Annotated in this window: 47 protein-coding genes, 1 tRNA gene, 1 pseudogene and 1 riboswitch (1 of these 50 cut by a window edge); of the genes and pseudogenes, 29 read left to right on the top strand and 20 right to left on the bottom strand. The window is 63.2% G+C overall.

All coding sequences use genetic code 11. The annotated features are described in order from the left end of the window. The first annotated feature begins 158 nt into the window (after positions 1-158). Together H163_RS0102870 and H163_RS0102865 are read left to right on the top strand one after the other, a co-directional pair. Positions 159-1,949 carry an acyl-CoA dehydrogenase family protein gene (locus tag H163_RS0102870; protein WP_019963038.1) on the top strand — a complete coding sequence of 597 codons (1,791 nt, stop codon included), beginning with the start codon at positions 159-161 and terminating at the stop codon, positions 1,947-1,949. Between the two features lie 40 nt (positions 1,950-1,989). Continuing rightward, positions 1,990-2,736: a crotonase/enoyl-CoA hydratase family protein gene (locus tag H163_RS0102865; protein ID WP_019963037.1), complete on the top strand. Its 747-nt coding sequence runs from the start codon at positions 1,990-1,992 to the stop codon at positions 2,734-2,736. A 415-nt stretch (positions 2,737-3,151) separates the two neighbouring features. Here the strand turns inward: H163_RS0102865 and H163_RS0102860 are convergent, their stop codons facing one another. Both H163_RS0102860 and H163_RS0102855 read right to left on the bottom strand, forming a co-directional pair. After that, positions 3,152-4,138 carry a J domain-containing protein gene (locus H163_RS0102860; RefSeq protein WP_019963036.1) on the bottom strand — a complete coding sequence of 329 codons (987 nt, stop codon included), beginning with the start codon at positions 4,136-4,138 and terminating at the stop codon, positions 3,152-3,154. Positions 4,139-4,282: 144 nt separating this feature from the next. Then, positions 4,283-4,741, bottom strand: a complete 459-nt coding sequence (locus H163_RS0102855; RefSeq protein WP_019963035.1) for an RT0821/Lpp0805 family surface protein — start codon at positions 4,739-4,741, stop codon at positions 4,283-4,285. Positions 4,742-4,819: 78 nt separating this feature from the next. Between H163_RS0102855 and pdxH the strand changes: the two genes are divergently transcribed. Further along, positions 4,820-5,458, top strand: coding sequence for a pyridoxamine 5'-phosphate oxidase (gene pdxH / locus H163_RS0102850; protein WP_026355385.1), 639 nt, complete (start codon positions 4,820-4,822; stop codon positions 5,456-5,458). 129 nt (positions 5,459-5,587) lie between these two features. Here the strand turns inward: pdxH and H163_RS0102845 are convergent, their stop codons facing one another. Both H163_RS0102845 and H163_RS24265 read right to left on the bottom strand, forming a co-directional pair. Next, complete coding sequence (locus H163_RS0102845; protein WP_026355384.1) at positions 5,588-6,562, bottom strand: magnesium transporter CorA family protein; 975 nt, start codon at positions 6,560-6,562, stop codon at positions 5,588-5,590. Positions 6,563-6,741: 179 nt separating this feature from the next. Next, positions 6,742-6,891, bottom strand: coding sequence for a hypothetical protein (locus H163_RS24265; RefSeq protein ID WP_019963032.1), 150 nt, complete (start codon positions 6,889-6,891; stop codon positions 6,742-6,744). 459 nt (positions 6,892-7,350) lie between these two features. Between H163_RS24265 and H163_RS0102835 the strand changes: the two genes are divergently transcribed. Both H163_RS0102835 and H163_RS0102830 read left to right on the top strand, forming a co-directional pair. Then, complete coding sequence (locus tag H163_RS0102835) at positions 7,351-8,082, top strand: HAD family hydrolase (protein WP_019963031.1); 732 nt, start codon at positions 7,351-7,353, stop codon at positions 8,080-8,082. 131 nt (positions 8,083-8,213) lie between these two features. Next, complete coding sequence (locus H163_RS0102830) at positions 8,214-9,194, top strand: DUF1499 domain-containing protein (RefSeq protein ID WP_147290393.1); 981 nt, start codon at positions 8,214-8,216, stop codon at positions 9,192-9,194. Positions 9,195-9,309: 115 nt separating this feature from the next. Here H163_RS0102830 and H163_RS0102825 read toward each other — a convergent pair whose 3' ends face one another. Next, on the bottom strand, positions 9,310-10,224 hold the full coding sequence (locus H163_RS0102825; protein ID WP_019963029.1) for an MBL fold metallo-hydrolase: 915 nt from the start codon (positions 10,222-10,224) through the stop codon (positions 9,310-9,312). Positions 10,225-10,534: 310 nt separating this feature from the next. Between H163_RS0102825 and H163_RS0102820 the strand changes: the two genes are divergently transcribed. The 9 genes from H163_RS0102820 to phoB all read left to right on the top strand — a co-directional run bounded on the left by H163_RS0102820 (position 10,535) and on the right by phoB (position 20,287). Then, positions 10,535-11,017, top strand: coding sequence for an SRPBCC domain-containing protein (locus H163_RS0102820; protein WP_019963028.1), 483 nt, complete (start codon positions 10,535-10,537; stop codon positions 11,015-11,017). 230 nt (positions 11,018-11,247) lie between these two features. After that, positions 11,248-12,588 carry an ATP-binding protein gene (locus H163_RS0102815; RefSeq protein ID WP_019963027.1) on the top strand — a complete coding sequence of 447 codons (1,341 nt, stop codon included), beginning with the start codon at positions 11,248-11,250 and terminating at the stop codon, positions 12,586-12,588. A gap of 134 nt (positions 12,589-12,722) precedes the next feature. Next, positions 12,723-13,736 (top strand): substrate-binding domain-containing protein, encoded by a 1,014-nt coding sequence (locus tag H163_RS0102810; protein WP_019963026.1) that lies wholly within the window; start codon positions 12,723-12,725, stop codon positions 13,734-13,736. 368 nt (positions 13,737-14,104) lie between these two features. Next, complete coding sequence (locus H163_RS0102805; protein ID WP_019963025.1) at positions 14,105-15,127, top strand: PstS family phosphate ABC transporter substrate-binding protein; 1,023 nt, start codon at positions 14,105-14,107, stop codon at positions 15,125-15,127. Between the two features lie 70 nt (positions 15,128-15,197). Continuing rightward, positions 15,198-16,658: a phosphate ABC transporter permease subunit PstC gene (pstC, locus tag H163_RS0102800; RefSeq protein ID WP_019963024.1), complete on the top strand. Its 1,461-nt coding sequence runs from the start codon at positions 15,198-15,200 to the stop codon at positions 16,656-16,658. Then, positions 16,655-17,989, top strand: a complete 1,335-nt coding sequence (gene pstA, locus H163_RS0102795; RefSeq protein ID WP_026355382.1) for a phosphate ABC transporter permease PstA — start codon at positions 16,655-16,657, stop codon at positions 17,987-17,989. The genes pstC and pstA overlap by 4 nt, the downstream gene beginning before the upstream one ends. 14 nt (positions 17,990-18,003) lie before the next feature. Further along, complete coding sequence (gene pstB, locus H163_RS0102790) at positions 18,004-18,801, top strand: phosphate ABC transporter ATP-binding protein PstB (protein ID WP_019963022.1); 798 nt, start codon at positions 18,004-18,006, stop codon at positions 18,799-18,801. A gap of 39 nt (positions 18,802-18,840) precedes the next feature. Beyond that, positions 18,841-19,551 (top strand): phosphate signaling complex protein PhoU, encoded by a 711-nt coding sequence (phoU, locus tag H163_RS0102785; RefSeq protein WP_019963021.1) that lies wholly within the window; start codon positions 18,841-18,843, stop codon positions 19,549-19,551. A gap of 37 nt (positions 19,552-19,588) precedes the next feature. Next, positions 19,589-20,287 carry a phosphate regulon transcriptional regulator PhoB gene (gene phoB, locus H163_RS0102780; RefSeq protein WP_019963020.1) on the top strand — a complete coding sequence of 233 codons (699 nt, stop codon included), beginning with the start codon at positions 19,589-19,591 and terminating at the stop codon, positions 20,285-20,287. 434 nt (positions 20,288-20,721) lie between these two features. Here phoB and H163_RS0102775 read toward each other — a convergent pair whose 3' ends face one another. Beyond that, positions 20,722-21,294, bottom strand: a complete 573-nt coding sequence (locus H163_RS0102775) for a GcrA family cell cycle regulator (protein WP_026355381.1) — start codon at positions 21,292-21,294, stop codon at positions 20,722-20,724. Positions 21,295-21,717: 423 nt separating this feature from the next. Here H163_RS0102775 and H163_RS0102770 point away from each other — a divergent pair, with 423 nt between their 5' ends. Genes H163_RS0102770 through H163_RS0102760 form a run of 3 tightly spaced genes read left to right on the top strand, consistent with a single transcriptional unit; the run spans position 21,718 to position 24,840 of the window. After that, a complete protein-coding gene (locus H163_RS0102770) occupies positions 21,718-22,920 on the top strand; it encodes an aspartate aminotransferase family protein (protein ID WP_019963018.1) in 1,203 nt (400 codons plus the stop codon). A gap of 2 nt (positions 22,921-22,922) precedes the next feature. Continuing rightward, positions 22,923-23,846, top strand: a complete 924-nt coding sequence (argF, locus tag H163_RS0102765; RefSeq protein ID WP_026355380.1) for an ornithine carbamoyltransferase — start codon at positions 22,923-22,925, stop codon at positions 23,844-23,846. A 10-nt stretch (positions 23,847-23,856) separates the two neighbouring features. After that, a complete protein-coding gene (locus H163_RS0102760; RefSeq protein WP_019963016.1) occupies positions 23,857-24,840 on the top strand; it encodes an Hsp33 family molecular chaperone in 984 nt (327 codons plus the stop codon). A 43-nt stretch (positions 24,841-24,883) separates the two neighbouring features. Here H163_RS0102760 and H163_RS0102755 read toward each other — a convergent pair whose 3' ends face one another. Together H163_RS0102755 and H163_RS0102750 are read right to left on the bottom strand one after the other, a co-directional pair. Then, complete coding sequence (locus H163_RS0102755; RefSeq protein ID WP_019963015.1) at positions 24,884-25,618, bottom strand: transporter substrate-binding domain-containing protein; 735 nt, start codon at positions 25,616-25,618, stop codon at positions 24,884-24,886. 11 nt (positions 25,619-25,629) lie between these two features. Then, entirely contained in the window at positions 25,630-26,727 is a 1,098-nt protein-coding gene (locus H163_RS0102750) for an isocitrate/isopropylmalate dehydrogenase family protein (RefSeq protein ID WP_019963014.1), read from the bottom strand. A gap of 128 nt (positions 26,728-26,855) precedes the next feature. On the opposite strand from H163_RS0102750, the gene H163_RS24260 reads away from it, so the two are divergent. Then, complete coding sequence (locus H163_RS24260; protein WP_019963013.1) at positions 26,856-27,770, top strand: GntR family transcriptional regulator; 915 nt, start codon at positions 26,856-26,858, stop codon at positions 27,768-27,770. A 44-nt stretch (positions 27,771-27,814) separates the two neighbouring features. Further along, the gene (locus H163_RS0102740) at positions 27,815-28,777 is read left to right on the top strand and encodes a histone deacetylase family protein (protein WP_019963012.1); all 963 of its coding nucleotides are present in this window, start codon (positions 27,815-27,817) and stop codon (positions 28,775-28,777) included. Here the strand turns inward: H163_RS0102740 and H163_RS0102735 are convergent. The 3 genes from H163_RS0102735 to H163_RS0102720 all read right to left on the bottom strand — a co-directional run bounded on the left by H163_RS0102735 (position 28,769) and on the right by H163_RS0102720 (position 31,913). Beyond that, a complete protein-coding gene (locus tag H163_RS0102735; protein WP_019963011.1) occupies positions 28,769-29,038 on the bottom strand; it encodes a DUF6460 domain-containing protein in 270 nt (89 codons plus the stop codon). The genes H163_RS0102740 and H163_RS0102735 overlap by 9 nt on opposite strands. 75 nt (positions 29,039-29,113) lie before the next feature. Then, positions 29,114-30,175 (bottom strand): helix-turn-helix transcriptional regulator, encoded by a 1,062-nt coding sequence (locus tag H163_RS0102730; protein WP_115336406.1) that lies wholly within the window; start codon positions 30,173-30,175, stop codon positions 29,114-29,116. Between the two features lie 1,087 nt (positions 30,176-31,262). After that, complete coding sequence (locus H163_RS0102720) at positions 31,263-31,913, bottom strand: S24 family peptidase (RefSeq protein WP_026355378.1); 651 nt, start codon at positions 31,911-31,913, stop codon at positions 31,263-31,265. Between the two features lie 206 nt (positions 31,914-32,119). Here H163_RS0102720 and H163_RS0102715 point away from each other — a divergent pair, with 206 nt between their 5' ends. Then, the gene (locus H163_RS0102715; RefSeq protein WP_019963007.1) at positions 32,120-32,464 is read left to right on the top strand and encodes a DUF952 domain-containing protein; all 345 of its coding nucleotides are present in this window, start codon (positions 32,120-32,122) and stop codon (positions 32,462-32,464) included. A gap of 10 nt (positions 32,465-32,474) precedes the next feature. Further along, positions 32,475-33,575 (top strand): quinone-dependent dihydroorotate dehydrogenase, encoded by a 1,101-nt coding sequence (locus H163_RS0102710; RefSeq protein ID WP_019963006.1) that lies wholly within the window; start codon positions 32,475-32,477, stop codon positions 33,573-33,575. A gap of 169 nt (positions 33,576-33,744) precedes the next feature. Here H163_RS0102710 and H163_RS0102705 read toward each other — a convergent pair whose 3' ends face one another. Then, on the bottom strand, positions 33,745-34,539 hold the full coding sequence (locus H163_RS0102705) for an ion transporter (protein ID WP_019963005.1): 795 nt from the start codon (positions 34,537-34,539) through the stop codon (positions 33,745-33,747). A 278-nt stretch (positions 34,540-34,817) separates the two neighbouring features. On the opposite strand from H163_RS0102705, the gene H163_RS0102700 reads away from it, so the two are divergent. Both H163_RS0102700 and H163_RS23890 read left to right on the top strand, forming a co-directional pair. Continuing rightward, positions 34,818-34,891, top strand: a tRNA-Gly gene (locus tag H163_RS0102700). A gap of 169 nt (positions 34,892-35,060) precedes the next feature. Beyond that, positions 35,061-35,224 (top strand): annotated as a pseudogene (locus H163_RS23890) (type II toxin-antitoxin system VapB family antitoxin); the annotation flags it as partial. Between the two features lie 206 nt (positions 35,225-35,430). Here the strand turns inward: H163_RS23890 and H163_RS0102685 are convergent. Beyond that, positions 35,431-37,284: a glycosyltransferase gene (locus tag H163_RS0102685; protein ID WP_208975293.1), complete on the bottom strand. Its 1,854-nt coding sequence runs from the start codon at positions 37,282-37,284 to the stop codon at positions 35,431-35,433. Between the two features lie 386 nt (positions 37,285-37,670). Here H163_RS0102685 and H163_RS0102680 point away from each other — a divergent pair, with 386 nt between their 5' ends. Beyond that, positions 37,671-38,429: a transporter substrate-binding domain-containing protein gene (locus H163_RS0102680; RefSeq protein ID WP_019963002.1), complete on the top strand. Its 759-nt coding sequence runs from the start codon at positions 37,671-37,673 to the stop codon at positions 38,427-38,429. A gap of 104 nt (positions 38,430-38,533) precedes the next feature. Continuing rightward, positions 38,534-39,181 carry an alpha/beta family hydrolase gene (locus H163_RS0102675; RefSeq protein ID WP_019963001.1) on the top strand — a complete coding sequence of 216 codons (648 nt, stop codon included), beginning with the start codon at positions 38,534-38,536 and terminating at the stop codon, positions 39,179-39,181. Positions 39,182-39,322: 141 nt separating this feature from the next. Here the strand turns inward: H163_RS0102675 and H163_RS0102670 are convergent, their stop codons facing one another. After that, complete coding sequence (locus tag H163_RS0102670; protein WP_019963000.1) at positions 39,323-40,417, bottom strand: 2'-deoxycytidine 5'-triphosphate deaminase; 1,095 nt, start codon at positions 40,415-40,417, stop codon at positions 39,323-39,325. Between the two features lie 153 nt (positions 40,418-40,570). After that, positions 40,571-40,650: riboswitch (SAM riboswitch) on the top strand. A gap of 40 nt (positions 40,651-40,690) precedes the next feature. Here H163_RS0102670 and H163_RS0102665 point away from each other — a divergent pair. Together H163_RS0102665 and apaG are read left to right on the top strand one after the other, a co-directional pair. After that, positions 40,691-41,893, top strand: coding sequence for an O-succinylhomoserine sulfhydrylase (locus tag H163_RS0102665; RefSeq protein WP_019962999.1), 1,203 nt, complete (start codon positions 40,691-40,693; stop codon positions 41,891-41,893). Positions 41,894-42,063: 170 nt separating this feature from the next. Beyond that, positions 42,064-42,456, top strand: a complete 393-nt coding sequence (gene apaG / locus H163_RS0102660; protein WP_019962998.1) for a Co2+/Mg2+ efflux protein ApaG — start codon at positions 42,064-42,066, stop codon at positions 42,454-42,456. Positions 42,457-42,493: 37 nt separating this feature from the next. Here apaG and H163_RS0102655 read toward each other — a convergent pair whose 3' ends face one another. After that, entirely contained in the window at positions 42,494-42,907 is a 414-nt protein-coding gene (locus H163_RS0102655; protein WP_019962997.1) for a tellurite resistance TerB family protein, read from the bottom strand. Between the two features lie 225 nt (positions 42,908-43,132). Between H163_RS0102655 and H163_RS0102650 the strand changes: the two genes are divergently transcribed. Further along, positions 43,133-44,791 (top strand): lysine--tRNA ligase, encoded by a 1,659-nt coding sequence (locus H163_RS0102650; RefSeq protein ID WP_019962996.1) that lies wholly within the window; start codon positions 43,133-43,135, stop codon positions 44,789-44,791. 380 nt (positions 44,792-45,171) lie between these two features. Here H163_RS0102650 and H163_RS0102645 read toward each other — a convergent pair whose 3' ends face one another. From H163_RS0102645 to H163_RS0102625, 5 genes are all read right to left on the bottom strand, one after another. Next, positions 45,172-47,391, bottom strand: coding sequence for a 3-hydroxyacyl-CoA dehydrogenase NAD-binding domain-containing protein (locus tag H163_RS0102645; RefSeq protein ID WP_019962995.1), 2,220 nt, complete (start codon positions 47,389-47,391; stop codon positions 45,172-45,174). A 23-nt stretch (positions 47,392-47,414) separates the two neighbouring features. Continuing rightward, positions 47,415-48,623: an acetyl-CoA C-acetyltransferase gene (locus tag H163_RS0102640; protein WP_019962994.1), complete on the bottom strand. Its 1,209-nt coding sequence runs from the start codon at positions 48,621-48,623 to the stop codon at positions 47,415-47,417. Between the two features lie 24 nt (positions 48,624-48,647). Then, positions 48,648-49,286 carry a glutathione S-transferase family protein gene (locus tag H163_RS0102635; protein ID WP_026355375.1) on the bottom strand — a complete coding sequence of 213 codons (639 nt, stop codon included), beginning with the start codon at positions 49,284-49,286 and terminating at the stop codon, positions 48,648-48,650. A gap of 83 nt (positions 49,287-49,369) precedes the next feature. Then, complete coding sequence (locus H163_RS0102630; RefSeq protein WP_019962992.1) at positions 49,370-51,160, bottom strand: acyl-CoA dehydrogenase C-terminal domain-containing protein; 1,791 nt, start codon at positions 51,158-51,160, stop codon at positions 49,370-49,372. Positions 51,161-51,399: 239 nt separating this feature from the next. After that, on the bottom strand, positions 51,400-51,864 hold the full coding sequence (locus H163_RS0102625) for a MerR family transcriptional regulator (RefSeq protein ID WP_019962991.1): 465 nt from the start codon (positions 51,862-51,864) through the stop codon (positions 51,400-51,402). 370 nt (positions 51,865-52,234) lie between these two features. Between H163_RS0102625 and H163_RS0102620 the strand changes: the two genes are divergently transcribed. Continuing rightward, positions 52,235-56,489, top strand: the 5' portion of a protein-coding gene (locus tag H163_RS0102620) for a peptidoglycan-binding protein (protein WP_019962990.1). The gene runs 77 nt beyond the window's last position; the window shows 4,255 of its 4,332 coding nt (coding positions 1-4,255); the start codon lies at positions 52,235-52,237; the stop codon falls past the right edge of the window.

Raw genomic sequence — 56,489 nt, 5'->3', positions numbered from 1 at the left:
CTGTGCCAACAGAAAACGGCGCGGCCTGCCTCTGGGTAACGTATTGACGTTTACGTAAACTGCGGTACGTTCGCAGGAGACACATGAGATGCGCGGCTTTTGCGGACTTCAGCGGTCCACGTCAAGCACCAAGCGCGTCCGCATCAGGGAGAAACAGGATGTATCGCGCGCCGCTCGCCGAAATTGCCTTCACGCTCAAGCATGTGGCCGGACTGCCGCAAGTCCGGGACGCCTATGGCGCGGAAGAGCTTGGCGAGGATCTTGTCGAGGCCATTCTGACCGAGGCCGGGCGTTTCGCCGCCGAGGAAATCGCCCCGCTCAACAAGATAGCCGACAGGCAGGGCACCCCCTTCGCCAACGGCACGGTGACGACGCCGGAAGGCTGGCGCGATTGCTATCATCACTGGATCGAGGGCGGCTGGAACGCGCTGGCCGCCACCACGGACTTCGGCGGGCAGGGCCTGCCGGTGATGCTGAACATCGCCGCGCTGGAAATGTGGAACTCCGCCTCCATGGCTTTCGCCCTTGGGCCGACGCTGACCATGGGCGCCGTCGAGGCGCTGGAGAAGCATGCGGCGCCGGAGCTTCAGGAAAAGTACCTCGCCAAGCTCGTTTCCGGCGAGTGGATGGGCACCATGAACCTGACCGAGCCACAGGCAGGCTCCGACCTCAATGCGCTGAAGGCAAGGGCCGAGCGCAACCCGGATGGCAGCTACCGCATCTTCGGGCAGAAGATCTACATCACCTATGGCGAGCACGATCTGACGGACAACATCATCCATCTGGTGCTGGCCCGCCTGCCGGATGCGCCTGCGGGCACGCGGGGTATCTCGCTCTTCCTGGTGCCGAAGTTCTTCGTCAATGACGACGGCTCGCTGGGCGCGCGCAATGATGTGCGCTGCGCCGGTATCGAGCACAAGCTCGGCATCCACGGCTCGCCCACCTGCACCATGATCTATGGGGATGAGGGCGGCGCCACCGGCTGGCTGATCGGCGAAGAGAACCGGGGCCTCGCCTGCATGTTCACCATGATGAACAACGCCCGCCTTGCGGTGGGAGTGCAGGGGCTGGGCGTGTCCGAACGCGCCTTCCAGCAGGCGCTGGCCTATGCGCTGGACCGCCGTCAGGGCCGGGCTCCCGGCGACAAGGGTGAGGGCATGAGCCCCATTGCCCAGCATCCCGACATCAAGCGCACCCTGCTCGCCATGCAGGCGCGCACGCAGGTCGCCCGCGCCATCTGCTACTCCTGCGCCCATGCCATCGACATGGCGCATCTGGCCGCAACGCCGGAAGAGCGGGCGCATTGGGCAAGCCGCGCCGGGCTGCTGACGCCCATCGCCAAGGCGCTGTCCACCGACTTCGGCGTGGAATCGGCCTCGCTCGGCGTTCAGGTTCACGGCGGCATGGGCTTCATCGAGGAGACGGGTGCCGCCCAGCACCTGCGCGATGCCCGCATTGCCCCGATCTATGAGGGCACCAACGGCATTCAGGCGATCGACCTCGTGCAGCGCAAGCTGCCGCTGGAGGGCGGGGCGCATGTGGACGGGTTTATCGCCGAACTGAAGGCGATTGCGGACGCCGCCGCTGCCCATTCGGATGCAGATATCAAGGCCGCTGCCGCCCATCTTCTGCCCGCCCTCGACGGCCTGTCCTCCGCGACAGCCTGGCTGAAGCAGGCGCAGGCCGATGGCCGGGTGGCGGAAGCGCTGGCGGGTGCAACGCCCTATCTGCGGCTGGCCGGTCTGGCGCTGGGCGGCGCGCTGCTGGTCAAGGGCGCGATGGCGGCTGACGGGCAGAACCCTGCCGCTGAGGCCCACCGCCGCCTGCTGGCGCGGCACTTTGCCGAAACGCTGCTGGGCGAGACGGCGGGCCTTGCCCGCGATGTCACCGGGGCGGCAGGCGCAATCCTTGCCTTCGATCCGGCGGCTCTTTCAGCCCGCATCGGCTGATGGCTGACCTTCTGACCATACATGAAGCGGGGAGGGCGGCATGATCCGTCATGAAAGCAGGGATGGCGTGAACCTTGTCAGGTTCGACCGGCCGGACAAGAAGAATGCCATCACCGGCGAAATGTATCTCGCCCTCGTGGACGGGTTGATGGCGGGGGAGGCGGACGTAGGTATCGGCTGCCACCTCATCAGCGGCTCGCCCGGCGCCTTCACCGCAGGCAATGATATTGCCGACTTCATGCGCTACGCCTCGCAGGGCGACCTGTCGGACACGCCGGTGCTGAAGTTCCTGTCCGTCCTTGCCCGGCTGGAAAAGCCGCTGGTTGCGGCGGTGGACGGGCTTGCCATCGGCGTCGGCACCACGCTGCTGTTCCACTGCGACATGGTCTATGCAACGCCCCGCACGGTGCTGCGCACGCCGTTCGTCGATCTGGGTCTGGTGCCGGAAGCCGGCTCCAGCCTGCTGGCGCCGCGCATCATGGGCCACCAGCGGGCCTTTGCGCTTCTGTGCCTTGGTGATCCCTTCACGGCAGAGGCGGCGCGTGAGGCGGGCATCGTCAATCATGTGGTCAGCGAGGCCGATCTTGAAACGGCTGCCTTTGACTGCGCCAGCCGCATTGCCGCCCGTCCGCGTGAAGCCATGGCCCTCTCCCGCCGCCTGCTGCGCGGAGACAGGACGGAAGTGCTGGCGCGGATGGACGAGGAAGCCCTCATCTTCGGCCAGCGTCTCTCCTCACCGGAGGCCGCGGCTGCCTTTGCAGCCTTCATGGGCAAGGGGAAGGGGTGATCTGGGAAGGTGCGGGACTTGCTCTGCCCAGTCAGAGATATGCTGCCTTTCTGCTTGCTCAGGTGTCGCCCCGGCCCTTTGAGCCGGGGCCCACTCGTTTGCAGAGGTGTGCCGTTGTTTGAAAGGGTCAGGCAACGGAAGCTGCTTTTTGTTAGCCTCTACGGCGGCAATTCGATCTCGCCGCTCTGGGAGCGAGTGGTTCCCGGATCTCCGCTTCGCTTCGTCCGGGACGACGGCCTCGAACGCTTGACAGCAGCAACTCCCTGACAGGTCCCGGCACGGAGGCCGGGACGGCGTGGTGTGGGCTGAAAGCCTGCGGGAACCTGACCAGCAGAAGCCTGCAGACCCAAACAAATCAGCCCGCCGGACCACTCCGGCGGGCTGTTTCAGTTCAGATTGCCCAAACAGGCCGGGGTCAGTCGAACTCGGGGCCGCGGGCCGGGTAGGGGGTGACTTCCCGCCAGGCCTTCATCAGCGTTTCAAGCTCTTCATCCGCATGCGGTGGCAGCACGATTTCGAGGCGGACCAGAAGGTCGCCATGGCCGCCGTTTTTTGTCGGCAGGCCCTTGCCCTTGAGCCGCATGGTCTTGCCGCTGCTGGAGCCGGGCGGGATGGTGAGATAGGCCGCGCCGTCGAGCAGCGGCGTGCGCACCTTCGCGCCCAGAACTGCCTCGTAGAGCGCCAGCGGCAGATCGAGATGCAGGTCGTTGCCCCGCACCACGAACAGCTTGTGCGGCTTCAGGCGGATCTCGATCACCGCATCGCCCGCAGGGCCGCCATTGATGCCTGGATGCCCCTGACCGCGCAGGCGGATCTTGTCGCCCTCCACGGTGCCTGCGGGGATCTTCATGTCGATGGTCTTGCCAGTGGGCAGGGTGACGCGGGCCTTGCCGTCGCGTCCCAACTCTTCAACGGTGACGAGCGCGATCATCTCGACCGTCTGGCCTGAGCGGGGGCCTGCGCTGCGGGCACCGCCCGGATCTCCGGCAAAGCCGCGTGCACCAGCACCAGCGCCAGCACCGGGCCCTGCACCTGCACCGCCGCGCCTTGCGCCGAAGCCTCCGAGAATGTCGTTCAGGATGTCGTCAAAGGCGCCACCTGTGAAACCGCTGCCACCGCGTGAACCTGCGCTCTCGCGGAAGCCGTCGAAACCTTCAAAGCCATGAGCCTGAAAGCGCGGCTTGCCGTCGGCGCCGATCTCGCCACGGTCGAACTTCTGGCGCTTCTCCTTGTCGCCCACGATCTCATAGGCCTGGTTGATTTCGGAAAAGCGTGCCTGTGCATTCGGATCACTGGCGTTCTGATCCGGATGGTACTGCTTTGCAAGCTTGCGGAAGGCCCGTTTGATGTCCGCTTCGCTTGCCGTTTTGGTTACGCCAAGAACGGAGTAAGGGTCTTTCATTGTCAGTCCGCTATGTGGTGAAGGCGCCCGGAGCATCCGGACGCCTGATAAGTCTAGTCACGTCTCATATGGGAAGCGACAGGAAATGATGCCAGTACAAGCTTGCACGTAGCTCATGCAACGCGGCAGCGGGAATATCTTCTTTCAAACCCCAAGTGCGGCAAGGCTGATGACGGCAAGGTTCTGGCGCAGATCGCGGCAGGCACTTCCCTCATAGGCTTTTACCCCCTGAAAGGTGTTGGCCGTGGTGCGGAAACTCATGCAGCCGGGCACCTGCGCGCCTTCTCCCGTCACCTTGGTGATGGTGCCGGAGTTGCCGCTCTCGGGGTTGAGCCAGGGAATCTCAACCTCGCCGCCCCCGGCAGGCGCGGTCCCGGCAAGGGCAAGAGCGATGACCTGACGGTCCGTCGGGTCTACGCCTGCATTCGCATCTGCGGGCATGCCGTTGATGGAATTGGTCAGATCCAGCGGCGTGACCATGTCGTTCGTGGCAATGGGCGCGGAGGTCTGCGCACAGCCAGCGGCAAACCAGCCCAGCGACAAAATCACACCAAGCGGAACCAGCCGCTTGGAAAGCGGCCGGGGATATGAAAGGTTACGCATCACAAAAGCCCTTCTTTCCCCGGGTCGGACTTTCCCGCCCGGAGGCAAAGCGCCCATCAGAAGCAGTCGTGAAAGCCGATGACCCATACAGTAAACACTCCCCCGGAAGCGTTAACAAAAGGTGACTTCACGGAAGTAGCGGAACCATTTCAGCTTTTTGCTGAATGGCTTGCGGACGCCACGGAGAAAGAGATCAATGATCCCAACGCCGTAGCGGTGGCAACCGTCGATGACAGCGGATTGCCGAATGTGCGCATGGTGCTGCTGAAGGATTTCGATGAGCGCGGCTTCGTGTTCTATACGAATCTGGAAAGCGCCAAGGGGCGGGAGCTTCTGTCGGCCGGCAAGGCCGCCATGTGCTTCCACTGGAAGTCTCTGCGCCGTCAGGTGCGGGTGCGCGGGCTGGTGACGCAGGTCAGCGCGGAAGAGGCGGACGAGTATTACAAGTCCCGCCCGCGCGGCAGCCGCATCGGCGCCTGGGCCTCGAAACAGTCCCGCCCGCTGGAAAGCCGATTTGCGCTGGAAAAGGAAGTCGCGCGTTTCACGGCCAAATTCGGCATCGGCGACATTCCCCGCCCGGACCACTGGTCAGGCCTGCGTATTGTGCCGGTGGAAATCGAGTTCTGGCACGACCGCCCGTTCCGCCTGCACGACCGGGTGAAGTTCACCCGTGCATCGGAAGCAGACGCCTGGACGAAGGCCCGGCTCTATCCGTGAGAGACTGGAAGCTGGCCTGACCGCGTCATACCGGCTCCCGGTGAGCTTTTCTCATCGGGAGCCGGTATAAGACCTTGCGGCGCATGAGCCATTTCAAGGCGTGATGCGTCAGCATCGAAAGCCTTGGGATCAGAGCAGCTTCTTCCAGCGGAAATAGAGGAAGGTCAGCAGGATGGAGAGAACCATCAGGCCGATCGAATAGGGGTAGCCCCAGGCCCATTCCAGCTCGGGCATCTTCGCAAAGTTCATGCCGTAGATCGAGGCGATCAGCGTCGGCGGCAGGAACACGACGGCCAGAACCGAGAAGATCTTGATGATCTGGTTCTGCTCCAGATTGACGAGGCCGACGGTGGCGTCCAGCAGGAAGCTCAGCTTGGCATCAAGCGCGTCGGCATGCTCCTTGATCGAATTGATGTCCCGGCCCAGCATCTTGCAGGCGGCCACCTGCTCGTCCGTCAGGTTTACGCGCGAGGAGCGTGCCGCAAGGAACAGGAACAGCCGCGTCAGGCTGGCGCAGACATCATGCATGCGCGCGACCTGCAGGCCGATGCGGCCCTGCGTGCGGATGGCCGAGCGGTAGGTCTCCGCCTTGCGGGAGCTCAAGCCCTCCTCGAACACATGCATCGACATGCGGTCAAAGGCATCGGAGGCCTCCTCCATCACATCGGCGCAGCGGTCGCAGATGATGTCCAGCAGCACGAACAGCACGCCGGGGCCGTTGCGCGGGATGGTTCCATCCTGCTGCACGCGCCGGGCGCATGTCTGGATCGACTGGGGTTCGCCATAGCGGACGGTCACTAGGCGGCGGGCACTGAGCACAAAGGTCACGGATGCCGTGCGCGGATCCGGCATCCGCGCAGCCAGAGGCAGAACCGCGGTCATGACGATGGCGCCAGGCTCTTCATAGAGGCGTTCGGAGGTCTCGATAGAGGAGATTTCCTCCCGCGTCGGGATCTCGGCCCCCATGAGCTTTTCCGCCAGCCGCTGTTCCTCGAAAGTCGGATTGAACAGGTCAATCCACACGGCCGATGGCGGGATCTGTGCGCTGCCGGTGACCTCCACCCGGGCCATTGCGGCAGCGGTAGGCGTGTATGCAATGATCATGAAGGAACTCCCGCCCGATGCGCCGGGGTGACGATGCCACGCCGCATACGATTCCACCATGACAGAAAGACGACGGATGGCGGCTGATGTGAAAGCGCGTTCTGCGGGGAGGGGGCGGAAAATGCAAGAGCCGGGCACCCTCCTCAGATGCCCGGCTCAGAAATCAGCGGTCATGCGCGTTACTTGGCGGTTGAGCCGGCCTTGGCGGCCTTGCTCTGCTTGAAGCACATGGCAGCAGCGGTCACGGCCTGAATACCGAGCGGCTTGTAGAGATCCGCAAGGTTCGGGGCAGCGGCGGCTTTCGGGGTCTGCTTTGCAAGGGTCGACATTGTTTCTGGTCCGTTGGGCGTTGAATGGCGCGCTCAGTGATGCCCGATTGCGGCATCTGTGTGGCTTTCGCGCGGGCTTTTTCTTGTCTTTCCCGGAAAAACACAGAGGAAAGACAATGAATGAAACGTAAACTTCGACAGTTTACGTCTGGTAAAGACTTAATCACTCGGCAGGGCGAGTTGAAGGCTAAAGCCGGTCAAATAAAGTGTCGTCTTGTTACAATCCGCTCACGCCTTGAAAAAGGGCAAGCGAGGTTCGCCGTTCTGAAGGCGGCAAAAGGCAAATGGATGGTTGCACCGGGATAAAATCCAAGGAAACCGTCTTCTCCGTTCAGTCGGGTCTTGCATGGGCGGGAAAGTCATGTCTGTCTGCGCAAAAGGGTGGAATCAGCCCGCAACAGAAGTTTGGTCCCGTTTCCGGCCTTTCGTGTCCGGCTCCGGGCATCGGAGACGCAAGGCATGAGCACACGGCCGCAAACCCCGGTCAAGGCAATCCTGTTCGACAAGGACGGCACGCTGATCGACTTCCAGCAGACCTGGTCGCCCGCCTTTGCCCGGCTGCTCGACACGATGGCGGCCGGAAATGCGGTGGTGAAGACCGAATTGGCGCGGATCACAGCCTTCAATCTGGAAGCTGGCCTGTTCGAGCCGCATTCTCCCTTCGTGGCGGGTGCGAATGATGCGGTCATCGGTGAATGGGCGCAGGTGATGGGCATTGCCGACACCACGGCGCTGCTGCGCGAGATCGAAGCGCATCTGAAGGCCTATGGCCTTGAAAGCCTTGCGCCGTTCCCGGCGCTGGAGCCGACGATCCGCACGCTGCATGACGCCGGCTACATCCTCGGCATTGCCACCAACGACACGGAAAGCTCCGCCCGAGCCCAGATGCGCGCATTGGGCATCGAGCAGTGCTTTGCCCAGATCTACGGCTATGACAGCGGCTTCGGGGCAAAGCCTGCACCCGGCATGGTCATGGCCTTCCAGGAGCAGAACGGCCTGCACCCGCACGAGGTCGCCATGGTGGGGGACAGCCTGCATGACATGCATGCGGGCCGTCAGGCGGGTGCCGTTGCGGTGGCCGTCGCCACGGGCACCATCGGTGCAGATGTTCTGGCGCCGCATGCAGATCATGTTCTCACCGGTCTTGATGATCTTCTGGACTGGCTTGATGCGATGATGCCGGTGCACTGAATGCATCCCGGTCCGGGAGCTGCGTTTCTTCTCTTGCTTTTGCCGGTGACAGACGGCACCCAGATAGGGATGCTGCCGTCCGGCGGCCATTCCGGCAACGGGCCCAGTCGGGCCGGGCAGGGGAGCAGGTGGTGAGAAAGCGGTATCCCGTTCCGCGATCCGGGCTTGGACGCACCTCGCGCTTCATGGCGGCGATGGGCGTTCCGACCCTGCTTGCCGCCGCCGTGGCCTATCGAAGCGGGATCATTGCAGCCAACCAGCTTGAACTCAGCCTGCTGCTCGGCGCCGCGCTCGGGCTTTCCGGTCTTTGTCTGGCCATTGCGGCCATCGTGCTGTGGTGGCAGCGTGGCGGGACCGGCGTCGGCGATGCCGTGCGCGCGGTGTTTTACGGCCTTGTTCTGCTGGTGCCGCTGACGCTTCTGGCTGCCGGCTGGAACATGTTTCCCCAGCTCAATGATATCAGCACGGACCCGTCCGATCCGCCTCCGGCAGTTGAGGCGCTTTCCGCCCGTGATGCTCTCGCGCCGCCGCGCTTCGATGCAACCCTGCAGACGCTGGCCTATCCGGAAATCGTCTCGCGCCGTTTCCGGCTGGAGCCGGTTGATCTGCATGCGGCGGTGCGCAAGGTGATGGAAAAGAACGGCTGGGAGATTGTCACCGAACTGCCGCCCGACATGCGCGATTCTCCCAGCCTGCTGCAGGCGATCGCCCGGGTGCCGTTCATCGGCCTTCCGGCCGGCATTTCCGTGCGTGTGGAGCCGGACGTGACCGGCTCCATCCTCGATGTGCGGGCCAGTTCGCGTTTCGCCGCGCATGATCTGGGGTTCAATGCCCAGCAGATCCGTGGGTTCTACCGGGATCTCGATGCGGCCTTGACCGAAGCCTATGGCAACATCGGCCGCCTCAACGTCACTGAAGAGGAAGCGGAGGAGGCCCGTGCTCAGGCCGAAGAACTGCCGCTCCTCACCGAACAGCCGCAGGAAGATGCTGGCCGTCCGGTTCCCTTGCCCGGCTTCAAGCCCTATCAGGCGCCGGAGCCTGCCGCCGCCGAGCCGGAGTTTGACGAGATTTATCAAGGGGATGGCACGCAGGGTAATACGGCCCCTCAATGAGTTTGGTACCTGTTGAGCAGGGGGCAACCCGGTGCGGCGTGTGAGCAACGTCAGGGCCTGATGCGCCAGCATCCGGGAGCCTTGATATCAGGCGTGAGATTTCAGGCGCGAGGTTTCAGGGCGCCGCCCTGTAGAGCCCTTCGAGCCGCGCCTCTCCATCGCACTGCACCGCCCCTGTCTCCACCAGCCGCTCCAGCTGTGCGAAGACGGAAAGAGCTGCGGCGCCCTTCAGGCGCGGGTCCAGACCGGTGTAAACGGCCTCGACGATCTGCGGAATGTCCGACTGGCCAAGACGATGCAGCACGCCGAGGATGGCTGCCTCGCGCTGCATCCGGTGTGCCTTCAGGGCGGCCATGTAGTCCTGCGCCCCCTGCAGCAGGCCGCCGTGACCGGGCAGATAGAGGCTTTCGCTGCGCTCCATCATCCTGTCGAGGGACTGAAGATAGGCCTGCATCGATCCGTCCGGGGGAGCGACGATGGAGGTGGACCATGCCATGACATGATCGGCGGAGAATATCACCCCGTCATCCGGCAGGGCGAAGGCGAGGTGATTGGCCGTGTGGCCAGGTGTTTCCACCGCCTCGAACAGGCGCCCGCCGGCGGTGAAGCGCTCTGCATCCGCCAGCTGCCGGTCCGGCCGGTAGTCCATGTCGGCGCTGGCATCCAGCGGATTGACCTCGTTGCCATGCAGGGCACGTGCAGCCCGGTGGGGCGCGCAGCCGAGTACCGGAGCACCGGTGAGCGCGGCAAGCCGTGCAGCGGCGGGGGAGTGATCCTTGTGAGTGTGGCTGACGAGAATGGCGGTGACGCTCTGGCCGCGGGTTGCGGCCAGAATGGCCTGCAGATGCGCTTCATCCTCCGGGCCCGGGTCCAGCACGGCCACCTCGCCCTCGCCGATCAGATAGGTGTTGGTGCCATGAAACGTGAAAGGGCCGGGATTGTTCACCGTCAGCCGCCGGATGCCGGGGGCCACCTCCACCGGCTCGCCATGGCGCGGATCGAAGGAAAGATCGTGCTGCAGTTTCGTCATCACCGGTATCTTTGGAGCGGGAAAGCCCTTGCGGCGCCTGAGCAATTTCAAGGCGCGATGCGTCAGCATCTCATAGCCTTGCTATCGCCTGTTCCGGCCCATCTGTTCAGCGCGGGACAAGTCAAGTCAAGCAATTGTCAGCTCCGGCACACAACCGTTTCCCGTTTTGATTGACCGGTCGCATTGGCGCCACTGGCATGAAGCGGTAATGTGGACGGGTTAGAAAGCGATGGGCGGCGCTGTCTTTCCCCGAAGGAGAGGTGTGCGCGGCCGCTCACACGACCAGCCAGATGAGGACAGGCAAGGCCCCATGCCCGAACATGCTCTTTCCCTGGAAGCCGTTCTTCCCCTCAAGCGCGAAGCGGCCTTTGCCCTGACTGTGGACAGGATTGCCTCCTGGTGGCCAAGGCACGACCCCTTCTTCGGCCAGTCCGCTCAGGACGTCATCATTGATCCGCATCTGGGCGGGGCCTGCTCGCGGGTGGGTGAGGATGGCCGCCGCGTCATCTGGGGCACGGTCCTGTCCATTGAAGCGCCGCTCTATCTGCGGCTTGCCTGGCAAATCGGCCCGGACGGGAAGCCTGTTGCCGATCCTTCGGCAGCGAGCCGGGTGGTGCTGTCCTTCCGCGATGCCGGAGAGACGACGCGCCTCGAAGTCGCTCACGGGGATTTCATCCGCCACGGCGCGGCAGGCGAGGATTACCGGGCGTTCATGGCCTCCGGAGCTGGTTGGCCGCGTTTGCTGGAAGCCCTGACGAAGGCAGCCTCGTCACGCTACATCACCTCCGGCTGAGTTCTGCCTGTCCGGCCGTTGCAGCCTGGCCCCGAGAGGCTTGCGCGCGTGTCATTTCGCAGAGCGGCAGAACCTGGGAAATGCCGTTAAAATGACACGGGACATTCATCTGGGCGTTGGTTCGATACGCTAATCTGGTTTTTGTCGTGTGAGTGACATAGAGCCGGGTTATTTCACCGGCTCATGATATTCCCTTGAGGCGGCGGGGCGGAAGCAGGCACAGGTTCGCGATGACCGATACACAGACTGAAGACGAAAAGCTGCCTCCGCGCGAGCTGCAGGCAAGGCCGTCGCAACGCCTGAAGGATGCGCGCTGGGTTCTGTTCACGGCAGGTGCCGTTCTGATTCTGCTTTGGGCCGTCTTCCGCATTCCGCTTGTTGCCGTGCTGTGCGGGTTCTTCGCCATATTCCTGGCTGCAGCCCTTGGCCCCCGCCGCAGCGATTCCGTGCGGGCCCTGCAGCTTGAGAACAAGCGCGATCTTCGCCGCATGTGGCCCGGAACCGGCATCAAGGTGACGGCCGACGCGCTGCCCATGCCCTGTTTCATTGCCGACGGGCGTGGCATCACCCGCTATGTGAACACGCTGGCCCGGGATCAATATCCGGCTGTCCGTCCGGGAGACCCGATCTCCTTCGGCCTGCGCACGCCATCCCTGCTGGAAGCCTTCGACCGCGCCCGCTCGCAAGGCACGGTGGAGCGGATCGAATGGGCGGAAAAAGTGCCGACCGAATCCTGGTTCGAAGCCAGTATCGCGCCGATCTACCTGCCCTCGCTGAAGCCGGGGCAGCCTGAGCCTGCCACGCCCGATTTTCTGCTGGTGGCCCTGCGGGACCTGACCGAGCAGCGCCGGCTGGAGCGCATGCGCACCGATTTCGTCGCCAACGCCAGCCATGAGCTGCGCACACCTCTGGCGTCGCTCACGGGCTTCATCGAAACCCTGCAAGGGCCAGCCAAGGACGATGCGCGGGCACGGGAGCGGTTCCTTGGCATCATGCTGGAACAGGCGAACAGGATGCGCCGACTGATCGATGACATCCTGTCCCTGTCCCGCATCGAGCTGAAAGCCCATGTGCGTCCGGACAAGCTGGTGGATCTGCGCGAGGCTGTACACCACACCAATGACGCCCTGTCTCCGCTGGCCCGTGAACTTGGCATGGAGGTGCACGTGGAAGTGCCCGAGCAGGAGGCGGTCGTCCGCGGTGACCGCGATGAGCTGATCCAGGTGACCGAGAACCTCGTGGAAAATGCGTTGAAATACGGGAGCACTGGCAAGCGTGTGGATGTCTCGGTCCGCCCGCAGGCAAGCGGGCAGGGCTGGGTGCTGACCGTACGGGACTATGGCGAGGGCATTTCGTCTGAACACCTGCCGCGGCTGACGGAACGCTTCTACCGCGTCGATGTTGCCTCCAGCCGCGCCATGAAGGGCACGGGGCTCGGGCTCGCCATTGTCAAGCACATCCTGACCCGGCACAGGGCCCGGCTGGATATCGAAAGCCAGCCGGGGCAGGGGGCCGCATTCTCGATCACCTTCCCCGCTGACGGGCAAACGGGAGTGGCAACTGCACGTTGACGCCTTTATATCTGCAGGACGTCACATAACTCTCACATCGTCTCATTAGGACATGTGCTATAGGCAGTCCTGCCGAGTGGCCATCACACGAACAAGGTCACGCCAGACAGAGCCGCACGCCGGAGATCTTCAGCATGACAAGAGTTGGTCTTGGAGTTGCACTGCTTCTGACGGTCTTCCTGGGCGCAGGCGAGCTGGCGCTGGCGCGTGACAAGGTACAGATTGTCGGGTCTTCTACTGTCTATCCCTTCGCTGCCGCGGTTGCTGAACAGGTTTCCCTGAAAAACGGCGGAAAGTTCCCGGTCATTGAGTCCACTGGCACCGGAGGCGGTATCAAGCTGTTCTGTGCTGGATCCGGAGATGCCACACCTGATGTGACAAATGCGTCCAGACCGATGAAACCGGCCGAACTGGAGGAATGCCGCGCAAATGGCGTGACACCGGTTGAAATCCGCTTCGGCTTCGATGGCATCGTGCTAGCGGGTGCAGCCAGCGGCGCTGACATGAATCTTTCCCTGGATCAGGTCTTTCTGGGTCTGGCCCGCAAGGTTCCGGTTGAAGGTAAACTGCAGGATAACCCCTTTCAATCCTGGCGTCAGATCGGCAGCACGCTACCGGACAAGCGTATTGAGATCCTCGGCCCGCCGCCGACTTCCGGCACCCGTGATACATTTGTCGAAATTGCCATGGAGCAAGGCTGCGCCGCACTTGCGGACGCAGGCAGCCTTGGCCTGAAGGGGGCCGCCTGTCATGAGTTGCGGCAGGACGGATCGTTTCTGGAGACGGGCGAGAACGATGACCTCGTCGTGACAATGCTCGAGCAGAACCCCAAGGCGCTCGGCATCTTCGGCTACTCGTTCCTCGAACGGAACCGTGGCGACCTGAAACCTGTCAGCATCTCAGGAGTAGAGCCGTCTGCAGGAAATATTGCGGCTGGAACCTATCCTCTGTCCCGGCCGCTCTATTTCTACGTCAAGAAGGAGCATCTGGGAAAGGTTCCGGGGCTTGAGGAATATCTCCTTGAGTTTGCATCTGAAAAAGCTCTGGGGCCCGACGGATATCTGGCTATGATCGGCCTCATTCCGCTGCCGAAGCACCAGCGGCTTGAGAACGAGAAGCTGGCCGGGGAGCTTGCGGCCGCCCATTGATGCTGCCTTGCCGGGAGTGCCTGGCGCAACACTGCAGTTCTCCGCTGCAGCGAGTGGCCCCGGAAGGGCTCTTGCCATACAGCCGGCAAAGAAAATGACCCAGACCTGCAGGGCTGGCGCCAGCCCGGGCGCAGCCTTGTGACCGCGCGTGTCACAAAACTGCGGTCTTTCGAGTAGGGGTTTGGAAATTATCATTATTTTACAACGGCTTAAATTGTCACAAAAGTGATATGGAACTGACATAGAAGTCTCATCTGTGGCCGTTAGGTTCCGCTCGTCGCCAGGGCCTCAGGGGAGGCTGGGTGGCGCGCCCAAAAACCTTGACATTCAAAGGGAGTGGTCAAGTGAAGTTCAAAACCCTCGTAAGCATGGTTGCCCTCGCGGCTGCCGCCACCGCCGTCGCCGGCGCCGCTCAGGCTCGTGACCAGATCCAGATCGCCGGCTCGTCGACGGTTCTGCCCTATGCTTCCATCGTTGCTGAAGCTTTCGGCGAAAACACCGACTTCCCGACCCCGGTCGTGGAATCCGGCGGTTCGGGCGCTGGCCGCAAGAAGCTCTGCGAAGGCGTTGGTGTGAACACCATCGACATCGCGAACTCCTCCAGCCGCATCACGCAGTCGGACATCGATACCTGCAACGGCAACGGTGTTACCGAGCTCATGGAAGTGCGCATCGGTTACGATGGCATCGTGTTTGCTTCCGACATCAACGGAAACAAGTTCGAGTTCACCCCGGCTGACTGGCACTCCGCTCTGGCCGCCCAGATCGTGAAGGACGGCAAGCTCGTTGCCAACCCGAACAAGAAGTGGAGCGATGTGCGCGCTGACCTGCCGGAGCAGGACATCCTTGCCTTCATTCCGGGCACCAAGCATGGCACCCGCGAAGTGTTCGACGAGAAGGTTCTGCATGCTGGCTGCAAGGCCAATGGCATCGAAGAAGCTCTGAAGGCTGCCAACGGTGGTGACGCCAAGGCTGCTGCCAAGGCTTGCATGGCGCTGCGCACCGATGGCGTGTCCATCGACATCGACGGCGACTACACCGAGACCCTGGCTCGCGTTGCTGCCAACCCGCATGGTATCGGCGTGTTCGGTCTGTCCTTCTACCAGAACAACACCGACAAGCTCCAGGTTGCGACCATGGGCGGTGTTGTTCCGTCGGTCGAGAGCATTGCCAAGGGTGAGTATCCGGTTTCCCGTCCGCTGTACTTCTACGTCAAGAAGGCACACATCGGCGTGATCCCGGGCCTGAAGGAATACGTCGAGTTCTTCGTCTCCGACGATATCGCAGGCCCGAATGGCCCGCTCGCTCAGTACGGCCTCGTTTCCGATCCGGAACTGGCTGCGACCCAGAAGGCCGTTGCTGACGAAGTCGTGATGGGTCCGCTCAAGTAAGCGGTTCGAGCCTATGGAAGACCAGGGTGGCGCGATAGCGCCACCCTTTGCTCTGTGGATTGGATAGCTCATGAGCCTCGGTGCCCTTCTCCTTATAATTGTTGCTCTTGCCTTTGTTGGGGCGATCGCTGGCAGAAGCCGGGCGGTGGCTCTTGCTGGCGGAGATAGACGGAAACTGCATTCGCTGCCGGGCCACTATGCTACGGTTGTGTTTCTGTTCACGGCCGTTCCTGCGCTCGTGCTGATGGCTGCCTGGCTGTTTTTGTCGCCGGTGATTATTGAAGGAGCGGCGTCCCGGAGCCTTCCGGAAGCGTCATCCGAAAGCTCGACTGCCATGACGCTTGTGATGACCGACGTCCGCCGCATTGCCGGCGGGCTGCAGGTTCTCGCCAGCCGTGGCGATCTGTCTGACGAAAGCATCGCGGAAATGCGCGGTGACCTCAGCCTCATTCGCGGCCGGATGGCGGAAGCGGGTGTTGCCTTGGGGGCCGATGTGCGCAGCGAAGTCTTTGAGGCTGCCAAGTCATACCGGGCGATGACCAATTCCTCCCGGCTCATGATGGCCATTGCGGTGATTGCAGTTGCTGCCGCAGGGTTTGTATGGTCGTTTTTCCGGATTAATCCGGCTTTCCGCGCCAGAAATGTCTCCGAGCAGTTCACGCGTTCAATGCTTCTTGCTGCATCGCTCGTCGCCGTGCTGACGACTTTCGGCATTGTGTCGTCCTTGCTGTTTGAGACCTATAATTTCTTCAACATGTACCCTGCGACCGAGTTCTTCTTCGGTACAGTCTGGAATCCGCAGTTCCGCGGCGGCTCCGAACTGGGCATTCTGCCGCTGCTCTGGGGTACCTTGTATGTCTCGGCTGTAGCCCTCCTGTTTGCCGTGCCGGTTGGCCTTTATGCGGCAATCTACATGTCGGAATATGCGTCCAAGCCGGTGAGAAGCGTCGCCAAGCCGCTGCTTGAGCTGCTTGCGGGTATCCCGACCATCGTCTACGGCCTTTTCGCCCTGATCACGGTTGGCCCTTTCCTGCGCGACTACTTTGCACAGCCCATGGGCCTTGGCAATTCATCGTCTTCGGTGCTGACTGCCGGTCTCGTGATGGGCATCATGCTCATCCCCTTCGTGTCATCTCTTTCGGATGACATCATCAATGCGGTACCCCAGTCTCTGCGTGACGGCGCCTATGGCCTTGGGGCCACCAGATCCGAGGCGATCCGGCAAGTTGTCTTTCCTGCCGCCTTGCCGGGCATTGTCGGCGCCATCCTTCTGGCAGCAAGCCGCGCCATTGGCGAGACCATGATTGTGGTGATGGGCGCCGGGGCTGCAGCCAAGCTGGGGCTCAACCCCTTTGAGGCCATGACCACCGTCACTGTGAAGATCGTCAGTCAGCTGACAGGTGACACGGAGTTTGCCTCACCGGAGACACTGGTTGCCTTCGCGCTTGGCATGACGCTCTTTGTCTTTACTCTGGGACTGAATGTCGCCGCTCTTTACATCGTCCGTAAATACCGGGAGCAATATGAATGACCAGCGTCGATACTGTTCCATTCAAGTCTATCTATAACCCGGATGCACGGACAAAGCGGAGAAACGCGGCAGAGCGCCGGTTCCGCTTCTATGGAATGACAGCCATTTGCATTGGCTTGTTGTCCCTCGTCATCCTCTTGTCTTCTGTCCTTTCAACTGGCCTTGCTGCATTCAATCAGGCCTTTGTTGAGTTCGATGTGCAGCTGACGGAATCCGCCCTCGACAAGTCGGGCCAGCGGGATCTTGAGGAGATGAAGAAGGTCAGCACGGTCGGCTACGGGAATGTCATCCAGAAGGGGCTTCTGGAGGCTCTGAACCGTGCGGGCGTTGAGACCGGCGGTTTGTCCGGCAAGGAGATTTTTGATCTCGTCTCCAAGGAAGCACCGGCGACACTGCGCAACATGGTGCTGGCGGATCCGAGCCTTGTTGGCCAGACAATCAAGTTCAAGACCTACGCCAATGGCCGTGTCGATGGCTACTTCAAGGGCCGCGTCACGATGGACAGCGCGAAGCTGGATAGCAATATCTCGCCTGAGCAGCTGGAACTCGCCGACAGAATGCGCGCAGCCGGCATGATGTATGAAGGCTTCAACTGGGGCTTCTTCTTCGGGCCGGATGCCTCCGACTTGCGTCCTGAAGCGGCAGGTCTGGGTATCGCCTTCCTCGGCTCCATGTACATGATGATGATCGTTCTTGTCCTGGCAGTTCCGATTGGCGTGGCAGCGTCCATCTACCTTGAGGAATTTGCCCCCAGGAACTGGTTCACTGACCTGATTGAAGTCAACATCTCGAACCTGGCAGCCGTTCCTTCAATCGTGTTCGGTATCCTTGGCCTTGCGGTTTTCATCAATTTTGCCGGTCTTCCTCAGTCGGCCTCGCTGGTTGGCGGTCTTGTCCTGACGCTGATGACGATCCCGACGATCATCATTGCCACCCGTGCTGCGCTGCGTGCTGTGCCGCCGAGCATCCGGGATGCGGCGCTGGGGGTCGGCGCGTCGAAGATGCAGTCGATCTTCCATCACGTGCTGCCGCTTGCCGCGCCCGGCATCCTGACTGGAACGATCATTGGCTTGGCTCAGGCCCTTGGTGAAACCGCGCCCCTGCTGCTGATCGGCATGGTTTCATTTGTTCGCAGTTTCCCGTCTGCTCCGCCGGAAGGCTTCTTCGAGCCGGCAGCTGCCCTGCCCGTTCAGGTCTTCAACTGGACACAGCGCGGTGACCCGGCTTTCGTCGAGCGCGCATCCGGAGCCATTATCGTGCTGCTGGTGTTCCTGATCGTAATGAACCTGGTTGCCATCATCCTGCGCCGCCGCTTCGAGCGCCGCTGGTAAGAAAGGGATTACCGATGAATGTCAGCGCAAAAGTGGAGAACGGCGTGACCCACGCAGAACCCAAGATCGTCGCCCGCAAGGTTCAGGTCTATTACGGCGACAAGCACGCCATCAAGGACGTGGACATCAAGATTCAGCCCCGTTCCGTGACCGCCTTCATCGGTCCGTCGGGCTGCGGCAAGTCCACCTTCCTGCGCACCCTCAACCGGATGAACGACACCATCGACATCTGCCGCGTCGAGGGTGACATCCTGATTGACGGCGAGAACATCTACGACCCGAAGGTTGATCCGGTGCAGCTGCGCGCCAAGGTCGGCATGGTGTTCCAGAAGCCGAACCCGTTCCCGAAGTCGATCTACGAGAACGTGGCCTATGGCCCGCGTATCCATGGCCTGACCCGCAACAAGGCAGAAATGGATGAAGTGGTCTCTGCCTCGCTGCAGAAGGCCGGTCTGTGGAACGAAGTGAAGGACCGTCTTGATGGTCCCGGCACGGGCCTGTCCGGTGGGCAACAGCAGCGTCTCTGTATCGCCCGCGCCATCGCCGTCAGCCCGGAAGTGATCCTCATGGACGAACCGTGCTCGGCCCTTGATCCGATCGCGACCGCCAAGGTCGAGGAACTGATCGACGAACTGCGCACCAACTTCACGATCGTGATCGTGACGCACTCGATGCAGCAGGCTGCCCGCGTGTCCCAGCGCACTGCCTTCTTCCATCTAGGCAATCTGGTTGAGGAAGGCGCGACGCAGGACATCTTCACCAATCCGCAGGACAAGCGCACGCAGGATTACATCACCGGCCGTTTCGGCTGATACTGGATCTTGCGCTCGAGAATTTGAGAGGAACACGACATGTCCGAGCATACCGTAAGCTCGTATGACGAGGAACTGCGCGCCCTGGCTGGCAGGGTCGCCGAGATGGGCGGTCTGGCGGAGAAGCTGGTGAATGATGCTGTCAGCGCTCTGCTGACGCATGATCTGGCCAAGGCGCAGGCCACGGTTCAGGCCGATGCCAAGCTGGACGAGATGCAGCAGGAAATCGAGGCGAAGTTCATCCGCATCGTCGCCCTGCGCCAGCCGATGGGCCAGGATCTGCGCGAGATCATGGCTGCCGGCCGTATTGCCAACGACCTTGAGCGCGTCGGCGATCTTGCCAAGAACATCGCCAAGCGAGTGATCGCCATCGACGGCATTTTCAATTCCAAGAAGGCCGCTTTCGGCGTCGAGCACATGTCCGACCTGGCGCTGAACCAGCTCAAGTCGGTGCTGGACGCCTATACGGGCCGCGATGCGGAAGCCGCCAAGGCCGTGCGCGAGCGCGATGACGAAGTGGACGCCATCTACACCTCGCTGTTCCGCGAGCTGCTGACCTACATGATGGAAGACCCGCGCAAGATCACCCAGTGTGCCCACCTGCTGTTCTGCGCCAAGAACATCGAGCGCATTGGTGACCATGCCACCAACATCGCCGAGAACGTCTACTTCATGGTGACCGGTGACCAGTTGCTGGAAGCCCGCCGGAAGATCGACGAGATGGGCATTGCCGAGAACGAAGGCGCCTGATCTGCCTGCCTGCAAGTGACGTCCGGAGCATTTTGCCATGCCCAAGGTTCTGATCGTTGAAGACGAAGAGCCCCTGAGCCTTCTGCTGCGCTACAATCTGGAAGCGGAAGGCTACGACGTGGACTCCTGTGACCGGGGAGATGACGCCGAAATCCGGCTGCGGGAAACGCAGCCGGACCTGCTGCTGCTGGACTGGATGCTGCCGGGGCTTTCCGGCATCGAACTGTGCCGCCGCGTCCGGGCCCGGTCCGAAACCGAACGCCTGCCGATCATCATGCTGACGGCACGCGGCGAGGAGGCCGAGCGCATCCGGGGTCTGGCCACCGGCGCCGATGACTATGTGGTGAAACCCTTCTCGATCCCGGAGTTGATGGCCCGCGTGCGCGCCATCCTGCGCCGGGCCCGTCCGGAAGTGGTGTCCACCATGCTCAGGTCCGGCGATCTGGAGCTGGACAAGGAAACCCATCGCGTCCGCCGCAACGGCAAGGAAATCCACCTGGGGCCCACCGAGTTCCGCCTGCTGGAATTCCTGATGACCTCGCCAGGCCGCGTCTTCTCCCGCGAGCAACTGCTCGATGGCGTGTGGGGTCATGATGTCTATGTGGATGAGCGCACCGTCGACGTTCACGTCGGCCGCCTGCGCAAGGCCATCAACAAGGGCAAGGTGAAGGACCCGATCCGTACGGTCCGTGGCGCTGGTTATGCCTTCAACGATCAGTTCGCCGTCGCCAGCTGATCCACTTCGCAGTCTCAATCATTGAAAGGCCCGCCATCCGTGCGGGCCTTTTAGTTTTTGGAGGCTCTCTGTGCCGCCGTTATTCTCCGTGTCATCCCCACGAAGGTGGGGATCCAGTGCGCTCTGAAGCCAAGGCTCTGAGATGCTGCCCATCATGCTCAATCGCCACAAGGGCTTGAGCAGCACACGGTGAGCCAGGTTCGTTGTGAGTTGGTCTGAGTTTGAAATTTGAAGACGGGGGGTACTGGTTCCCCGCATGCGCGGGGATGACAGCGGAGAGGTTTCGGCGGTGGCTCTCGTCCCTTCTGACGGAGCCTTTTGCGCCGGTACTCAATACCGTCCCCACCTTCAGCCAACAAAAAAGCCTGCCGCAGCGGGCAGGCTTGATTGGGTGAGGGAGCCGTTTGGGGTGCTGGTTGGCCCCCTCTGAAGCATCAGCCGCGAAGGGCCTTCTTGTCCGGGGCGGCGCGGCGGCGGTCGTTGACCGGCTGGTAGGCGATCCGGCAGTGCTGCGGGCAATAGGGAACGCCGGGTTCCGAATGGCGGCCGCAGAAATAGAAATCTGAAGAGGACGGGTCACCGATCGGCCATTTGCAGGTGCGCTCGGTGAGGGTGAGGATCGTGGCGCGCTCGGTGAAGGGCACCAGCTCGGCGAGCGGTGCAGCTTCCACGTCAATGGCCACATCTTCCTGCGGTGCCATCTTCAGCGCCGTGGCGCCGCGCAGCTGGGGCGTTCCTGCCGAAGGCGTGCGGATGGTGGAGGTGGCCTGCACCGTGGTCTGCTGCGGCACGGCGGCTGCCGTCACCGGCGCCGTTGCGCTGCGCGGGCGGCGCTGCTTGGTGACCGGGGCCGCCGTCTTGGCACGGCCCGACAGGCCAAGGCGGTGAACCTTGCCGATGACAGCGTTGCGCGTGATGCCGCCAAGCTCGGCAGCAATCTGGCTCGCGCTCAGACCGTCCGTCCAAAGCTTCTTCAAGAGATCTACGCGTTCGTCAGTCCAGCTCATCTGTCGCACCCCGTCGTTTGCGGCTGTAGAATTTTACGCATTAACCATGAATTAAGGCACGCGTGGTCCGCGCCTTAGTGGCCATATCCAGTATGATTTGGTGAACTACAGCACGACATGTCGTATCCGACTGGTTGGACACTACAATGGGCGGCGAAGGCGAGGCAAGTTGAGGGCAAACATGAACCGGGGACGAAACGACTTTTCCCCAGATAACCGGGGTTGACTTTTACCTTCTGCGGCAATGGCGGAAATGCGCCATTTGCATTGACACCCATAGGCAAGAGCGTTGTATAAACGGTCCTTGTTCGGTGTGCCGCCTGCGAGGGCGGCACAGTTCGTTTTGAGAACCCGTTGATGGTAGACGCCCTGGCATGAACCCCATGCGGAAGGCGCGCTTAACTACCTGAAGGAGCAAGGGAAATGACTGCGTCGGCACTTTTCGGCACATACGCACGGGCGGACCTGGATTTCGTCCGCGGAGAAGGCGTCTGGCTGGAGACCGCTGACGGGCGACGCTTTCTCGACTGCGGGTCGGGAATCGCGGTGAATTCGCTGGGTCATTCCCATCCCCATCTCGTCAATGCGCTGAAGGCGCAGGCCGAGAAGCTGTGGCACATCTCCAATCTCTACAAGGTTTCGGGGCAGGAAGAGCTCGGTCAGCGGCTGGCGGATGCCACCTTTGCGGACCGGGTGTTCTTTTCCAACTCCGGCGCGGAGGCAATGGAAGCCTGCATCAAGACGGCGCGGCGCTATCACTATGTCAATGGCCGCCCCGAGCGGATCGGCATCATCACCTTTGAAGGCGCCTTCCACGGCCGGACCATTGCCACCATCGCGGCGGGCGGTCAGGCCAAGTATATGGAAGGCTTCGGCCCGAAGGCGCCGGGCTTTGATCAGGTGAAGACCGGTGACCTTGATGCGCTGAAGGCGGCCATCGGCCCCACCACTGCAGCGCTCTGCATCGAGCCCATTCAGGGCGAGGGCGGCGTGCGTGAGGTGGATGCAGAGTTCCTGCGCAAGCTGCGCGGGATCTGCGATGCCGAAGGCCTGCTGCTGATCTTCGACGAGATCCAGACCGGTGTGGGCCGCACGGGCAAGCTCTTTGCTCATGAATGGGCGGGCGTGACGCCGGACCTGATGGCCGTTGCCAAGGGCATCGGCGGCGGTTTCCCGATGGGTGCCTGCCTTGCGACGGAAGCCGCTGCCGCCGGCATGGTGCCTGGCACGCATGGCACCACCTTCGGCGGCAATCCGCTGGCCATGGCCGTGGGCAATGCGGTGCTGGACGTCATTCTGGAGCCGGGCTTCCTGGAAGAAGTGCAGCGCAAGGGCCTGCTGCTGAAACAGCGGCTGGCGGCCGTGATCGACGCCCATCCGAACGTCTTTGCGGATGTGCGCGGGCGCGGGCTGATGCTCGGCATCAAATGTGTCCGCCCGAATACGGAAGTCCTGGCCAAGGTGCGCGCCAATGGTCTGCTGGTGGTTCCCGCCGGTGACAACGTGCTGCGTATCCTGCCGCCGCTGACGATCACGGATGAGGAAATCGGCGAGGCTGTGGCCCGCATCGAGGCGGCCGCAGCGGCCGTGGAGGCCGATCTGGCCAAGGAAGGGGATGGGGTGTGAACATGTCTGCGAATGGGCGTCATTTCCTCGATCTGACGCAGTTTGACGGTGAGGAACTGCGCGGAATTCTGGCCCTCGGGCGCAAGCTGAAGACTGAGCGCAACGGTGTCCGCCGCGGTGAAGGCCCGCTGGCCGGCAAGGTGCTGGCGATGATCTTCGAGCAGCCCTCCACCCGCACCCGCATTTCCTTCGACGTGGGCATGCGTGAACTTGGCGGTGAAACGCTGATGCTGACCGGCGCGGAAATGCAGCTGGGCCGGGGCGAGACCATCGCCGATACGGCCCGGGTGCTGTCCCGCTTCGTTGATGCCATCATGATCCGCATCCTCAACCATGATGATCTGACCGAACTGGCGGAGAACGCCACCGTTCCGGTCATCAATGGCCTGACGAAGCGCTCGCATCCATGCCAGATCATGGCCGATCTGATGACCTTTGAAGAGCATCGCGGCTCCATCAAGGGCAAGTCCGTGGCCTGGACCGGCGACAGCAACAATGTGCTGGCTTCATGGGTCCACGCGGCTTCGCGCATGGATTTCGAGCTGCGCATCGCCACTCCGCCGGAACTGGCGCCGCCGTCTGCGCTCATTGAAGCCGCGCGTGCGGAAGGTGCTTCCATCGTCGTGACGGATGATCCCTTCGCCGCCGTGAAGGGCACCGATTGCGTCATCACCGACTGCTGGGTTTCCATGGGCGACGACGACGAGGCAACCCGTCACAACCTGCTGAGCTCCTATCAGGTGAACAAGCGGCTGATGGCGGAAGCCCATGCGGATGCCCTGTTCATGCACTGCCTGCCAGCCCATCGCGGCGAGGAAGTGACTTCGGACGTGATGGACGGACCCAATTCTGTGGTCTTTGACGAGGCCGAGAACCGGCTGCATGCCCAGAAGGGCATTCTGGCCTGGTGTTTCAACGGCCTTTGAGGACGTAAACGTGGCACTTGATCTTGCATCCTATGGCGTGACGCCTGCGGGCACCGATGCCGTCCGGCCCTTCTCCGTGGAAGGGCTGGATGTGCGCGGCCGCGCCGTGGCGCTTGGCCCCATCCTGAACCAGATCCTTGACCGGCATGACTATCCTGCGCCGGTGGCCCGCCTGCTGGGTGAGGCGATTGCGCTGACGGCGCTGCTCGGCACCTCGCTGAAGTTTGAGGGCCGCTTCACGCTGCAGACCCAGACCGACGGTCCGGTGAACATGCTGGTGGTGGATTTCTCCTCACCCGATGCCATCCGCGCCTATGCCCGCTTCGAGCCGGAAGCCTTTGCGCCGGGCGCGGCAGGGGAACATGGCGATGCGGCAGCGCTTCTGGGCCGTGGCCATCTGGCGATGACCATCGACCAGGGCAAGCACATGCAGCGCTATCAGGGGCTGGTGGAGCTGGATGGCATTTCGCTGGAAGAGGTGGCCCGCCGCTACTTCGCCCGCTCCGAGCAGATCCCGACCGAAGTTCGCCTTGCTGTTGGCCGTCTCTTCACACGCCGTGAGGGCGAGGCCCCGAGCCAGCAGTGGACTGCCGGCGGCATTCTCGTGCAGTTTCTGCCGGAAGCGCCGGAGCGCATGCGTCAGGCCGATCTCCACCCCGGAGACATGCCGGAAGGCGTGGAAGAGCACAGCATTGATGAGGATGATGCCTGGACCGAGGCTCGCAGCCTCACCGGCACCGTGCGCGATGACGAGCTGACCGATCCGGACATCCCGGTCGAGGAGCTGCTGTTCCGCCTGTTCCATGAGCGCGGCGTGCGCCTCTATGACGCCCAGCCCATCGCCGACCGCTGCCGCTGCTCGCGCGAGAAGATCGAAGGCATCTTCCAGAGCTTCTCCGAAGAGGAGAAGGCGGAGATGGTTGTGGACGGCAAGGTGGTGGTGACCTGCGAATTCTGCAGCGCCGTCTACGAGTTCAAGGCCGAGGCCGTCTGAAAGTCATGGAGGCTGCCCGCCCTGTGGAAGGGCGGGCGCTTTTTCAGGCTGCCTCCGGCCCGGCAATGACGGCGCCTTCCGTCCTGTTGCTCTCCAGAAGCTCCGCGATCAGGCCGGAACTGCGGGAGCGGGCAAGAAAGGCGTTGAGCACCCCGGTCAGGCGGGGATCCCGGCCTGCGGGCACGCCGAGGGCCTGCTTGATCACCATGAAACGCTCGGGCAGCAGCCGCAATCCCGGCACGCGCCGCTGATCTGCTTCCAGCTGCTGGCGGACACCTGCCGCGACTTCCAGGTTCTCACGCATGAAGAAGTCCACGACCTCTTGTGACGTGGTCACCTTTTCCAAAGTGGCTGATTGGATGGCGCGGCTGAGATAAAGGTCATAGGCGCTGCCACGGCCCACGGCGATCCGGATGCCCGGACGGTCCACCTGCTCCAGCGCCGTGATGGGTGAGTTCTCCCGCACCAGATACCAGCCCTCGATCAGGAGCCAGGGGTTGGTGAAGGCAACCACCTCTGCCCGTGTGGGATCGACCGCGAAGAAGCCGATGTCGGCGCGCTCCTCAGCCACCAGAGCCACGGAGGCTGCGGCATTCGTGACCGGCAGAAGCTCCAGCTCCAGCCCGCGTTCGGCGGCAAAGGCCCGGGCAAGGTCAACCGAAACACCGGCGGGAAGCTGCCCTTCGCCTGGCCTTGTCAGGATTGCGTTCCCGGTGTTGATCACCACCCGCAGCACCCCTGTTGGAGCGAAAAGCGCGTTCAGTCCGTCATTTGTCATTCGGCGTCTCCTCAGATGCTGCTGCTCTCAATAGCCTCAACAATACGCGCAGTGAAGGCTGCAGTTCCGAGCGGACCTCCCATGTCGCCGGTTCTCCATTCCGGCACGGCGATGACGCGGGTGACCGCAGCTTCGATCAATCCGGCTGCTTCATCCAGCCGCGCGTCCTGCCGCCGTTCCGCCAGCCACCGCAGAAGCATGGCTGCAGAATTGATCAGAGACGCAGGATTGGCCCGGTCCTGTCCCGCGATCGAAGGGGCAGAGCCGTGCTGGGCCTGTGCCATTGCATGGTTCGTCCCCGCATTCAGCGAGGCTGCCAGGCCGATGCTCCCCGCGATTTCGGTTGCCTGATCCGAAAGAATGTCGCCGAACATGTTCGTCGTCACGATCGTGTCAAAGGCGGAGGCATCCCGCACCAGCAATGCCGCCATCGCGTCGACGAGCACTTCCTCCACCTGAACATCGGGATATGCCTTGGCAGTCTCGCGTGTGCAGGACAGGAACAGCCCATCGCTGAGACGCAGGACATTTGCCTTGTGCACCACGGTCAGCTTGCCGCCGCGCTGACGGGCCATGCGGAAGCCGGCCTCGGCAATGCGCAGGGAGCCTTGCCGCGTGACCTTGCGCATGGCGATGGCCACATCCTCGGTGGGCATGAACTCTCCGGTCCCGGCGAACATGGTGCGGTCGGCGTAAAAGCCTTCGGTGTTTTCCCGAACGATGACCAGATCCACCGGCACGCCGCAGCGGGCAGGGAAGTCGGGATGAGATTTCGCGGGGCGGATATTGGCAAACAAATCCAGATGCTTGCGCAGATGCCCAGACGGATTGATGCCGCCTTCCGAGGCGGGGGGATAGTCGTTGTGGGACACCGGGCCCAGGATCACGCCATCGGCCGCCCGGGCCAGCTCCAGCAGGCCAGCGGGAAAGGTGGTGCCTTGTGCGGCGAGCGGGCGCAGCCCGACCTCGGCACGGTTTACCTGAAACCGCAGGCCAAGCCGGCGCTGCACCGCATCCAGCACCTTCAGCGTGGCCGTGGTGATCTCGGGGCTGATGCCATCGCCATTGAGGACCAGCAGGGAAACAGGGGCGGATGGCTGGGCAGTCATGCGTGGCTCCAGTGTTGCGTTCGATCCTGCATATATCCATTTTTAGATTTAAAAATGCAATATCAAAACAGGGTGCCGCCGTGATAGGGTGCAAGCCTGTCTTCCCATGCATAGCCAAAGCACTGCCATTGACCGCTTCGTCCACCTCGCGCAGCAGCATAAGTTCCCATCTGGCGGCCGATATCGCGGCCTTCATCGAAGCCGAGTCGCTGCCTGCAGGAGCGCATCTGCGCACCGGTGAGCTGGCGCGCCGTTTCGCGGTGTCCCGCTGGCCGGTTGAGCAGGCGCTGAAACAGCTGGCTGAGGCAGGACGTGTCAGGCACGAGCCCAATCGCGGCTTCTTCGTTCACGGCACCCATGCCGCCGCGCCCCCTGCGGCGCAGGATCCGATCCACGCCGCCTATCTGAAACTGGCAGGACTGCTGGCCAGCCGGACCATCGGGCCGAGGGTGACGGAGCAGGAACTGCGCGACCGGTTTGCACTGACAAAGAGGCAGACGGCGGATCTGATGGGCCGCATGATCCGCGAAGGCATTGCCGAAAAGCGCGCCGGCTATGGCTGGGACATCAACACCGAACTGACGGCGCCGGATGCTCTTGCCCATACGACACAGTTGCGGCTGATCCTTGAGCCGGGTGCCCTGCGGCTGCCGGGCTACCGTTTGCCCCTGGAGGACATTGCCCGGTTGCGCCGCGTGGAGCACGATCTGCTGGAGGGCGGCATCGACCGTGTTCCGCCCGACACGCTCTATCTGCGGGGCGCACAGTTTCACGAGACACTGATGACGGGTGCGGGAAACCCCTTCATGCTGCAGACCCTCGTGCGCGTGAACCGGCTGCGCCGGCTGCTGACCTATCAGGCGATGGAGGACCGGGAGCGCTATTACCGGCAGGCCCGGCAGCACTTGCGCATTCTGGAACTGCTTGAGACGGGCGATTGCGAGGGCGCGGCACAGGAGATGGAGAGCCATCTCCGCCAGGTGCGTGACAGCCTGTCGGCGCTTGGCTTCATTGTGCCGCCGGACGGCCCGGAGCGTTCCTGAAAGACGGTGGGCCTGCTCTGGAAACAGGCTGAGGCAGATCTATAATGGCTGGCATGAATCTCATCTTGCCCGCCGCCCCGCCGCTTCCTCCTGTTGTCCATCATCCGGCTTATTGTGCCGAGCTGCCGGAAGAGCACCGCTTTCCCATGAACAAGTTCCGCCGTGTGGCGGAGCTGGCGCTGGCCGAAGGGCTGGTGCCCGCCGGCAAGTTCTTGAAGCCACGGGCTGCTCCTGCCGAGTGGGTGGCGCTGGCCCATGATCCGGCCTATGTGGAGCAGGTGTTCAGCACGGCAGTGCCGCCTGCCATTGCCCGCGAGATCGGCTTTCCGATGACGCAGAGCATTGCTCTGCGCGGGCGCTGCGCCACCGGCGGCTCGGTGCTGACCGGCTATCTGGCGCTGGAACACGGCCTTGCCTGCAACACGGCAGGCGGCAGCCATCATGCCCGCAAGGCGCATGGCGCAGGATTCTGCGTCTTCAACGATGTAGCCGTCGCCATCCGGGTGATGCAGGCCGATGGCGTCATCCGCCGCGCTCTGGTGGTGGATCTGGACGTGCATCAGGGTGATGGCACGGCGGATATCTTCGCAGACGATCCCTCCGTCTTCACCTTCTCCATGCATGCGCAGAAGAACTATCCGGTGCGCAAGGTGCCATCGGATCTGGATTTGGGGCTGGAAGACGGGCTGACGGACGCCCCTTATCTGGACCTTTTGGCGGAGCATCTGCCGCAGGTGATAGACCGGGCCGAGCCGGACATCGTGTTCTACAATGCCGGAGTTGATCCCTTTGCGGGCGACAAGCTCGGGCGGCTGGCGCTGAGCCATGAAGGGCTGCGGCTGAGAGACGAGCATGTCATCCGCACCGTGCGCCGTCTCGGCCTGCCACTGGCCGGGGTGCTGGGCGGCGGCTATTCCACGGATATTGACGAACTGGTGTGCCGGCATCTCACCTTGTTGCGGACGGCAGCCACGGTCGCCCGCGAAACATCCGTTCTGTCAGCTTGAGCGGCTGGCCATCAGCCGCATGACCAGCCACACCGGCACCACCACGACGGCGCCAAGCACCAGATAGCGCCAGACCTGCTCGATGGCGGAAAAGCCCATGTTCCAGAGGCGCTGGACGAAGGAGATCAGCAGATCGAAGAGACCCAGCGGGTCAAGGTTCAGCGCCGACAGGATGACGCCGACCACAAGCGACAGGAACACGAGGCGCAGGAGCACCCGCGCCGGACTGTCACCCAGAAACTTGTTGAGGCCACCGGACATGCCGAACTCCCTTGAAGCAGCGTCTGCGCCTCAACATAGGGATTCGCCAGCCGTTCCGCATCCCCCAAGTGAGTTTCAGTCGGCAGCTTGCCAGCTGAGCGGCGCCGGAGTTGCCCCATGCAGCCGCACAGCCTTGGGCGGCACGCCGTACCAGGTCTTCACCGCGCGGGAAAAGGCCGAGAGCTCCGAGAAGCCCAGAAGGAAGGCGATTTCCTTCAGCGGCAGTGACGTGTCGCGCAGATAGCGGGCGGCCATGTTGCGCCGGATCGTTTCCGTCAGCTTGCGGAACGAAGTTCCCTCCGCCTCCAGCAGGCGCTGCAGCGAGCGCTGCGACATGCCCAGTTCGCTGGCCACATGCTCGAGGCTGACCGCGCCTGCCTTGAGGCTTTCGTTGATGGCATCGGCCACGCGCACGAGGGGATCGCTCTGAACGCGGAACTCTTCCATCTCCCGGATCGCAGCCTGCTCCACGATGCTGTAGAGGTTCTGCTCGCTGTTCGGTGTTGGCCGGTCGAGATATTTCGCGGGGATGAGGATCCGGTCGACAGGCTGTCCGAAGCGCAGCCGGCTGCCGTAGCGCTCCTGAAAGGCGGACCGGCATCGCGGCGCTGGCTGGCTGATGTCGATGCGCAGCTGCACCTGCGGGTCCTGCGTTGCATATTCGACCCGGCTGGCCGCCCAGGCTATCCGTTCAAATGTGTGCTGGGTGCGGGGCATGTTGCGGTCCGGCACAATCCACTCGATGATGCCCCAATCCTCGTCCTCACGGAAACTGAGGCCGTAGCTGTTGGAGCGCAATGGCAGGAAGCGGACCCAGTTGCGTATGCCCGCACGCAGGTTGGGGGCGCACAGGCCCACGTAGTCGAAGGTTGAAAACACGCCTGTGGGCATGCTCGAGGCCACATCCAGAATGATGGCGTCGTCCCGTGTTTCAGCCGCCACGAATTCGCAAATGGAAAGAGCGATCCGGTAGGGAACGGTCGCACCGGTCTGATGAACCGTCTCCGGAGCAATGCCAAAACGCCGGGCAATGCGGGGCCAATCGAGGCCTTTTTCCTCGCAGATGAGTTCCAGTGACTGCAGCGTGTCTGCGCGGCACCAGTCCTCTACCATGCGGCGAGGCATCGACTTATCCATTGGTGCTCCCCCGTCTTCATCCTGTGATTGCATAGGATGATACAACTCCCGCGCTGGCGCAACATGTCAATTTTCCGTCAGCTTCAATCAACAATCCCGGCATGCTGGGCGCTCACGCTTCATCGCCGGTCAGCCGCCGCTCCCACAGTGACCGCTCATCATGCCTGAGCTGTTGCATCAGGAAAGAAGGGAAGATTGCCTAGTGGATTCTGCCTCGGCCATTAAGGGGAAGGCAGAAGGCGGCGGGCATCGGCAGATGGTATCTCCGGTCCTTCCGCGGAACCCGCCTCCGGCACATCGAACGGATTTTCCCACGCAGGGATCTGAGCGGCTCCGGCGGGCTCCCCGGTCCCGTTTGCCCCGGCGCTGGCCGGCAGCTGCGGTGGTGCCGCTTCATCCGGAAGGCCCCTCATTACTGACTGAGGGGGCAGGATGGTCTGAGGAAGTGGCTCAAAATCCATGCGCTGCCATTGGCCCAGCCCTGCGCTGCGGGCCGCAGCTTCAGCTGCTGCGTAACCTTCGGGCGCACCGGCAGTGGCCTGTGCCCAGCCCTGTTGCAGCATCCAGAACCCAAGATCCACTGAACCTCTGCTGCAGGTTGCGGAGATCTGTCCGGGTCCCAGCGGCGCCACCGGCTCACAGTCTACCCTGTGACTGCGCAGCAATGCGCGCAGAGCCGTCAGAGCCCTTGCGCCGCAGGGCCATGACTGGCCGCTGTCGCTCTGACAAGTCTCTGAAGCAGCCAGTCCGGCAATATGGGCGAGTTCGACGGTCAGCTTGCCGGAGGTGAGTGTTGCCTTTTCCAGCACCAGAGGCCGGGCGAGGTAAAAATTGCGCTCAGGCAGGGCCGCAGCTTCGGTATGACGGGCGGCCTGAGGGCGGGGATGCTCGATCCGCTGCAGCGGGGCCGTCACCTGAGGAATAGCAACCCCGGGCGGTGAAACATTGCGCACGGCTGATTGGCCGAAGACAGGTGTGGCTGCCGCCGCCAGCATGCAAACCAGTGCACCGTACAGCACCTGATGCCACGGGAGCACCCGTCCGATTTCCCTTCCGGTCATGCAGTTCCGTTTCTTGCCATCCTGATCTACTGACTGGCCCAGACGATCCGCGCCATCCAGGCGATGCTGTCGAGGTCCATTGCGGTAATGGTGCCCGACGCGCCCAGCGTATGCAACTCCAGCCGCCGTGCCGTGCGCATCACGAAGCTGCCGACCATCATTTCACCGCTCAACAAGCGCAGCACAACCCGGTCGCCCCGGCGGATGGGAATGCCCGGTGCGATGACGATAATGTCCCCGTCCCGGTAAAGCGGCAGATAGTCATCGCCGCCCACACCCAGCGCATAAACCTTACTGCCCAGATCATCCGGAAAGGAAATCTCGTCCCAGCCGGCGCCTGCCGGGTGGCCTGTTGCGTCGAAAAGGCCTGCGCCGTCTCCAGCCTCGCAGAGGCGGGCGAAGGGCATGGTTATGCCGTTTGCTGTTTTCACGGGTGTGAGGATTGCGTCACCCTCCACAAGTTGTGCAAAGTCGGACAGCTGCGCACCTGTTGCCTCAAGTATCTTGGCAAGAGACTCTGTCGAGGGCCAGCGGGGGCGGCCATCGCCGGCGACCCGCTTTGACGGATTGAAGGTGGTCGGATCCAGCCCGGCACGGCGCGCGAGGGCCGAGGGCGAAAGACGCTTGCGTGTGGCCAGGGCGTCGATCGCTGCCCAGACGCGCTCGTGCGAGAGCATGGTTCTTTCCTCCACGTGCTGCCTCATCAGGAATAAATCCCTTTGAATGCCATTGATATTGGCAAATATTCCTGATGCAAATGAATAGGCGGTTGATCCTGTGGTGCGTGCTGGTTGTCCAATGCAAAATCCCGGACTAGGGTCCGCCTCAACCAACGCACAGGGGCCAGTTCAGAGGCTCCTTCAAAGCACATGGGCGGACCGGCATGACGGTGATTTTCAAGATACTGACGCGCAACCTCTGGGATGATGCCGTGAGCCGGGGCAGGTTCGATGGCGCGCCGGTCGACCTTGCCGATGGCTACATCCACTTCTCGACGGCGGAGCAGGTGCGCGAAACGGCAGCCAAACATTTTGCCGGACAGGAGGACCTCTTGCTGGCAGCCTTCGACAGCGAGGCTTTCGGGCAGCCGGTCAAGTGGGAGCCCTCGCGCGGCGGCGCGCTGTTCCCGCATCTTTACGCCAGCTTCGATCCGGCCTGTGCCCTGTGGGTCGAGGCGCTGCCGCTCGGCCCGGATGGGCAGCATGTGTTTCCTGACCTTACGAAGTGATCTCACGCCCATGTTCCAGTCCCTTGCCAATCGCCTGACCCTCCGGGCTCTCCATTGTGTCGACGCCGAAACGGCCCATGGCGTGACGATCCGCGCGCTCGCCAGCGGGGTTTATCCGCGCTTTTCCAACACCAGCCTGCCCTCCCTGCGGCAGGACGTGCTGGGTTTGAGCTTCCCGAACCCGCTTGGCATGGCTGCCGGCTTTGACAAGAACGGCGAAGTGCCGGATGCGATCCTCGGAATGGGATTTGGCTTTGCCGAGGCCGGAACCGTGACGCCGCGCCCGCAGGAGGGCAATCCGCGCCCGCGCCTGTTCCGCCTGCCGGCCGATCAGGGGGTGATCAACCGCTTCGGCTTCAACAACGAGGGGCATGCGGCGCTGCTGGCCCGGCTGGAAGCGCGCAAGGGCAGGGACGGCATCCTTGGCGTCAACGTGGGGGCCAACAAGGATGCGGCGGACCGGGTGGCCGACTATGTGGCCGGCATCCGCACCTTCGCGCATCTTGCGTCCTATTTCACCGTCAACATTTCCTCGCCCAACACGCCCGGCCTGCGTGATCTTCAGGCCAAGGCGGCGCTGGATGAGCTGCTGTCGGCCGTGATGGCCGAGCGCGATGCGCAGAGCTTGCTGGCGGGACGCAGGAAGGTGCCGGTGCTCCTGAAGATCGCGCCGGATGTCTCCGCCGAAGGGCTGGAAGACATTGCCGAAGCGGTGCTGACCCACAAGGTCGACGGGCTGATCGTCTCCAACACCACGCTGTCGCGCGCAGGACTGCAGGACACGCAGACAGCGCAGGAAGCGGGCGGGCTTTCCGGGCGTCCTCTGTTCCGGCGGGCCACGATCATCCTGGCCCGCGCGCGCAAGCTGGTGGGGCCGGATCTTCCGATTGTCGGAGTTGGCGGCATCGACAGTCCGCAGACGGCTCTGGTCAAGATCACCGCCGGGGCAACGCTGCTGCAGATCTATTCATCACTGGTCTACAAGGGGCCGGGACTGGTTCCCGCCATCCTCAAGCATCTGGATGGCGAACTGAAACGCGGTGGCTTCTCCAGTCTCGCCGCGCTGCGCTCGGTCAATGTGGATGCCTGGGCGAGCGAAAACCTCGACTGAGACCAAATCCCGACGAGCTTGACTCATCGGGATTTGGTCAAGCCCGCGCGGCGCTTGAGCAATTTCAAGGCGTGATGCGTCAGCATCGAAAGCCTTGGTATGGAAACTGCGAAGAGGCCGGAGTTGTTGAACTCCGGCCTCTCTCATTTGTACTTCGAGAAAGTCCCCGTCAGCGGCCTGCCGCCTGCTGCCGCAGCGCCTCGACTTCCCGGCGCAGGGCACGGATTTCTTCGAGGATGACGCCCGTTTCGTCATGGATCGCCTGCCGGTCAGCTTCGGCAATCGTCTCCGTTTCGGACTGCATGGCCGAAACGATGATACCGATGAAGAGGTTGAGCACGGTGAAGGCGGTGCAGACGAGGAAGGGCAGGAAGAAGGCCCAGGCATAGGGGTGAACTTCCATCACCGGCCGCACGATGCCCATGGACCAGCTTTCCAGCGTCATCACCTGGAACAGGGTGTAGAGCGAGCGGCCCATGTCTCCGAACCACTCGGGGAATGTCTCGCCATAGAGCTTTGTTGCCATGACGGCGAAGACGAAGAAGACAAGGCTCATCAGCACCATGATGGAGCCCATGCCGGGCAGGGCGGTGATCAGCCCGCCGATAACCCGCCGCAGCGACGGCACCACCGAGATGAGGCGCAGCACGCGCAGGATGCGCAGTGCACGCAGCACGGCGAAGGGGCCGCTTGCGGGCACAAGGGCAATCGCCACGATCAGGAAATCGAAGATGCTCCAGGGATCGCGGAAGAAGGACAGCCGGTGCACATAAAGGCGCAACGCAAGCTCGATCACGAAAATGCCGAGGATGATCTTGTCGAGCGTGTGCAGCAGCGGGCCGATGGCGGCAACAACGCTCGGGCTGGTCTCGAGACCGAGCGTGATGGCATTGACAACAATGATCGCAATGATGGCCGCTTCCCAGCGGCTTGAGGTGAGGAGTGCCTTTAAAGTCTGGCGCATGTTGAGAAATATCCGTCTGGAAACACGGCAGGGCGCCGCCCGCGCAAACTGGCAATTCCGCTCTTGATACGCAATAGGCCGCATGGGACCGGAACCGAAAATCTTCCGGCTTTGCCCGCAGCCATCCACGTTTCCCGCCGCCGGGCACGTGGCGCCGGTCAGGTGCGGTTGAAAAGCCTGCCAGCCCCGCTTGACAGATCCGCCGCCGCAGGCGATCTAATGCGCCAAGGCCACGGCATGCGGGCACCCTTTGCCCCTTCTGATGCCGTCATGCTCCTGCGGGTATGATGTAATGGTAGCCTGTCAGCTTCCCAAGCTGAACGCGCGGGTTCGATTCCCGCTACCCGCTCCAGATCCTTTCCTTTCTTTCGTCATGGCCGGGCTTGTCCCGGCCATCTGCAAGTCATTGATTTGTATAGATCCTCTGCACAGGGCCGAGGATGACGATGGAGGAGTTTCTGGTTTCTCAGCAGTCTGGCGTCACTGGTGCTATTCTCGTGCCTGAAAACGGAGGCCGGATCATGAAACTGACAATCAATATTGATGACGAGCTTCTTGAGGCCGCCCGAGACCTGACTGGCACAATGGAAACCGCTGCCATGTGCATCAGGCGCTGGAGACGCTGGTGCGGGTCGAGACGGGCAGGCGCCTGATAGCGCTGGGTGGCACAATGCCGGATGCTGAGACTGTTTCCGATACCTATGAGCGCCGGATCGAGGAACGGATTGAAATGGCATTGGCCGATCGCCGTCCCTCCGTTTCAGGGAGCGATGCTGACCTTCAGATCGAAGCGATTCTTGCCCTCAAGAAGTGAGTTCAATGGCAGGACGCGTCAGAAGCATATCATGAGAAATAACGGCCCAGCTTCAGCGTTTGAGGTTCGATAGCCCTCTATCCGCTCCCGTCCTCCCCTTTGTTTCCGAAGTCCGGTGTCTTGCGCTTGCGGGCGGCGCCGTGGGTGGTCTTGTGCCAGTGGTGGGGGCGGATGAAGAAGTCCCAGACGGCGCGGTAGAAGGCGAAGCTGGCGCAGAGCCAATAGGCGGGGATGAGGGCGAGATCGCTGAAACGCGGGTCGAAGCCGCGGGCGCGGGCGGCGCTGCGCCCTGCAATGACGGCGGCGCCATAGCCGGAAATGGCGGCCAGCGCGCTGAGGCAGACGGTGATGTCGGACATAAGCCCATCGGGCACGGGCATGTTCCAAAGGCCGATCAGGTAACCCATCAGGATCATGCAGAAAATGGGATGAAGGGCGAGCGTCAGCAGGCTGCCGCCGATGAGGAAGGCGATGGGCACCGCGCGGCGCGGGCTCATGTCATGCCACAGCATGGACGGATCGCGCAGGTGGACGAGCACTGTCTGCAGCCAGCCCTTGTACCAGCGCGCCCGCTGCGCATACCAGACCTTCCACGTCACCGGCGCTTCTTCATAGGTGGCACTGTCGAGGGCGGCACTGGAAAAGCCGAAGCGGGCAAGGCGCAGGCCAAGGTCGGCATCTTCCGTCACATTGTAGGGGTCCCACCCGCCTGCGGTGACGAGGGCCGCGCGGCGGAAATGGTTTGAGGTGCCGCCCAGCGGAAAGGGCCATTCCTCGCCGGAAAACCACGGAATGACCTGATCGAACAGGCTCGCATATTCCATCGCAAACTGGCGGGTGAAAAAGCTCTCCTCCGCATTGTCGATGACAAGGCTGGCCTGCAGGCAGGCAAGGCTTTCCGGGCTTTCCCGGAACTTGCGCACCGCCTTTTTCAGCTGGCCGGGTTCGGGCCGGTCTTCCGCGTCATAGATGGTGACGAACTCGCCCATGGAGGATTCCAGCCCATAGGCCAGTGCCCTTGGTTTGGTGCGCGGATGGCCCGGGGGCACCACCACCACTTCCATGCCCTCGCGCAGCAGGCCCCTGAAGGCCACGCGGGTTTCCCGGTCGTCCTGCTCCACCAGAAAGCGGATGTCGAGCCGGTCCGCCGGATAGTCGAGCCTGGCAAGGCCTTCCACCAGCGAGGGCACGACCCCCGCTTCCTTGTAGAGCGGGACCAGCACCGTATAGAGCGGCCAGTCTTCCGGGTGTTGCCGGGCATGGCGCTCTGGTGCCGTCTGCCGGGTCTGAAAAAACGCTTCCTCGGCGGCAAGACGGGCCCGATCCTGTGCCTGCCTTGCGCTCGAAAGCCGGGCGATTGCGGTGAGAATGCAGGTGAGGCCCACAACAAGGCTCAGCAGCAGCATCTGCACATCGAAGGGCAGAACCATGCCGGCGAAAAAGCTGGCGGCCATGGCGCCCGCGCCGATTTGCTGGCGCGGCGTCACGCGGGTGCGGGCCGACATGTGGGGAAAGCGCGCTTCCAGCTCGCCGGCGGGCGCATTCAGCACCGTCAGGGCGTGGCGCAGGGCAGAGGGCGTGGCAATGCGCACGGCGGCACTCCAGTCCGGATGGCGCAGAAAGAAGGCGCGCAGTTCGGCGACGTGCTCAGGTTCCGGCGCAACCACATAGACCGGCCCGCCCCGGCCGAGACCGATCATCATCGGCCCGGCCTCACCCGGTCCGCATTGCAGCACGTGACCGTTGACCAGCAGCGGGCGGAAGCTGCCGGCTGGCAGAAAGGGGGCGCCGCAGACTTCCGCCACAGCGCTGTAATAGGCCTCTTCCGTGAGGATGGAGTTGCGCATCATGTAGTGCGCGGGATGGACACCGTGATAGGATGCCAGCTGACAGGCAGACCGCAGCGCAGAGGCAGAAAGACCCCGTGACACAAGGACATGCATCTCCTCTTGCAGCAATTGCTGCGGCGCGCCTCGTTCAGTTTTCGGGACTGGCCCGTCTTCTGAAGGGGCCGGACAGGCTGCGGTCTGCCACCGGGGAAACGGAGTTTCACATTGCAGGAAAGCGTCGCCGGGCTCCGCTGCCAGCCCTGGCAGCTTCACAGTGTCTGACGCAGTCTCCTCTGCCACCACAGACATCGCCCGCCCCTTCCGAGGCCGCCGGACACACACTCGCCCGGCCGCTGCAAGGAGTACGTCAGAAGATATTCCCACAATCAACAGTTTTATACTTTTTATTCTCAATTGCGGTTGGTTTTATACCGGCCCAGGCTCCCGCTCAGGAAACGGCAGCTCCCTTGCCGTTGAACGGAGCGGGCATGGCCGTTGTCATTCCCAACTTCCGTGATCCGCGCGCGCTGGCCGAACGCCCCGCGCAGCCGCCGGAGAAGATTGAATTCCTCGCCTCGGATGATTTTCCGCCTTTCTCTTTCCGTGATCCGCAAGGCCGCCTGACTGGCTTCAACGTGGATCTGGCGCGGGCGGTCTGTGAGGAGCTTGGGGCGTCCTGCAGCCTGAGGGTGAAGGCCTTCGAGGCTCTGCCGGAAGCGCTGATGGCGGGGGAGGGTGACGCCATTCTCTCCGGCCTTGCCAAGACGGAGGCTCTGCGGCGGGAGATGGCCTTCTCCGACACCTACATGCGCCTGCCCGCCCGGTTCGTGCTGGGGCAGGGCACGGACAGCTTTGATCCCGGCATGCCATCCGCAAAGCGCATCAGCGTGGAAGCCGGCAGCCGCCACGAGGCCTTCCTGAAGGCTGCCTTCCCGGGCCTTGCCATCGAGCCGTTCTCCACAGCCGGTGAGGCAAGGGCTGCGCTGAAGGAGGGAAAGGCCGATGTGCATTTCGGCGATGGCATGGCGCTGTCCTTCTGGCTGGCCGGCAAGGAGGCGGACGGCTGCTGCCGGTTTGCGCCCGGCCCCTGGCTGGAGCCGCGCTACTTTGGCGACGGGCTTTCCATTGCCTTGCGCCGTGATGAGCAGGCACTGCTGGAGGCGCTGAATTATGCCCTGCGGCAGGTGCAGGACAAGGGCATCTATGGGGAGCTTTACCTGCGCTACTTCCCGGTAGGGTTCTACTGAGGCCTTGGTCCGCCAGCAAAGCCATTGCCAGACCGGCCCGTTCTGGCTAAGCCGGGTCACTCTTTGCGCGCGGAGCCCATCCGCCGCCACAACAGGACAGCCTGATGACCGAATTTCTCTGGACCCGCCCGGAAGGCACGCCGGATGCAACCCTGCTTCTGGCCCATGGCGCCGGTGCGCCGATGGACTCCGCCATCATGAACCGGCTTGCCGCAGCCCTTGCAACTGAAGGTATCGCGGTGGCGCGGTTCGAGTTTCCCTATATGGCCGCCCGCCGCACCACAGCCAAGAAGGCTCCGCCGCCGAAGGCCGAGCTGCTGGTCGGTGCCTATCAGAAAGCGATGCAGGCCCTGATGAGCGAAGTGGAAGGCCCGTTCCTGATCGGTGGCAAGTCCATGGGCGGGCGCGTTGCCGCCATGTTGACGGCCGGCGCTTCGCTGCCGGGCCGTGTGAAGGGCGTTGTCTGCATCGGCTATCCGTTCCACCCGCAGGGCAAGTCCGATGTCTGGCGCCTTGAGCCGCTGGAACAGTCCCGCCGGCCCATCTTCATTGCGCAGGGCGAGCGTGACCCCTTCGGCAGTCAGGCCGAGCTGGAAGACGTGGCCCTGCCGGGCAACTGCGAAATCCTGTTCCTCGAAGACGGCAACCATGACCTTGGGCCTCGCGGCCAGTCTCCTGCCACCTGGGACAGCAACATCACCGCTACGGCCAAGGCCGTTGCAGAGTTTGCCCGGAAGCTGATTGCCGCCTGACGTTGCAAGCCCGGTGCGCCAGCCGCACCGGGCCTGTCTCATACCAAGGCTTTCGATGCTGACGCATCACGCCTTGAATTTGCTCAAGCGCCGCGCGGGCTTGACCAACTCTCGATGAGTAAGGCTCAGTGAGAGTCCGTATCAGCTGAGCGCGCGGAAGTGCTTGGAGAGCTTCAGCTCCTGCCCCTGATAGTTGGAACCGATGCCTTCGCCATAGAGCCGGTGCGGGCGTTCGGCCATGTGCTCATAGACAAGCCGCCCAACCGTCTGGCCATGCTCCAGAATGAAGGGAACGTCGTGCGAGCGCACCTCCAGCACGGCGCGTGAGCCTGTGCCGCCAGCGGTGCTGTGGCCAAAGCCGGGGTCGAAGAAACCGGCGTAATGCACGCGGAATTCTCCCACCAGCGGATCGAAGGGCACCATCTCGGCAGCGAAATCCGGCGGCACATGCACCGCCTCCTGGCTGACGAGGATGTAGAACTCATTCGGGTCGAGCACCAGTTCGGCCGCCCCGCGCCGGTAGATCGGGTCCCAGAAGTCGAGCGGGTGATGCGCATCCTTCAGGTCCACGTCGATGACGCCCGTGTGGTGCTTGGCGCGGTAGCCGACGAGGCTGCCATCGCCGGAGCCTTCCAGATCGATGGACAGCTGCACGCCGCCGCCGATGCGCTCCATGCCGCCGGAGACAAGGCGCAGGCGCGCATGCACGCCTTCCAGCTCGCTGTCCGGGATCAGCGGCTCACCGGCACGGAAGCGGATCTGTGACAGGCGCGAGCCGCTGCGCAGCAGAATGGGGAACGTGAGCGGCGAGATTTCCGCATAGAGCGGCCCGTTGTAGCCGGCCGGCACCGTGTCAAAGGCGCGCCCGCCATCGGTGATGACGCGGGTGAAGACATCAAGCCGCCCGGTGGAGCTTTTCGGGTTGGCGGTTGCCGAGATGGCATCGGGCAGCGTCAGGCTTTCCTGCAAGGGCACGATATAAACGCAGCCCGTTTCCAGCACCGCGCCACGCGTCAGGTCGATGGTATGCAGCGCGAAGGCATCCAGCTTGTCGGCGACGGCGACGCCATTGCCCGGCAGGAAGCTGGCGCGCACCCGGTAGGCCAGCCCCCCGAGGCGCAGGTCAAGGCTGGCCGGCTGAATCTGGCCGTCGACAGGCGCCAGCTCGCTGCGGATCGTTCCGGCGCGGAACATGTCCTCGATCATGTGGGCGGGCAGAATGCCGTCTGGGCGCATGGCAAGCCTTTCATGGAGCCGGGGGGAGCCGGGGAGGGGCGTTGTCTTCCTCTGCGCTGTCATTAGCCGATGGCAGGGTCTTGGCCAACCCTTTCATGGAGGGGCCATGGCTGGCAAAGATTGACCACCGGCCCTGAATGGCGTATTTGGCGGGACAGGATCCGTGGTGATTTGAGCCGGCCGGCTTGCAGCCACGTTAAAGAAGTTGCTAAAGAGGCCGGGGAGAAACACCCGGCCTTTATGGCCGGTTTTTTGTTTCTGGAGCGAAGACCGATGAGCGCATCCGATACCCCGTCCTCCCGCCCCCTGCGTCCGGCTACCCGCCTTGTTCATGGCGGAACGATCCGCTCCCAGCATGGCGAGACATCCGAAGCCATCTTCCTGACGCAGGGCTTCGTCTACGCCACCGCAGAAGCCGCCGAGGCGCGCTTCAACGGCGAGGACCCGGGCTATGTCTATTCGCGCTATTCCAACCCCACCGTTGCCATGTTCGAGCAGCGCATGTGCGAGCTGGAAGAGGCGGAAGCGGCCATCGGCACCGCCAGCGGCATGGCCGCCGTCAATCTGGCGCTGATGGCTTCCGTCAAGGCCGGTGATCATGTGGTTGCCGCAAAGGCGCTCTTCGGCTCCTGCCGCTATATCGTCGAAACCCTGCTGCCGCGCTTTGGCGTGACCAGCACGCTGGTGGACGGTACGGACCTGGATCAGTGGCGCGCTGCAGTGACGGCGAACACCAAGGCCGTGTTCCTTGAGAGCCCGACCAATCCGACGCTGGATGTGATCGATATCGCCGCCGTTGCGGAGATCGCTCATGCCGTTGGCGCCCGCGTCATCATCGACAACGTCTTTGCCACGCCGATCTTCCAGTCGCCGCTGAAGCTGGGCGCCGATGTTGTGGTCTATTCGGCCACCAAGCACATCGACGGACAGGGCCGCTGCCTGGGCGGTGTCGTCCTGTCCGATGCCAAGTGGATCGAGGAAGAGGTGCTGCCGCTGGTCAAGCACACCGGCCCGGCCATGAGCCCGTTCAATGCCTGGGTGCTGCTGAAGGGGCTGGAGACGCTGCCGCTGCGCGTTGCCCAGCAGTCTTCCAGCGCGGCCCGCATTGCCGACCGCATGGCGGGTGACCCTGCCATTGCCCGTCTGATCTATCCGGGCCGTGACGACCATCCGCAGGCCGCTGTCGCTCGCAAGCAGATGCGCGGCGGCTCCACCATGCTGGCCTTCGAGCTGAAGGGCGGCAAGGCAGCAGCCTTCGCCTTCACCAATGCGCTGGAAGTGATCAAGCTGTCCAACAATCTGGGCGATGCCAAGAGCCTGATCACCCACCCGTCCACGACCACGCACAAGAACGTGGCCGAAGAGGCGCGGCTGGAGCTGGGCATCACCGAAGGCATGCTGCGCCTGTCCGTGGGCCTTGAAGACCCGCTGGACCTTCTCGAGGACATCGAGCGGGCGCTGGCGGCGGTGAACTGAAGGCAGGCCGGTTTTCAAGACAGGGTGGGGTGCTGCTTGCGTCCCATCCTGTCAGTCATTTTCACGCTTGCACTTTTCGTGTGCGTTGCTGCGCTATATATCTTGAAAATGACACGCGGAGCCGGCAACAGCCTGATCCGCTTCACGAATTGTTGAGGAGCCGGAAGGCTATGTACCGGGCCGTTACCAACGGGATACAGGTCACAGTCGAACCTTTCTATCTGGCGGACCAGTCCTCGCCGGAAGAAGGAAGCTATGTCTGGGGCTATACCGTCGAGATCGTCAATCTCGGGGATGTGCCGGTCCAGTTGCGCCGCCGCCACTGGCTGATTACGGACGGCAACGGCCAGATGCAGGAAGTGGAAGGGCCGGGTGTAGTCGGGGAAGAGCCGGTCATCAAGCCGGGCGAGGCCTTTGAATATTCCTCCGGCTGCCCGCTGACCACGCCCTCCGGCATCATGGAAGGCGCCTATCTGATGGAACTGCCTGACGGGCGCATGATGAATGTCTCCATCCCGCCCTTCTCGCTGGACACCCCGAACCGGCGCGGGTTTCTGAACTGAAACCCACTCCGCTCAAACCCGCTCCGCCGGAGGCCTCTCAGGCGAGGCGGTAGCGGGCGATGGCACCGCGCTCGATGGCCGCGCAGGTCAGCTTGTCGAGGCGGAACCGGTCGCGCAGGATCTGCAGGATGCGCATTTCCTCCTTCGAGACCGCAATGTCGGAAGCTGCCACCTCCACAGCCAGCGCATAGGCCGTGTCATAGAGCAGGTGCGGCAGGGTCTCGGCGATGATCGTCAGCACGTCGTTCATGCCGTCCTCGGCCTGCAGCAGCTGGGTGCAGCGCTGGGCCGCCGGCAGCACATTGGCCGGGTCGAAATCATCAAACACCGGCAGCATGCGGGTCACGTCGCCGATGGTGGCAAGCTCATTGTCGGTCATCAGCCCGTCAGAGGCCGATGTTATGACCATGACATAGATCAGGGCTTCCTGGATGCTGAACGGCTTGCTCATTGTGGCTGCACGGTCCTGTTGAACAGTTTCAAGGCTCAATGGGTAATGCTTCGGCAGGCGGCCTTCAAGAAGGGCCGCAAATATTTGTGCCTGCGCGGCCGTCCCGCAGGCAGAGTTTGATTGACGCAAGCCCGCGGCTTTTCTAGTGTCCGCGCTCCGGCCGCCTGCAGGATCACGCGGGCAACGGAACCGGATTCCCGAAAACATCACGGACCATCTGAGATTATGAGTGAACGTTCCCTCCCTTCGCTTGACCTGTCGCCCGCTTTTGTTGAGGCGGCCCGGACCTCCAAGGCCTGGCCGTTCGAGGAAGCCCGCAAACTGGTGAAGCGCATCGAGAAACGTGATCCCTCGATCCCGGTCCTGTTCGAGACGGGCTACGGCCCCTCGGGCCTGCCCCACATCGGCACCTTCGGCGAGGTGGCGCGCACGACCATGGTGCGCACGGCCTTCCGCATCCTCACCGAAGACAAGATCCCGACCCGTCTGCTGTGCTTCTCCGACGATATGGACGGCATGCGCAAGATTCCGGAAAACGTGCCGGATCAGGAAGCGCTGAAGCCTTATCTGCAGATGCCGCTGACGGTGGTGCCGAACCCCTTCGGCGGGGACTACAAGAGCTTTGGCGACCACAACAACGCCATGCTGCGCCGCTTCCTCGACACCTTTGGCTTCGAGTACGAATTCGCCAGCGCGACCGAGTATTACAAGTCCGGCAAGCTGGACGGCATCCTCTTGAAGGCGGTCGAGAAGTATCAGGAGCTGATGGATGTGATGCTGCCGACGCTCGGCGAAGAGCGCCGAGCCACCTACAGCCCGTTCCTGCCGATCTCGCCCATCTCCGGCCGCGTGCTCTACGTGCCGATGAAGGACGTGAATGCCCGCGAAGGCACCATCACGTTTGAGGATGAGGACGGCACGGACGTGACCCTGCCGGTCACCGGCGGCAAGGTGAAGCTGCAGTGGAAGCCGGACTTCGGCGCCCGCTGGGCCGCGCTCAACGTCGATTTCGAGATGTTCGGCAAGGACCATGGCCCGAATATGCCGGTCTATGACCGCATCTGCGAAGTGCTGGGCGGCACGCCGCCGGAGCATTTCGTCTACGAACTGTTCCTGGCCGATGACGGCTCCAAGATCTCCAAGTCCAAGGGCAACGGCCTGACCATCGACGAATGGCTGACCTATGCCTCCCCGGAGAGCCTTGCGCTCTATATGTTCCAGAAGCCGAAGACCGCGAAGAAGCTGTACTTCGACGTGATCCCGCGTGCCGTGGACGAATATCTCGCCTTTGCGGGCAAGTTCGCGGAGATGACGCCGGAACAGAAGCTGATGAACCCGGCCTGGCACATCCATTCCGGCAACGTGCCTGCGACTAGCTCGCCGGTGCCTTTTGCCATGCTGCTGAACCTCGTCTCGGCCTCCAACGCCGAAAACAAGGACGTGCTGTGGGCCTTCATCACCCGCTATGCGCCGGGCGTGACCAAGGACACCCATCCGAATCTGGATGAACTGGTCACCTATGCGATCCGCTACTTCGATGACTTCGTGAAGCCGTCCAAGCAGTTCCGTGCGCCGGACGATGTGGAGCGGGCCGCTCTCGAAGCGCTCGATGCATCGCTCGCCGCCCTGCCGGCCGGTGCCGATGGCAACACCATTCAGGATGCCGTGCTGGATGTGGCGCGCAAGATCGAGCGCTATCAAGACCAGACGAAGAAGAGCCCGGACGGCGGTCCCGGTGTGTCGGTGGCCTGGTTCCAGGCGCTCTACAAGGTGCTGCTGGGCCTCGAACAGGGCCCGCGCTTCGGCTCCTTCGTGGCGCTCTACGGCATCGCCGAGACCCGCGCGCTCATCGCCAAGGCCCTCAGCGGCGAACTGGCTGCCTGATACCTTGCCGTTCTGACATTCTCAACCGCCGCAGCCTGTAAGGGCTGCGGCGGCTTTGTTTTTTGGGACTAGCGCATTGTTTTTCGTGGTGAGGGGCAAGGGCATGGATGCCATGGTCGAGCCATGGCATGACGAAAATGGGGAGGTTTGTGCGGAAATCTCGCCTAGCATGTGGGGCCGTACCCGCAGAAGAGCTGTCTCGAAGCCTGAACCACTCGCTCCGTCATGCCATGGCTCGACCATGGCATCCATGCCGTGATCTCTCCAGACGGGCAGCCCCGCGACATGCCCGTTCCATCACCGCTTCGCATCGATGAGCGGCTAAAAAAAGCAAAACGCCCGGCACATGGCCGGGCGTCGAGGCTAACGTGCTGAACCTGTCAGGCTGCATCCGCCGTGACGGCGGCTTCAGCCTTGGGCGGGAACTTGCTGTAGAAGCTCTCGTTGGTCTTGGCCATTTCGCGCAGCAGGCGGTTGGGCTTGAAGCGCGGGCCCCACTTCTTGGTGAACTTCTTGCACAGCTCCACGAAGGCGTGGGTGCCCATCATGTCGATGTAGCTCAGCGTTCCGCCTGTGTAGGGGGCAAAGCCGAAGCCCAGGATCGAGCCGACGTCGGCCTCGCGCACGTCCGTCAGGCACTGTTCCTCGAAAATGCGTGCCGTTTCCAGCGCCTGCATCACCAGAAGCCGCTGCTTCAGCTCCTCGATGTTTAAGGCTTCGGCTGCCTTGGGCTTGCCCACGACTTCCGGAATGCCGGGCCAGAGGCTCTTTTCCTTGCCTGCGTAGTCGTAGAAGCCCTTGCCGTTCTTGCGGCCGAAACGCTCGCGCTTGACCACCATCTCTTCAAGGATGTTGTCGAGCGGGCCTTCCACATAGTTGACGCCAAGGTCCTTGCGGGTGGCCGAGACGATCTTCCAGGCAAGGTCCAGCGCCACTTCATCGCCCAGCGACAGAGGGCCGACCGGCATGCCGGCCATCTTGCCCGCATTCTCGATCATGGCTGCCGGAACGCCATCGGCCAGCATCATCAGGCCTTCGCGGACATAGGTCATCACCACACGCGAGGTGTAGAAGCCGCGGCTGTCGTTGACGACGATCGGCGTCTTCTTGATGGCCTTGATGTAGTCCAGCGCCATGGCCAGTGCCTTGTCCGAGGTCTTCTTGCCCAGGATCACTTCCACCAGCATCATCTTGTCGACGGGCGAGAAGAAGTGGATGCCAATGAAGTTCTTCGGGCGGGACGAGGCTTCCGCCAGCGAGCTGATCGGCAGGGTGGAGGTGTTGGAGGCGTAGATGGCGCGAGCCTTCATCGCCGCCTCAGCCTTTTCCGTCACCACACGCTTCACTTCACGGTCCTCGAACACGGCCTCGATCACCAGATCGCAGTCGGTAAGACGGTCATAGTTGTCCGTCGGGGTGATGCGGGCGAGCAGCTTCTCCTTTTCGTCTGCCGTGGCATGGCCGCGTGAGACGGCCTTGCTCATCAGCTCGTCCGAATGGGCCTTGCCCTTGTCTGCGGCGGCCTGATCCCGGTCGATCAGCACCACGTCGATCCCGGCCTTGGCGGTGACATAGGCAATGCCTGCGCCCATGAAGCCGGCGCCAAGAACGCCGATCTTCTTGATCTTGTTCGGCTTCACATCCTGCGGGCGGCGGGCGCCCTTGTTCAGCTCCTGCATGGAGACGAAGAGCGAGCGGATCATGTTCGCCGCTTCAGGGCTCTGCAGCACATGGGCGAAGTAGCGGCTTTCCACCTGCAGGGCGAGATCCATCGGCAGCTGCAGCCCCTCGAAGACGGACTTCAGCAGGGCGCGGGCGCCGGGGTAGTTGTCGTGGGTCTCACGCCGGTAGATGGCGTTGGCGGCAGGCCAGAACTGGAAACCGGCGGGGGAATAGACCGGGCCGCCCGGCAGCTTGAAGCCCTTCTCGTCCCACGGCTTCACCGGCTTTACGCCTGCCTGCAGCATCTTGCGGGCGGTCTCGATCAGCTTCTTCGGTGCTGCCGTCTCGTCCACCAGCTTCATCTGCTTGGCCTTTGCGGCGCGCAGGGTCTGGCCCTGAAGCAGGAACTGAAGGCCAGCCTGCGCATCGGTCATGCGCATGACGCGCTGTGTGCCGCCAGCGCCGGGGAAAAGGCCGACTTTCACTTCCGGCAGGCCCATTTTGAAGCTGTCATCCTCCGCCGCAACCCGGGCATGACAGGCGAGCGCGAGCTCGGTGCCGCCGCCCATGCAGGTGCCGTTGATGGCGGCCACGAAGGGTTTGCCGCAGGTCTCCAGCTTCCGGTAGATCAGCGACAGGCGGCGGGAGCCCTCGAACAGCGCCTTTGCGGCAGCTTCCTGGTCCTTCGCGCGCTCCGCATGGAAGCCCTTGAGCAGGCCTTCCAGCATGGTCAGGTCCGCACCACCCGAGAAGGCGGCCTTGCCGGATGTGATGATGGCGCCCTTGATGGCATCCGTCGTGGCCACATGGGCAACGATCGCTTCCAGATCGTCCATTACGGAGATGTCGATGACGTTCATCGACTTGTCCTTCATGTCCCAGGTGATCAGGGCGATGCCGTCTGCGCCGGTTTCAAGAGTGAAGTTCTTGTAGGTCATGGCTTGTCTCCTCCGGTCTCTTGTCACACGCGCTCGATGATCGTCGCCGTGCCCATGCCGGCGCCGATGCAGAGGGTGACAAGGGCAGTGTTCAGGTCGCGGCGTTCCAGTTCATCGAGAACCGTGCCGAGGATCATGGCGCCGGTTGCCCCCAGCGGATGGCCCAGAGCGATGGCCCCGCCATTGACGTTGACCACGGACGGGTCAAGGTCGAAGGCCTGCTGGAAGCGCAGCACCACGGAAGCGAAGGCCTCGTTGATCTCGAACAGGTCGATGTCCTTCAATCTCATGCCGGAATTGGCGAGCAGCTTTTCCGTCACGTCCACCGGGCCGGTCAGCATCAGCGCAGGCTCCGAGCCGATGTTGGCGAAGGCGCGGATACGGGCGCGGGGCTTGAGGCCAGCCGACTTGCCGGCCTTGCGCGAGCCGATGAGCACGGCAGCCGCGCCATCGACGATGCCGGAGGAATTGCCCGCGTGATGCACGTGGCGCAGCTTCTCCAGCTCCGGATGGGCGGCAATGGCCACCGCATTGAAGCCGCCCATGGCGCCCATCATCTCGAAGGAGGCGTTGAGCGAGGCGAGCGACTGCATGTCCGTGCCGGGGCGCATGTGTTCGTCACGGGCAAGGATGGTGATGCCGTTGACATCCTTCACCGGCACCACCGATTTGTTGAAATAGCCCTTGTCCCAGGCGTTCGCCGCCCGCTTCTGGCTTTCCACCGCATAGGCGTCGCAGTCGTCCCGGGTGAAGCCGTATTTGGTGGCGATGAGATCCGCCGAGACGCCCTGCGGCATGAAATAGGAGGGCAGGGCCACCTGCGGATCGACCGGCCAGGCACCGCCTGAGGCGCCGATGCCGATGCGGCTCATGCTTTCCACGCCGCCCGCCACGACCAGCTGATGCTGGCCGGACATGACCTGCGCGGCAGCCATGTTCACCGCATCAAGGCCTGAGGCGCAGAAGCGGTTGATCTGCATGCCCGGGACCGAGTTGTCATATCCGGCCGCAAACACCGCCGCACGGGCGATGTCGCCGCCAGCCTCGCCGATGGGATCGACGCAGCCCAGCACCAGATCGTCCACCTGACGGGTGTCCAGCTTGTTGCGGTCGCGCAGCGCCTCCAGTGCGGTGGCGGCAAGGCGGACGGCGGTCACCTCGTGCAGGCTGCCGTCCTTCTTGCCGCGCCCGCGCGGGGTGCGCACATGGTCGAATACATAGGCCTCGGGCATGGTTTCCTCCTGATGTGTTTCTTGTCAGGCCTTGGCGGGCAGCGGGTGCCCCGGCATGAGTTCATAAGGGTGCACCCAGCCGGGCAGGGCGCGGATTGCATCCAGCCAGCGGGCGATGTTGGAATAGGGGGTGAAGTCGATGCCGATCTCTTCGGGCCAGAAGAGATAGCCGCACAGGGACAGATCCGCCGTGGTCGGCCGGTCCGCCGCCACGAAACGGCGCCCCTCCAGATGCTTGTCAAGAATGGCATAGGCCGACTTGGCCCGCGCCTCGAAGAAGGCTGTGACCGGCGTTTCGCCGGTGCCGGCAAACTGGCGCAGGAAGCGGAGCGTTGCGGTGTAGCTGGTGAGCTTGTGGTTGTCGAACAGCACCCAGCGCAGGATTTCGCGGGCTTCATCTTCCGTGTGGGCGCCGAATTCGCCCAGTTCCTCGGCGAGATAATCAAGGATGACGCCAGACTGGCTGAGCTTCAGGCCCTTGTGCTCCAGCACTGGAATCTCGCCCATTTCGTTCACGTCAGCGCGGAACTCCGGCGTGCGGGTGGCGCCGTTGAAGAAGTCGCAGAAACGGGCTTCACAGTCCGCTCCGGCAAGCTGGAGCATGAGGGCAACCTTGTAGGCGTTGCCGGACTGGGCGAAACAATGCAGGACATACTCGGCCATGAAACCTCCAGCCCGCAGCGGCGGGCTTTTCTCTTGCGGGGCTGCCCCGGGCATGGCGCCCGGGGCTATGGCGTATCAGAGACTTAGAATGCGTCCGCTGCAAGGCTCATCATGGTGGCGGAACCGCTGGTGATGCGGGCCAGATGCGCGCCCGTTTCCGGCATGGTCCGTTCCATGAAGTAGCGCCCGAAGGTCAGCTTGGCTTCGAAGCGTTCCGTCTCCTCGCCACTGGCGATCTTTGCCTGCGCAGCCTTGGCCATCTGCGCCCACATGTAGCCAAGGGCGACCAGCCCGAAGAGGTGCATGTAGTCAGTCGAGCCTGCGCCCGCGTTGTCCGGGTTGCTCATGGCGTTCTGCATGAACCACATGGTCGCGGCCTGCAGATGATCGAGCCCCTGCTTCAGCGGCTTGGTGTAGGGCGCCAGAGCCTCGTCTTCCTTGTGGGCCTTCAGGAAGGCGCCAACCTCCTCGAAGAAGGCCATGACGGCACGCCCGCCATTGGCCGGCAGCTTGCGGCCGACGAGATCCAGCGCCTGAATGCCGTTGGCACCTTCGTAGATCATGGCAATGCGGGCATCGCGGACGAACTGCTCCATGCCCCATTCGGCGATGTAGCCGTGGCCGCCGAACATCTGCTGCGCATTCACCGCATTGGCAAAGCCGGTGTCGGTGAGCACGCCCTTCAGAACCGGGGTCATGAGCCCCATCATGTCGTCGGCCTTGACGCGCTCGGCCTCGTCTTCGGAGCGGTGCGACACGTCGCCCTTCAGCGCGGTCCACAGCACGAGGGCACGGGCCGCCTCGTTGAAGGAGCGGATCGACATCAGCACGCGGCGCACGTCCGGATGCACGATGATCGGATCCGCTGCCTTGTCGGTAGCCTTCGGCCCGGTCAGGGCGCGGCCCTGGATGCGGTCCTTGGCGTAGATGACGGCGTTCTGATAGGCGGCTTCGGACTGGGCCAGACCCTGCACCGCGACGCCGAGGCGGGCCTCGTTCATCATGGTGAACATGGCGCGCAGGCCCTTGTGCTCCTCGCCGACCAGCCAGCCGCGTGCCCCGTCATAGTTCATGACGCAGGTGGCGTTGCCATGGATGCCCATCTTGTGCTCGATGGAGCCGCAGGAGACGCCGTTGTGCTCACCCGGCGCGCCGCCTGCGTCAGGCACGAACTTCGGCACTACGAAGAGCGAGATACCCTTCACACCTTCCGGCGCGCCCTCGATGCGGGCCAGCACCAGATGGATGATGTTCTCCGCCATGTCGTGTTCGCCGGCGGAAATGAAGATCTTGGTGCCGGAGATGGCATAGCTGCCATCGCCCTGCGGTACTGCCTTGGTGCGGATGAGGCCCAGATCCGTGCCGCAATGGGGCTCGGTCAGGTTCATGGTGCCGGTCCAGGTGCCCGCCACCATCTTCGGCAGATAGATTTCCTTCTGCGCATCCGTGCCATGCAGGGTGAGGGCGGCGATGGCGCCAGCCGTCAGGCCCGGATACATGGCGAAGGCCATGTTGGCGGAGGACATGTACTCGGCCATGATCATGGCCAGCGTGTGCGGCAGGCCCTGACCGCCAAAGTCCGGGCTGACGGACAGTCCGCCCCAGCCGCCTTCGCAATAGGCGTCATAGGCAGCCTTGAAGCCCTTGGGGGTGGTCACCCGGCCATCCTCATGGCGGATGCAGCCTTCCCGGTCTCCGGTCTGGTTCAGGGGCTGGATGACTTCTTCGCAGAACCTGGCGCCTTCGCGCAGGATGGCTTCCACCAGATCGGGCGCTGCATCAGCGAAGCCCGGCAGATTGCTGTAGCGTTCGTAGCCGAACACATCATTGAGCAGGAAGAGGGTGTCCTCGACGGGAGCACGGTAAGCCGGCATCAATTCCTCCCAGAACGTAACCGCTGGCAGTTGACGTTTCCGTAAACGTCACCTTCCCCGATATATACGTCTCAATTTTCGGGCGGGCAAGCCATGTCCTTGGGGAAGGTACGCCTGTTTTTGCGTGAAATGAATGAAAACCGTGTCATCAAACGCGAAAACCGGAGCGTAGGCCCCGGTTTTGATGGTCTGGCGTGCTGTTTAGCGGCCGCCAGGAGAAAATGGCGGCCGGGCCGGGATCACTCCCCGCCTTCGTTTTCCTTGTGCTTCAGCATGCCGGAGACTATGGCGACGGTGCGTGACAGTTCCTCAATCGCCTGATCAATGTCCTTGCGCTGGGTTTCCAGCACGGCAATCTGCTCGTTGAAGCGGGAGAGGGCGACGCGCAACTGGGTCACCTGGCCGTCGCGCAGATCATAGAGATCCAGCATGTCGCGGATCTCGGACAGGGAGAAGCCGACGCGCTTGCCCATGACGACGAGCTTCAGGCGGGCGCGGTCGCGGCGGGTGTAGACGCGGTTGAGGCCATCACGCTTGGGGTTCAGCAGGCCCCTGTCTTCATAGAAGCGCAGGGTGCGAAGGGTGACGCCGAATTCCTTGGCAAGATCGCCGATGGTGAACTGGATCTTCTTGGTGCTGTCGTCCGCTGCGGCAACGACATCGGCAATTTCATTGCCGTCATGGATGGAAAGTGCTTCGCTCATTGCCTTGTCCTGTCCGTCCGCATGTGGCCGAACCTGCTGTACTGCGGAAAATTTGACGTGCATGCGGGCGGTTGCCCCCGGCGTCACGGCCCTTGAGGAGGGAGGGCCCGGGACTGCCTGCTTGTCTCTGCCTTACCTTACGCATACGGAATGGTCCAGTGACCTTGCGCGATTTTTTGACAGACAGCCCCGCCAGAGCGCGTTTCCGGTGGCCTGCTGTTGCAACATGCAGTGCCAGTTAACGCGGTGTTTACCCTAACACGACAAAGATTCATCAATTGCTTCGTTGCCAAGTCAGTATCGCGTTCCGGGCTTCTGCAGCATCTCTTGTGTTCAATGGTCAGCACGACCGCAAGGCCAGGTCCAGTCAATGTCCTCTTGGAAAACCCGCAAGCCTGAAAGCGGCAGCGTACGTCATGACGCGGGATATGCCCGGCGTAGCCATGACGGCTGGGATGGTCCGGGATATGACGAAGAGGATGACGGCTTTGATGAGGGCTATGGCTTGCGCACAGAGCGTCCGCAGGAGCGCGTCGAGCGTCTGACGCGCACATCCACCGCTGCCGGCAACTTTGGCCGGGCAAGCCATGCCTCTGAAACCGCGCAGGAACTGGAAGAGGTGGCGAGCGAGCTCGACCGCCTGATGAACAGCCGCCAGCGCGCCCGCCGCAAGCCCGAAGAAAGCCGCCGCCGCCCGGCCCATGACAGCGCTGAGCATGCCGAGCGCTCCCCCCGCGCGCGCCGTGAGGCTGCTCCCGCCCGCCCGGCTGCGTCCGGCCGGATCGACGCCGTTCTCGAGGCGCTGGAGCGTCTGGACCGGCGCGTGGAAACCCTGTCCTCGCCCGTCCGGCCCCATGAAGCGGCGGACGATGAGGCAGACTTCGGCAGCAGCGTTTACGGATCTCATTTCGAGGATGAGGACTACGAGGACGAGGCGCCCGCCCGTGCTTCTGCACGTGCTCCGGCCCGCCGCCCCCAGCCCCAGCGTGCCCCGGCACCGAAGAAGGGCCGTGGTGTGCCCGGTTATGACTTCGACGAACTGGCAGCCGGTGCGGAACTGGATGACGAAGAAGACTTTGCCGCCCGCACCCCGCGCCATGCCCCGGCACAGCCGCGCCGCCGCGGCAGCCCGCTGGAGCGGCTGATCGAGGACGACTTCGAGGCGCAGGACACCCGCTCCCGCCCCGTCCCGCGCCGCGCTGCGGCCGAGCAGGCCGCCCGTGAGGGGGAAGAGCAGTCCCGTCATCTCTATCAGGATCTGGCCCGCCGCATCGACGCCCTGCGCCATCCGCAGGAAGAGGCGCTGGATGTGGTGCGGCAGGAAATCGGCTCCCTGCGCGAAGCCATCGGCAACATGCCCGCAGCCCGGCGCGATGACAGCGACCGGCGCGAGATGCGGCGCCTTGCGGAAATGGTCGAGGGCCTGCGTGCCGGAGGTGGCAACGACCGTCTGGCGAAGGAACTGCGCGGCGAAATTTCCAGTCTGAAGACGCTGATCGGCCAGACCAATGTGGATGGCACGCTGAAGTCGCTGGAAATGGGCTATGCCCATGTGGTGCAGCGGCTGGACGAGCTGACCCGTTCTGCCGTTGATCCGCGTGTCGTGCGCAATCTCAGCGCCCGTCTGGTCGAGATCGAGGATGGCCTTGCCTCGCTGCCGCGTGCCGAGCATCTGATGGTGCTGGAAGGCCGGGTGGGCGATATCTCCGACCGGGTGGAAAGCCTGCTGCGCTCCCATGCACGGCCCGACATCGAGCCGCTGCGGCAGGAACTGCGCGACATGCGCAAGCTGGTGGAGCAGGTTGATTTTACCGGTCTCATCGGATCGGTGGACGACCGCATCCGCTTTGTCGCCAGCCGTCTGGACGAGCTGGAAATCCTGGCGCGCGAACAGCGCGGCCTCGATGACCGGCTGTCCGCGATGGAAGACCGCATGCCGGATGCCGAAGCTCTTGACCGCCTCAACGGGCGGCTGGAGGAGATCTTCGGCATGCTGTCGCGCGAGAACGGCCGCGCAGGGCGAGACGATGCCCGCTTCGGCCAGGTGGACGACCGTCTCGACGAAATCATGGACCGGCTCTCCGGCATCGAGCAGGGCGGCACGGCGCAGCCTGCCTATGACCGTGCCTTTGCCGAGCTGGAAAACCGTCTCGACGGCATCCACAGCCAGATTGCCCGGATCGAGGAACGCTCCAGCCAGCCGGTGAACCTGCCGTCCTTCGGCGAAGGCAGCGCGTTTGAAGCGCAGATGCTGGCCCAGCTTGAGCGGCAGATTTCGGATTTGTCCGGCCGCCTGTCCGCGCCACGTGACAGTGTCTCGGCGGAGGACATGGCCGCGCTGCGCAGCGAGATCGCCGGCATCCGCCGTTCGGTCGAGCAGCCCGCGCCCTCTGTAGCTGCGCTTGAGGCACGCATCAGCGAACTGGCGGACGCCGTCTCCCGGGGCGGCGACAGTTTCGATGACCGGCGCCTTGACCAGATCACCGGCAAGATCAGCGCACTGGCGGATCAGTTGCAGGCAACGGAAGGGCGCCTGTCCAGCGTTGCCGGCATTGAGAAGGTGCTGTCGCGCATCGAGAGCAATCTGCGCGCCACCCGCGAGGAAGTGATTGAGGTGGCCGAAAAGGCCGCACGCCGCGCCGTGATCGAAAAGGCCCCGGCCACGGACGAATATGACGGCGCCATCGGTGCGCTGCGCGACGATCTGCGCCGTCTCATGGATGCTGCACAGGGCTCCGAGACGCGCACGCGCAACACATTTGATGGCGTCCAGTCCATTTTGACCGGCATCACCGACCGGCTCGACTCGCTGGAACGCAGCACGCTGGACCGTGGTACGGCCTCCCGCCCCGCCGGTGAGAGCAGCAGCGCCCGCCGTGCTCCGCTGCCCGGCTTGCCGCTGAGTGCCGCAGCCGCAGGCGAACAAGAGCGCCCGCGCGATCGCACCCGCGACCGCAAAGCCGATTTCATTGCAGCCGCCCGCCGCGCAGCCCATGCAGCATCCGCCGAAGTTCAGCAGCAGGCCAAGCTTGAGCAGGATGAAGGTGAGGACGCTGCCGGCGATAGCCGCGCCAGCTGGTTCCGCCGCGCCCTGCGCCGGGATACGGCAAAGACTGTGGCAAGGGCTGCCGCGAAGGATGATGCCCGCAAGCCGGAGAAAGCGGCTGCGGAGGGCTCAGGCCGCGCCAAGATCGAGCCTATGGTCGGCAAGCCGCAGAAGGCCTCCGCAGATGAGGGCAAGGCTGCAGGTGATCTCGATCTGGCTGGCCTTGCTGCCGATATCCGCGATGAAGCAGCAGCGGGCAGCGGCAGCAGCCTGTTCGGCACCGGCCGCAAGCGTGCGATCCTGCTGGCGGCGGCTGCGGTCGTTCTGGCAATCGGCACGCTGCAGGTCTTCCGCATGTCGACCGGAGGCGGCGATACGGCTTCGGCTCCGGATGCTCAGGACGAAGGCAAGCAGCTGGCGGAAGCTTCCGATGGCACCGGCACGCAGCCCGTTCTGGAGCTGACCGAGCAGGACATTGCCAAGGCTCTGGACGCGGCCACGGCACAGCCCGGTTCAACGGCTGGACAGACACAGATGGCCGAAGCGCCAGCGCGCAATGTGACCCCGCCATCCAGCGGGGCCATGCCGCTGGAGCAGGTGCCTGCCGCCCAGGTGCCGCCGGCAGTCTCCGCACAGCCTTCTGCTCAGGCTCCGGAAATGGCACCTGATCTCGCCTTTGCGCCGCCAGCGATCAGCGGCAAGTTCGGCGATACACCTTTTGTCACCGGACCGCAGCAGCCGTCCGCCAGCCTCGCCGCCGCCGATCCGCAGTCCGGTGCTGGCGCCGGTGCCCTGCCGCCGGAAACAACCGGTCCGATGGCCCTGCGCAGCGCCGCTGCCGCTGGCAACGCCGCAGCGGAGTTCCAGATCGGGGTTCATTACACCGAAGGCAAGGGCGTCACGCCGGATCTGGCGGAAGCCGCCCGCTGGTATGAGCGCGCAGCTGCCAAGGGGCTTGCTCCGGCGCAGTACCGCCTTGCCAGCCTTTATGAAAAGGGCCGTGGTGTGCCGCGCGACATCACCAAGGCGCGCGACCTCTATCTGAAGGCTGCGGAAGCCGGTAACGCCAAGGCCATGCACAATCTCGCCGTCATCTATGCCGAGGGCGCCGAAGCCCAGCCGGACATGGCAGCGGCCGCCAAGTGGTTCAAGTCGGCCGCTGAACACGGTGTTGCCGACAGCCTCTATAATCTGGGCATCCTCTATGCCCGGGGCATTGGCGTCGATAAGGATCTGGTCGAAAGCTACAAGTGGTTTGCCATTGCCGCGCGTGGCGGCGACGCCGAAGCTGCCCGCAAGCGTGATGATGTGGCCAACATGCTCGACGCTAGCGGCCTTGCTGCTGCCCGCCTTGCCGTTGACACGTTCAAGCTCAAGGATCTCAACCCGGCAGCCAACACGGTTCTGCTGGATCCGGCGTGGGATGAAGCGGCGCTGGCCATGCCGGTCAATGCAGCTGCTGGCGGAGAAGTGAACGAAGTCATCCAGGTTCAGGCTCTGCTGCAGAAGCTCGGTTTTGATCCTGGCGTGGCTGATGGCTCCATGGGCCCGAAGACCCGTTCGGCGATTGAAGCTTTCC

Source organism: Pannonibacter phragmitetus DSM 14782 (assembly GCF_000382365.1).
GTDB classification, from domain to species: Bacteria; Pseudomonadota; Alphaproteobacteria; order Rhizobiales; family Stappiaceae; genus Pannonibacter; species Pannonibacter phragmitetus.
The sequence above is the reverse complement of the archived record's forward strand: the minus strand, read 5'-3'. Positions and strand labels throughout refer to the sequence as shown.

What these genes read in the sequence shown, in the direction of transcription:
- H163_RS0102630 (WP_019962992.1), bottom strand. Translation starts at nt 51,160, where the DNA reads ATGCCGGCTTACCGTGCTCCCGTCGAGGACACCCTCTTCCTGCTCAAT.
- H163_RS0102750 (WP_019963014.1), bottom strand. Translation starts at nt 26,727, where the DNA reads ATGACTGCCCAGCCATCCGCCCCTGTTTCCCTGCTGGTCCTCAATGGC.
- H163_RS0102665 (WP_019962999.1), top strand. Translation starts at nt 40,691, where the DNA reads ATGAGCGCATCCGATACCCCGTCCTCCCGCCCCCTGCGTCCGGCTACC.
- H163_RS0102655 (WP_019962997.1), bottom strand. Translation starts at nt 42,907, where the DNA reads ATGAGCAAGCCGTTCAGCATCCAGGAAGCCCTGATCTATGTCATGGTC.
- H163_RS0102865 (WP_019963037.1), top strand. Translation starts at nt 1,990, where the DNA reads ATGATCCGTCATGAAAGCAGGGATGGCGTGAACCTTGTCAGGTTCGAC.
- H163_RS0102710 (WP_019963006.1), top strand. Translation starts at nt 32,475, where the DNA reads ATGTTCCAGTCCCTTGCCAATCGCCTGACCCTCCGGGCTCTCCATTGT.
- H163_RS0102625 (WP_019962991.1), bottom strand. Translation starts at nt 51,864, where the DNA reads ATGAGCGAAGCACTTTCCATCCATGACGGCAATGAAATTGCCGATGTC.
- apaG (WP_019962998.1), top strand. Translation starts at nt 42,064, where the DNA reads ATGTACCGGGCCGTTACCAACGGGATACAGGTCACAGTCGAACCTTTC.
- pstC (WP_019963024.1), top strand. Translation starts at nt 15,198, where the DNA reads ATGAGCCTCGGTGCCCTTCTCCTTATAATTGTTGCTCTTGCCTTTGTT.
- pstA (WP_026355382.1), top strand. Translation starts at nt 16,655, where the DNA reads ATGACCAGCGTCGATACTGTTCCATTCAAGTCTATCTATAACCCGGAT.
- pdxH (WP_026355385.1), top strand. Translation starts at nt 4,820, where the DNA reads ATGACCCATACAGTAAACACTCCCCCGGAAGCGTTAACAAAAGGTGAC.
- H163_RS0102835 (WP_019963031.1), top strand. Translation starts at nt 7,351, where the DNA reads ATGAGCACACGGCCGCAAACCCCGGTCAAGGCAATCCTGTTCGACAAG.
- H163_RS0102870 (WP_019963038.1), top strand. Translation starts at nt 159, where the DNA reads ATGTATCGCGCGCCGCTCGCCGAAATTGCCTTCACGCTCAAGCATGTG.
- H163_RS0102680 (WP_019963002.1), top strand. Translation starts at nt 37,671, where the DNA reads ATGGCCGTTGTCATTCCCAACTTCCGTGATCCGCGCGCGCTGGCCGAA.
- H163_RS0102650 (WP_019962996.1), top strand. Translation starts at nt 43,133, where the DNA reads ATGAGTGAACGTTCCCTCCCTTCGCTTGACCTGTCGCCCGCTTTTGTT.
- H163_RS0102810 (WP_019963026.1), top strand. Translation starts at nt 12,723, where the DNA reads ATGACAAGAGTTGGTCTTGGAGTTGCACTGCTTCTGACGGTCTTCCTG.
- H163_RS0102715 (WP_019963007.1), top strand. Translation starts at nt 32,120, where the DNA reads ATGACGGTGATTTTCAAGATACTGACGCGCAACCTCTGGGATGATGCC.
- H163_RS0102675 (WP_019963001.1), top strand. Translation starts at nt 38,534, where the DNA reads ATGACCGAATTTCTCTGGACCCGCCCGGAAGGCACGCCGGATGCAACC.
- H163_RS0102845 (WP_026355384.1), bottom strand. Translation starts at nt 6,562, where the DNA reads ATGATCATTGCATACACGCCTACCGCTGCCGCAATGGCCCGGGTGGAG.
- phoU (WP_019963021.1), top strand. Translation starts at nt 18,841, where the DNA reads ATGTCCGAGCATACCGTAAGCTCGTATGACGAGGAACTGCGCGCCCTG.
- H163_RS0102855 (WP_019963035.1), bottom strand. Translation starts at nt 4,741, where the DNA reads ATGCGTAACCTTTCATATCCCCGGCCGCTTTCCAAGCGGCTGGTTCCG.
- H163_RS0102705 (WP_019963005.1), bottom strand. Translation starts at nt 34,539, where the DNA reads ATGCGCCAGACTTTAAAGGCACTCCTCACCTCAAGCCGCTGGGAAGCG.
- H163_RS0102815 (WP_019963027.1), top strand. Translation starts at nt 11,248, where the DNA reads ATGACCGATACACAGACTGAAGACGAAAAGCTGCCTCCGCGCGAGCTG.
- argF (WP_026355380.1), top strand. Translation starts at nt 22,923, where the DNA reads ATGTCTGCGAATGGGCGTCATTTCCTCGATCTGACGCAGTTTGACGGT.
- H163_RS0102720 (WP_026355378.1), bottom strand. Translation starts at nt 31,913, where the DNA reads ATGCTCTCGCACGAGCGCGTCTGGGCAGCGATCGACGCCCTGGCCACA.
- H163_RS24265 (WP_019963032.1), bottom strand. Translation starts at nt 6,891, where the DNA reads ATGTCGACCCTTGCAAAGCAGACCCCGAAAGCCGCCGCTGCCCCGAAC.
- H163_RS0102730 (WP_115336406.1), bottom strand. Translation starts at nt 30,175, where the DNA reads ATGGATAAGTCGATGCCTCGCCGCATGGTAGAGGACTGGTGCCGCGCA.
- H163_RS0102645 (WP_019962995.1), bottom strand. Translation starts at nt 47,391, where the DNA reads ATGACCTACAAGAACTTCACTCTTGAAACCGGCGCAGACGGCATCGCC.
- H163_RS0102735 (WP_019963011.1), bottom strand. Translation starts at nt 29,038, where the DNA reads ATGTCCGGTGGCCTCAACAAGTTTCTGGGTGACAGTCCGGCGCGGGTG.
- H163_RS0102740 (WP_019963012.1), top strand. Translation starts at nt 27,815, where the DNA reads ATGGCTGGCATGAATCTCATCTTGCCCGCCGCCCCGCCGCTTCCTCCT.
- H163_RS0102775 (WP_026355381.1), bottom strand. Translation starts at nt 21,294, where the DNA reads ATGAGCTGGACTGACGAACGCGTAGATCTCTTGAAGAAGCTTTGGACG.
- phoB (WP_019963020.1), top strand. Translation starts at nt 19,589, where the DNA reads ATGCCCAAGGTTCTGATCGTTGAAGACGAAGAGCCCCTGAGCCTTCTG.
- H163_RS0102820 (WP_019963028.1), top strand. Translation starts at nt 10,535, where the DNA reads ATGCCCGAACATGCTCTTTCCCTGGAAGCCGTTCTTCCCCTCAAGCGC.
- H163_RS0102825 (WP_019963029.1), bottom strand. Translation starts at nt 10,224, where the DNA reads ATGACGAAACTGCAGCACGATCTTTCCTTCGATCCGCGCCATGGCGAG.
- H163_RS0102860 (WP_019963036.1), bottom strand. Translation starts at nt 4,138, where the DNA reads ATGAAAGACCCTTACTCCGTTCTTGGCGTAACCAAAACGGCAAGCGAA.
- H163_RS0102640 (WP_019962994.1), bottom strand. Translation starts at nt 48,623, where the DNA reads ATGCCCGAGGCCTATGTATTCGACCATGTGCGCACCCCGCGCGGGCGC.
- pstB (WP_019963022.1), top strand. Translation starts at nt 18,004, where the DNA reads ATGAATGTCAGCGCAAAAGTGGAGAACGGCGTGACCCACGCAGAACCC.
- H163_RS0102670 (WP_019963000.1), bottom strand. Translation starts at nt 40,417, where the DNA reads ATGCGCCCAGACGGCATTCTGCCCGCCCACATGATCGAGGACATGTTC.
- H163_RS0102755 (WP_019963015.1), bottom strand. Translation starts at nt 25,618, where the DNA reads ATGACAAATGACGGACTGAACGCGCTTTTCGCTCCAACAGGGGTGCTG.
- H163_RS0102770 (WP_019963018.1), top strand. Translation starts at nt 21,718, where the DNA reads ATGACTGCGTCGGCACTTTTCGGCACATACGCACGGGCGGACCTGGAT.
- H163_RS0102635 (WP_026355375.1), bottom strand. Translation starts at nt 49,286, where the DNA reads ATGGCCGAGTATGTCCTGCATTGTTTCGCCCAGTCCGGCAACGCCTAC.
- H163_RS0102805 (WP_019963025.1), top strand. Translation starts at nt 14,105, where the DNA reads ATGGTTGCCCTCGCGGCTGCCGCCACCGCCGTCGCCGGCGCCGCTCAG.